Origin of the sequence: Hamadaea sp. NPDC050747 (assembly GCF_040654195.1) — a bacterium.
Taxonomy (GTDB): domain Bacteria; phylum Actinomycetota; class Actinomycetes; order Mycobacteriales; family Micromonosporaceae; genus Hamadaea.
Map to the genome: position 1 here is coordinate 56,307 of NZ_JBFAHM010000014.1, position 56,533 is coordinate 112,839.

The following is a 56,533-nucleotide window of genomic DNA, read 5'->3' on the forward strand; positions in this document are numbered from 1 at the left end:
CGGGTTCGGGGGGACGAAGCAGTCGGTCGCGCAGGACGCCAAGGATCTCGCCGATCGGGGATACGCCGTCCTCACCTATTCCGCGCGCGGGTTCGGGCGCAGCACCGGGCACATTCACCTGGACGCCCCGCAGTACGAGGTCAAGGACGCGCAGTTGCTGCTGGACTGGCTGGCCGCGCGTACGGACATCGAACTGGACGCCGCCGGTGACCCGAAGGTCGGCGTGGTCGGCGGCTCCTACGGCGGCGGGCTGGCGTTGCTGCTGGCGGCGTACGACCAGCGGGTGGACGCGATCGTGCCGATGATCACCTGGAACGACCTGAACACGGCGCTCGTGCCGAACGGCGTGTTCAAGCAGGCCTGGGCGGGCGTCTTCTTCGCCGGCGGCGCTGCCGCGACGGGCACTTCCGCGATGGGCGCGCCGACTCTGGGCGCCGGGGCGGGCGATCCCGCGTGTGGGCGGTGGGCCGCCGACGTGTGCGCGGCGTACCTCAAGATCGCGACGACCGGCGTCCTCGACGACCAGACGAAAGCGCTGCTCGGCGACCGCAGCCCGGCCGGTGTGCTGAACCGGATCAAGGCGCCGACGTTGCTCGTCCAAGGCGAGGCGGACACGCTCTTCCCGTTGTCGGAGGCCGACGCCAACGCCCGGGGCATCACCGGCGCTCCCGTCCGCGTCGCCTGGTACACCGGCGGGCACGACGGCGGCGAAGGACCGCAGTCCGATCAGGACCGAGTCAAGTTCCTCATGCTGCAATGGCTCGATCACTACGTCCGCGGCGAGGGCGACGCCCCGTCGACGAGCTTCACCTACTCCCGGGTCACCGGCCTCGACGCCGTCGAGCGGGGACGCCTCGCGACCGGGTACTCCGTGGACGCGTACCCGGGGATGGGGGGCGACGCGACGACCACCGTCGAGCTGAGCGGCCGGGCGCAGGAGATCGCCAGCCCGCCCAACGGGTCGCCCGCCGCAATCTCCTCGCTGCCCGGTGCCGGGGCGGCGGCGTCGCTGTTGAGCAGCCTCTCCACCGATGTGCCCGGCCAGCACGCCCGGTTCGAGACCCAGCCGATCACTGGCGGGCTGACGATCGTCGGCTCGCCGAAGGTCGGGATCAAGGTGGCCTCGCCGACCGGCGAGGCGACGGTCTTCGTCAAGCTCTACGACGTCGCCCCCGACGGCACGGCGACCCTGGACAACGGGCTGCTCACGCCATTACGGCTCACCGGCCTGCCGAAGACCCTCGCGGAGGCGCAACCGGTCGAGGTCACCCTCCCCGGCGTCGTGCACCGGGTCGAGGACGGCAACCGGCTGCGTCTCGTCGTCGCCACCGCCGACCAGGCATACCTGGGCCCGGTCGACCCGGTCACCTACTCGGTGGACCTTGCCGCGGCCCAGCTCGCGCTGCCCACCGTCGACGGCACGCCGATCCAGACCTCCGAGGCGCTGTGGGTGTGGGTGCTCGTCGGCCTGGTCGCCGCCCTGGTCATCGGGGTGGTCGCGGCCGTCGTCATCGCCCGCGTCCGCGGTCGGCGCAAGGAACAGACGATCACCAGCGAGTACGCCGACACGCCGCTGTCGGTCAAGGGACTGCGCAAGACGTACGGGAAGTTCGTGGCGGTCGACGAGATCAGCTTCACCGTCGAACGGGGTCAGGTCGTCGGCCTCCTCGGCCCGAACGGGGCCGGCAAGACGACCAGCCTCCGGGTGCTCATGGGGCTGACCCAGGCGACCGCCGGCGACGTGCTGATCTTCGGGCACCGGCTGGCCCCGGGCGCGCCGGTGCTCTCCCGCATCGGGGCGCTCGTCGAAGGGCCCGGTTTCCTGCCGCACCTCACCGGTGAGCAGAACCTGCGGGCGTACTGGCGGGCCACCGGCCGGCCGTGGGAGGACGCCCGGTTCACCGAGGCGCTGGCGATCGCCGGGCTCGGCGACGCGATCCACCGCCGGGTCAAGACCTACTCACACGGCATGCGGCAGCGGCTGGCCGTCGCCCAGGCCATGCTCGGCCTGCCCGAACTCCTGGTGCTCGACGAGCCGACGGACGGGCTCGACCCGCCACAGATCGCCGAGATGCGCCGGGTCCTCCAGCGGTACGCGGTGGACGGTCGGGCGGTCCTCGTCTCCAGCCACCTGCTGGCCGAGGTCGAGCAAACCTGCACCCACGCCGTCGTCGTCCACAAGGGCCGGGTGGTGGCCTCGGGCCGGGTCGACGAGATCGTCGGCGACACTCCGACGACGCAGTTCGAGGTGACCGACCTCGACCTGGCCCAGAAGGTGCTGGACCGGGTGGACGGCATTGCCGGGTACGCCGTCGACGGCGAGCGCACGCTGGTCGCCGACCTGGGCGGGGTGCCCCGCACGGAGGCGGTCGCCGCCCTGGTCCGAGCCGGGGTCGGCGTCGACCGGGTGACTCCGCGACGGCGGCTCGAAGACGCGTTCCTCGCCCTCGTCGGCGACTCGACGGCAGGAAGTGGAGACCGATGAGCACGCTCACCCTGCAAGGCGCGGCCGAAGGCTACAACGCGCACCGGACGCTGACCGTCGGCTCCGAGTGGGGCCGGCAATGGCGCCGCCGGCGTACGCAGTTGGCGCTCGGCTTCATGGTCCTGCTCCCGCTGATCCTGCTGATCGCGTTCGAGTTCGGCTCCGACTCCTCCGACGAGGGCGGCGGCGGCCGTGGCCAGTTCTCGGCGCTCGTCGACGTCGCCACCGCCGGTGGACTGAACTTCGCGCTCTTCACCCTGTTCGTCAGCTCGGGCTTCCTGCTGGTGGTGGTGGTCGCCCTGTTCTGCGGCGACACCGTCGCGAGCGAGGCGAGCTGGGGAAGTCTGCGCTACCTGCTGGCGATCCCCGTGCCCCGGGCCCGGCTGCTCGGCGTCAAACTGACCGTCGCCCTCGGCTACTGCGCGCTCGCCATGCTGACCCTGCTGGCCACGGCGCTCGCCGTCGGCACCCTCCGCTACGGCTGGCATCCGCTGCGCTCCGGACTCGCCGCCGACATCCCGGCCGGCGAAGGTCTCGTCCGGCTGCTCGCCGTCACCGGCTATCTCGGGCTCTCGCTGCTGGTCGTGGCCGGGCTGGCGTTCCTGCTGTCGACGCTGACCGATGCCCCGCTCGGCGCGGTGGGCGGGGCGGTGCTGCTCTACATCGTGTCCAGCATCCTCAACCAGATCACCGCGCTCGGCGGCCTCCGGAACCTGCTGCCGACCCACTACAGCCAGGCGTACCTGGGCCTGCTGACGACGCCGGTGCAGGTGGACGACGCGGTCAAGGGCGCGATCTCGGCCTTGGCGTACGCCGCGATCTTCTGGATCGCCGCGTGGGTCCGCTTCCTCCGCAAGGACGTCACCTCATGATCGTCTAGTGACACGGATGGTGAGAGTCACATCTCAGGGCGTGGAACCTGGTCGCCGCACGGATCATGGTTCTGCTTAACTGGCAGCACAACCGAATACCTCATCCAGAGGAGCAGAGGGACACGGCCCGATGAAGCTCCGGCAACCCCTGACCCAGCCTTGAGCTGCGGCGGTAGGTGCCAACTCCGTCCGGAATCAACCCGGGAAGATGAGAGGAAAGATCCTCATGACTGTGCTTGGCACGGCTTCACCCGCCCGCAACCTCGTCTGTCGCGCTTGCGGTGCGACTTTCCCCCTCGCGGCTCAGCACGCGTGTTTCGAATGCTTCGGACCCCTCGAAGTCGCGTACGACATCGAAGCCTTGAAGCAGGTGACCCGCGAGCAGATCGAGGCGGGCCCGAACAACATCTGGCGCTACGCCGGCCTGCTGCCCGCGGGCCAGGACGAGGCCGCGCGGGTGACCTTGAACCCCGGGCTCACGCCGCTCGTGCGCGCGGACCTGCTGGCCGCGGAGCTGGGGATCACCGGCGGCCTGTGGATCAAGGACGACTCGGCCAACCCCACCCATTCGTTCAAGGACCGCGTCGTCTCGGTCGCGCTCAGCGCGGCGAAAGCCCTGGGCTTCCAGCGGTACGCCTGCGCGTCGACCGGCAACCTCGCGAACTCGGTCGCCGCGCACGCCGCTCGCGCCGGTGTCCCGTCGGTGGTGTTCGTGCCGTACGACCTGGAGCCCGGCAAGATCGTGACAACCGCCGTCTACGGCGGTGACCTGGTCGCCATCGAGGGTTCCTACGACGACGTCAACCGGCTGTGCTCGGAGCTGGTCGAGACCGACGAGTTTGAGGACACCGCGTTCGTCAACGTCAACGTCCGCCCGTTCTACGCGGAGGGTTCGAAGACCCTGGGCTATGAGGTCGCCGAGCAGCTCGGCTGGCGGATCCCGGCGCAGGTCGTCATCCCCATGGCCTCAGGCGAGCTGCTGACCAAGATCGACAAGGCGTTCGAGGAGCTGGTCGAGATCGGCCTCGTCGAAGCGCCCGCCGAGGGCTGGACGGTCTTCGGCGCGCAGTCGGCCGGCTGCAACCCGATCGCGCTGGCTCTTCACAACGACACCGACGAGATCCAGCCCCAGAAGCCGACCGGCATCGCCAAGTCACTCAACATCGGCGACCCGGCCGCCGGCCCGTACGCCTTGGAGTCCGTGCGCCGCACGGGCGGCTGGATGGAGTACGCCGACGACGACGAGATCCGCGACGGCATCCGGCTGCTGGCCCGGACGACCGGCGTGTTCGCCGAGACGGCCGGCGGCGTGACCACGGCCTGCCTCGTCAAGCTCGTCAAGAGCGGTCGCCTCGACCCCACCAAGGAGACGGTGGTCTTCAACACCGGCGAGGGCCTGAAGACCATCGACGCCGTCGCCGAGCAGGTCGGGCCGACCTACCGGGTGAAGCCGTCGCTCAAGGCCGCCAAAGAGGCCGGCCTCCTCTAACGCTGCCCCCTTTGAGCGCTGCCCCCTTGGGCGCTGCCCCCTTTGAGCGCTGCCCCCTTTGGGCGCTGCCTCCTTTGGGCGCCGCCCCTTTGGGCGCTGGATCAGGGTTCTCGGTCGAATCTTGAGCCAAGATTCGACCCGGAACCCTGATCCAGCGCGTACGGGAGCCGAGCGGCGGGAGCCGCGGGGGGAGCCGAGCGGGGGACCCGCGCGGGGCGGGCCGCGCGGGGAGCCCGGGAAAACCGGGTGCGGGTACGCCCGCAGTGGGCCACGCTGAGGGCATGAGTCTGCAGATCACCCCCGTGAACCCCAGCGATCCCAGTTCGCTTGATCAATACCTTGTGGCCGCGACGGTCCTCCATAAACACGAAACGCCCGCGTTTCCGCCACCGACGCGCCGGAATCTCGAGCGAATGTTCGACCATCCCTGGCCGGGCACCGTCCAGGAGACTTACGTCGCGCTGGCCGCCGGCGAGGTCGTCGGCTTCCTCAACGTCGAGCACTACACCGAGGACAACCTCGACAAGGCGAACGTCGAGATCGGCGTCTCCCCGGCGCACCGGCGGCGCGGCTTCGGCCGTGAGCTGCTCGCCTTCGGCGAGGAGCGGGCGCGCGATCTCGGAAAGAAGACGGTCAACAGCCACTCCGCGTGGACGCTGCCCGAGCTGAACCTCGTCGCCCCCGATGAAGACGGCCCGGCGTTCGCTCGAGCCATGGGCTATCGCGACGCGTTGCCCGAGGTCAACCGGGTCCTCGACCTCTCGACCGTCGACGAGTCCGCCCTCGACGAGATGCTCGCCCATGCCCGGGCGAAGGCCGACGGCTATCGCCTGATCCGGTGGAACGACCCCACTCCCGACGACATCGTCCACGACATCGCGTACCTGGATGGGCGCCTGCTCGCCGACGCCCCGATGGGCGACACCGGCTGGGAGCCGATGAACGTCGACGCCGAGCGCATTCGCCGGACCGAGGAGGCCATCATCGCCCGTGGCCGGACCAGCTTCCACACCGCGATGGTGCACGAGGAGACCGGCCGAGTCGTCGCCTGGACGACGATCAACGCCGACGACCAGTGTGAGTGGCACGGCTGGCAGCAGATCACCATCGTCGATCCCGATCACCGGGGTCACCGTCTCGGCGCCCTCGTCAAGGTCGAGAACCTGCGGTGGTACCGCGAGGAGAACCCGAAGGTCACCCGGATCGACACCTTCAACGCGGCCGAGAACAGCTACATGATCTCGATCAACGAGCAGATGGGCTTCCGCCCGCAGTACGCCTTCCAGAACTGGCGTAAGGACTTCTGAGTCGCGACGCGTGTCGGGTACGCCCTGAGCTGGGCGTACCCGGCATCATGAGGCCATGATCAAGCGGGGGGTCATGCTGGTCGTGGCGTTCGTCGTGGCGCTGCCGGGGGTGGCGCGGGCGGACGATCCGTTCGAGACTCGGGTCTACGCGACCCGCGAGGGCCTGATCGGCGAGGTGACCGCGAACGGCCACCGCATCGCGAGCGAGGACCTGTTCGCGGCGCTGCCGTCCCGGCTCGGCCTGGCCGGCCGTGACCAGGGCAACCGCACCGTCCGCGTCTGCACTACGGCTCGCTGCGTCTTCGTCCCGGTCTGGGACGTCGGCCCGTGGAACACCAAGGACGACTACTGGAACGCGAACCGCCAGATGTGGCGGGACCTCCCGCGGGGCAAGCCTGCGGCGGAGGCGGCGTACGTGGACGGCTACAACCGTGGGCGCGACGAGTTCGGGCGTACCGTCAGCAATCCCGCGGGCATCGACCTCGCGGACCGCGCCTTCCGCGACGGCCTTCTGCTGCGGGACAACGCCTGGGTCCGCGTGGCCTTCCTGTGGACGGCCCCCGGTCCGCGCGGCTCGGTCGCCACCGACGGCTCACCCCTGCTGGTCCGCGACAAGCCTTCGCGCGCGGGCGCGGTGGTGGGGTTCGCCGCCGGTGCCGCGCAGCTCCCCATCTCCTGTCAGATACGCGGAGAGCACATCACCGGGGACGCCGGTGCCACGGATCTGTGGGATCGGGTGGCGCCCGGGAAGTACGTGTCCCACGCCTTCGTGACCACGGCGGCGGGGTTCACCGCGCCGTCCTGCACACCGGCTCCCTGACCGCCCCCGCGCCCTGGCTCAGCTCAGCCGAACGCGTTTCGAACGCTGGAGCGAGTCGCGGTCGCCTGCGGCCGAGCAGCCGGTCGATTCCCTGCCCGAGCCCGATGAGCGGGAAGGCCGCTGGCAGGTAGAGCGTCGCCGTCTCCCCGCGGGTGGGTAACCCGTCGTCGACCACCCAACAGCTGAGCACAAGGAACGGGCCGATGCTGAGCAGACCTACGGCGAGCGTCATGCTGCTCCGGCCCCAGCGTGTCCAGGGGAAGGCCGAGTACGCGGTCGCGGTGATGCCCGCGAGCAGCGCGGCGAGAAGGATCGGACCGAGCACCTCGGCGGGAGGCTAGGTTCGCCGGGTCGGCGGCTCAGTCCGCGGGTGATGCGTTGTGGGGGTGGATGGAGATCCACTAGCCCTCAAACGCATCACCCGCGTTGTCCTCAGCGGAGCATGCGGAGCAGGGCGAGGCCTTGGACGGTCACCGGGCGGAAGACCTTCAGCCGGGACAGGCCCACGAGGTGTTCCAGATAGGGGACGCCGCGCTGGATGATCTTGTGAGTTTTCGTCTGGCCCGGCGACTCGTCGTGGACCCAGTAGACGACCACGCCGAGTTGCAGCAGCCAGAGCAGGTCGGGCAGCTCGGCCCGGAGGGCCGGATCCATCTTGGTGGTGGTGCCGTCGACGAGCCGCTGAAAGATGTCCAGGGAGATCTTCCGGGACTCCTCGGACTCCGCGCTGAACGGGCTGACCGGGGAGCCCGGCACGGCGGCGAGCCCGATGAACTTCCCGGCGAACCGGTGGTGCGGACCCCAGACGCGCATCCCCGACTCCAGTACGCCCAGCAGCTGGTCGCCGAAGGCGCCGCCGGTCGACAGCAGCGGCTCGACGGCGGCGGAGTGCTCACGCTGGAGTTCGAGGTAGAACTCCTGGACGAGGGCTTCCTTGCTGCTGAAGTAGTAGTACGCGTTGCCGACCGACAGCCCTGCGGCCGAGGCGATCGCCCGCATGGTCGTCTTCTCGTACCCGTTCTCGGCGAACAGCCGGATCGCGGTCTCGACGATCAGCCGGCGGGTCTGTTCACCCTTGCCGGGCGCGGCTCCGGAACTGGGCTTGGTCACGTCTTTCACGGTATAACCAGTCGGAGCGTGGCTCGCGCCACGCTCCGACTGCCCCCGTTGCGAGTAAGTCACGCGTGAGTCACAGCGGCGGTTGCAGCTGGATCTGAGGCTGAACCGGCGGCCGGGGCCCTTGCTGCGGCGGCTGGTACGCCGCGGTGGCGGCGGGGTGCTGCGGCCGTCCCGGCGGGAGGTGCGGCGGCACGAGCTGGGCCAGGTTCTGCTTCTGGATCCGCTTGCGGAACCGGGTCAGGACGAAGATGTTGAAGAAGTGGATCGCGCCGAGCGCGAGCATCACGATGCCGAGCTTGGTGACCAGGTTCTCGACGGCTCCGGTGGCGTCGGTGACGGTCTCGGTCGTCTTCATCGCCAGCGCGACGTATCCGAGATTGAGCAGGTAGAAGCCGACGACCAGCAGTTTGTTGACGCTGGCGGCGAGTTCTTCGTCGGCGAGCGCGTCCTTGAGGAACACCTGCCCGTTGCGGAACAGCGTCCGGGCGACCCAGACGGTCAGCGCGACGGTGACTACCAGGTAGGCCAGGTAGAGGCCGAGCTTGGGATCCATTGCCCCAACTCCAGTCGGTAGCGACGTGGGTTGAACGCATTTTTTGAACGCGTTCAACTTGATGCCGTGACGTTAGCACCGCGACTTGAACACGTTCAAGTGTGACCGTGACCACGCGTCGGGCATGATGAAGGCATGTCTTTCTTCGCCACCCATGAAGAGCTGCTCGACCGGGCACAGCGGGCGATCGCCGAGCGCGTGTACTGGTCGGCGTACCCGGAGTCGCCGAGCCCGAAGGTCTGGGGCGAGGCCGCCGCGCCCGACGGGAAGGCCGCGTTCGAGGCCCTGCTCGGTCAGGACTTCCCGCTGCCCGGCTCCGGCGAGCGCATCGCGCCGGAGAAATCCCCGTTCGGCATCGAGCTCGGCGTCCGATACGCGACCACGCCCGCCGCGGAACTGATCGCGAACGCGTCCGCCGCCCTGCCGGCCTGGCGCGAGGCGGGCGTGCCGACGCGTACGGGGGTCGGGCTGGAGATCCTCGACCGGCTCAAGGGCCGGGTGTTCGAGCTGGCCAACGCGGTGCACGCGACGACCGGGCAGCCCTTCGTGATGGCGTTCCAGGCCGGTGGGCCGCACGCCCTCGACCGCGCGCTGGAGGCGATCGCGTACGCGTATGTCGAGATGACGCGGCAGGCCCCGACGGCCACGTGGGAAAAGAAGGGGGAGGCCTTCACGAAGACCTTCCACGTCGTCCCACGCGGGATCGCTCTGGTCATCGGCTGCAACACCTTCCCCACCTGGAACTCCTGGCCGGGCTTCTTCGCCTCGCTGGTCACCGGCAACCCGGTGATCGTCAAGCCGCACCCGCGCGCGGTGCTGCCGCTCGCGATCACCGTGCAGATCGCCCGGGAGGTGCTGGCCGAGGCGGGCCTGCCCGAGGACGTCGTGCAGCTCGCGGTGGACACCCGGGAAGCTCCGATCACCTCGGAACTGGCGCTCGACCCGGCCGTCAAGATCATCGACTTCACCGGCTCGACGGCGTACGGGGAGTGGCTGGAGGCCAACGCGCGGCAGGCCCAGGTCTACACGGAGAAGGCCGGGGTCAACGCGGTCATCGTCGACTCGACGGACGACTTCGCGGGGATGTGCCGGAACCTGGCCTTCTCGCTCACGCTCTACAGCGGCCAGATGTGCACCACCCCGCAGAACCTGCTCATCCCGGCGGGCGGCATCGCGACCGAGGCCGGCTCGAAGTCGTTCGACGAGGTGGTCAACGGGATCAAGGGCGCCGTCGAGGCGATCACCGCCGACCCGGCCAAGGCCGTCGAGCTGACCGGCGCGGTCGTCAACGAAGCCGTCCTCGAGCGGATCGACGCCGCCCGCGCGCTGGGCGACGTCGTGCTCGACAGCCGCCCGCTCGACCATCCCGCGTACGCCGGGGCGACGGTGCGCACACCGATGATCGTGGCGGTCAAGGAGGGATACGAGACCGAGTGCTTCGGGCCGGTCGCCTTCGCCATCGCGACCGAATCGACGGAGGAGTCGCTGGCGATCTTCCGGAAGACGGTGGGAGCGAAGGGCGCCATCACGGCCGCCGTCTACTCCACCTCCGAAGCGGTGCTCGACGAAGTCGAGCGGGCCGCGCAGGAGGTCGGCGTACACCTCTCGGAGAACCTGACCGGCGGGGTGTTCGTCAACCAGTCCGCCGCCTTCTCCGACTTCCACGCCAGCGGCGCCAACGCGGCGGCCAACGCCACGCTCACCGACGGGGCGTACGTGGCCGGCCGGTTCCGCATCGTGCAGTCCCGTCGCCCGGTGCCGGCGGCCTAACCCAGTGCCTGCGCTGCCAGGAGGTCCGACCCGACCTCCTGGCAGACCTTCTTCCCGTGCCCCAGCCCCAGCCGCTCCGGGTACCGCAGCAGGACGCTGACCACCCACGTCGGGCCGATCGCCAGGCAGGCGACGTGCCACAGATCGTCCTCGGGCCGCATGAACCAGCCGTTCTTGATCGCCACGGCGGCTCGGTCCGCCTTCGGCAGCGCCAGGCGTACGCCGAAGTCGCCCTCTCCGCGTACCTCTCTCATCTGGGCCAGCAGCCACTCCGTCCATCGAGGACCGGCCGCCGTCCCCTCGGCGATGCACTCGCCGAGGCGTACGGTGTCGCGAGCGGAGACGATCGTGGGACTCCACCGGTTCTCCCGGTAGTTGGGCGCGCTGTCGACGAGCCCGCAGACCGAGACCATCCGCTCGATCGTCACGATGCCGCCGTTGAGCCCGAAGACCTTGGTCGCCGCCGCGTTGTCGCTGTCGACGATCATCCGGCGCAGCAACGCCCGAGTCTTCGCGTCCGGATCGGGATCGGTGTGCGTCAGGTAGTCCGCGGCCAGCCACACCTTCACCATCGACATCGTGTCGCTGGGCTCGGCCAGGTTCGGTGAGCCGACCACTTCCCGCGTACGCCGATCGAGGAGCGCCCAGCTGAAGAAGCCCGGCGACGTCACGCGTACAAGTGGGGCGAGCGTGGGAGACGCGGAGGGCGACGGCGGCGCGGAGGTGGCGGCGACAGTGGAATGCGCGGGTCTCGGGGGCTCGCTCAGCGAGACGATCGCGACCGCCACGAGGAGGCCGATCGCGCACAGAAGAACCGAGACCTGAACGTGATCCGGGTGCCAGCGGGTCGTCACGACCGGGTCAACCCGCGGCACCGCGAGATGGTGACGCAGGGCCGCTGAGCAGGGCAGTCACCTGTCCGAATTCGGGTAGTGCGCAAGCGCACACTCTCAAGTATCGTGCGGTTCTGGCTGATGACATCGCTCGAACCGCATGGATCTTCGATGTCACCGCTCCGGCGGGCGAACGTCCGGCGGGGGTCTACGACAGACCCAGCACCATCGAAGTGAGGAAGTGTCACAGTGGCACAGGGCACCGTCAAGTGGTTCAACAGCGAGAAGGGCTACGGCTTCATCGCCGTCGACGGGGGTCAGGACGTCTTCGTCCACTTCTCGGCGATCGAGATGGACGGCTACAAGGCGCTCGACGACGGCCAGCGCGTCGAGTTCGAGATCGCGCAGGGCCAGAAGGGTCCGCAGGCCGAGAAGGTCCGGATCATCGCCTGACAACAAGGCTTCACACCCCGGCGGCGCCGGCTGGCGAGGCAATCCCCCCTCGCGAGTCCGGCGCCTTCCTCATGCCACTGCCCTCATGCCACTGCCCCTGATCCCGGTGCCCCTCACGGAGTGACAGATGACCGAGCAGCCGCCGCCCTCCGGTTACCTCCCGCCGCCTGCTGCCTTCGCCGCACCCGGCGGACAGTACCCGAATCCCTACGACCCCCTCGTGAACCCGCCGTACGCGGGCATCGGGGGCTGGTTCAACCGGATGTCGTCGGTGTTCCAACGGTCCTGGAAGTCGATCGCGGCGATCTTCGCCGTCACGCATCTGCTGCCCGCAGTCGGCATCGCGGTCACGACCGCGATCGGCACGGCACTGGTGCTGGTGCCGTGGCAGCAGCAGATGATCGAGGCCGCCGAGTCCGGTGAGGACCCCCGATTCGACACGTTGGTCGGCCCGTTCCTCGGACTCATGGGCGTCATCGTGGTCGCCGCCGTGCTCTTCACCGTCCTGCAGGCGGCCGGCTACGCGGCGGGCACCTATGTGGTGACCCGGGACGCGGCCGGCGCCCCGACCGCCGTCGCCGACGCGCTGCGGTACGGGTTCCGCCGCTGCCTCGGCCTGTTCGGCTGGACCCTCGTCACCGCGCTGCTGGTCCTCGCCGGGGCGATCGCCTGCATCCTGCCGGCGTTCTACGTGTACGCCGCCACCGCCCTGGTCGGCCCGATCTACCTCTTCGAACGGCGTACGCCGATCGGCCGGTCCTTCACGATCTTCAACAACAACCTAGGCCGGGTGCTCGGGCGGCTGGCCATGATCCTCGTGATCGTCATCGGTGGCTCGCTCGTGACGAGCACAGTGGAGAGCGTGCTGAACCTCGTCTTCGGCGGGGCCGGCTCGTTCAGCACCGACCCGGACGGGACGGTGCAGCTCGCCGGGCAGACGGGGATGTCGATAGCCGGCTCGGCGGTCGTGGCGGGCGTCGGAGCCGTCATCAGCCTGCCGTTCACCATGATCCAGTTCGTTGGGATCCTCCTCACGTACGCCGAACAGCGCGGGCACGAAGGGCCGGTGTCGGCGGGGTCGCTCGCCGCCGAACTCGACTGACCCCCGCTCGCTTCCCGCTCGCTTTCCCGCTCGCTTCCCGCTCGCGTTTCCGCTCGCGTTTCCGCTGGATCAGGGTTCTCGGTCGAATCAAGGGGCAAGATTCGACCGAGAACCCTGATCTTGTGCTGGCCGAGAGTGCCGCCGATGCGGCCGAGGTGCTGCTGGGACGCCGGTCCGGCCGCCGTTCTCAGCGGACTCGCTTGCACTCGGCTAGGGAGAGTGCTAAACAAGGTGTTGGCACTCAGCTTGAACGAGTGCCAACACCATGGAAACCAAGAGTCGGAGCGGTGGGGTCGCCTGACCGTCCTCCTGGCGAGGGCGTTCGGTGACCGGTCGTCGCGGGCTATCCGCCCGGCGAAGGTGTATCAGACAGGCGGCGTTTCGTGCCGAAAAAGGCGCGGAGTGCCGGGATTGTCCAGGAGGACATCGCCGTTATGGCCAAGATGATCGCGTTCGACGAGGAGGCGCGCCGCGGCCTTGAGCGGGGCATGAACACCCTCGCCGACGCCGTGAAGGTGACGCTCGGCCCGAAGGGCCGCAACGTCGTGCTGGAGAAGAAGTGGGGTGCTCCGACCATCACGAACGATGGTGTGAGCATCGCCAAGGAGATCGAGCTCGACGACCCGTACGAGAAGATCGGCGCTGAGCTGGTCAAGGAGGTCGCGAAGAAGACCGACGACGTCGCCGGTGACGGCACGACGACGGCGACCGTCCTGGCCCAGGCGCTGGTCCGCGAGGGCCTGCGCAACGTCGCGGCCGGCGCGAACCCGATGGCCCTCAAGCGGGGCATCGAGACCGCCGTCGCGTCCGTCGCCGAGGAGCTGGCCAAGCTCGCCAAGGACGTCGAGACCAAGGAGCAGATCGCGTCGACCGCGTCGATCTCCGCCGCGGACACGACCGTCGGCGAGATCATCGCCGAGGCGATGGACAAGGTCGGCAAGGAAGGCGTCATCACCGTCGAGGAGAGCAACACCTTCGGGCTGGAGCTGGAGCTCACCGAGGGTATGCGCTTCGACAAGGGCTTCAACTCGGCGTACTTCGCGACCGACGCGGAGCGCATGGAGGCCGTCCTCGAGGACGCCTACATCCTGATCGCGAACAGCAAGATCAGCAACGTCAAGGACATGCTGCCCATCCTCGAGAAGGTCATGCAGTCCGGCAAGCCGCTGGCGATCATCGCCGAGGACGTCGAGGGCGAGGCCCTGGCCACGCTGATCGTGAACAAGATCCGCGGCACCTTCAAGTCCGTCGCCGTCAAGGCCCCGGGCTTCGGCGACCGCCGCAAGGCCATGCTGCAGGACATCGCGATCCTGACCGGCGGCCAGGTCATCTCCGAGGAGGTCGGCCTCAAGCTGGACTCCGTCGGTCTCGACATGCTGGGCCGTGCCCGCAAGGTCGTCGTGACCAAGGACGAGACCACGATCGTCGAGGGCGCCGGTGACACCGAGCAGATCAACGGCCGGGTGAACCAGATCCGCGCCGAGATCGAGAAGTCGGACTCCGACTACGACCGCGAGAAGCTGCAGGAGCGCCTGGCGAAGCTGGCCGGCGGCGTGGCCGTCATCAAGGTCGGCGCGGCCACCGAGGTCGAGCTCAAGGAGCGCAAGCACCGCATCGAGGACGCCGTTCGCAACGCGAAGGCGGCCGTCGAGGAGGGCATCGTCGCCGGCGGTGGCGTCGCCCTCGTGCAGGCCGGCAAGAGCGCCTTCGACAAGCTCGACCTGTCGGGTGACGAGGCGACCGGCGCCAACATCGTCAAGGTGGCGCTGGACGCTCCGCTGCGGCAGATCGCCGTCAACGCCGGCCTCGAGGGCGGCGTGGTGTCGGAGAAGGTCCGCAACCTGGAGACGGGTCACGGCCTCAACGCCGCCACCGGCGAGTACGTCGACATGCTGAAGGCCGGCATCATCGACCCGGCGAAGGTGACCCGGTCCGCGCTGCAGAACGCGGCGTCGATCGCGGCCCTCTTCCTCACCACCGAGGCCGTCGTGGCCGACAAGCCGGAGAAGGCCGCTGCGCCGGCTGCTCCGGGCGGCGGTGACATGGACTTCTGATAGTCCTCTACGAACGGCCGGGACCTTCGGGTCTCGGCCGTTCGGCCTATTCGGAGGTCGTTCTCCGTGTCGCGTGACGATCTTGTCGCGCGCCGAACGACTAACTGCGGCGTTCTCCTTAGCCAAGCTAACGTGCGGGGATTCGTGCCACATCGGCACTGCTCAGCTCATGACTCGATCCGCGCCTGACGGTCCTCCGCCGGTGACGGATCGACGTCCAGCCGCCAAGGAGAACCCATGGTTCGGCCAACCAAGATCGCTTTCAGCGCGGTGACCGCGTTGGCGACGATCGCCTTCCTCACTGCCGGCTCGGCAGAGGCGGGTGTGACGCCTGCCCGCGTCGTCACCAACGTGACCGACGGTGGGACGGCGTACGCCGACGTCGTGACCGGCGAAGCGCTCGTCCAGCTCGTCGGTGACCCCCTCACCACCGCCGCCAAGACCAAACCGGTCAAGGGCAAGAAGATCGACTTCAGCAACGCCACCGTCAAGTCCGAGCGCGCCCGCCTTTCGGCGCTGCGCAACGACTTCAAGTCCTGGCTGCGGGCCAACGCGCCCAAGGCCAAGGTGACCAGCGAGTACGACATCTCGCTGAACGCCGTGGCGGTGCAGCTCAACGGCGAGTCGCTGGCGAAGATCGCGACCGCGCCGCTCGTGCAGTCGGCGCAACCGCAGTACATGTACCACCAGACCGCGGCCGACCCCGACCTCGCCGTGATCAACGCGGTGCAGGCCTGGCAGCAGGTCGGCGGATCGGCCCACGCCGGTGAAGGTGTGAAGGTCGCCGTCGTGGACAGCGGCATCGACGTGAAGCACCCGTGCTTCAGCGACGCCGGCTACCCGGCCCAGACCCAGCTCGGCGACAAGCGGTACACCAACAACAAGGTGATCGTGGCGAAGGTCTTCGCGAACAAGGCCGCCGTCAACGGCTTCACCGCGTACCCGGGTCCGGACCAGGAGCACGGCACACACGTTTCCGGCACCATCGCCTGCAACTTCGAGACGCCGGCGAACATCGCCGGAGTGGCGCTGCCCTACAAGATGTCGGGCGTCGCCCCGCGGGCGCTGCTCGGCAACTACAACGTCTTCCCCGGCGACATCGACAACGCGCGCAGCGAGGACATCCTCAACGCGCTCGACGCGGCGTACGCCGACGGGTTCGACGTGGCCAACATGAGCCTGGGCGGCAATGCCCACGGCGTACAGGATCTGCTCACCATCGCGGTGGACAACCTGGACGAGGCCAACATGGTGGTGGCCGTCTCGGCCGGCAACGACGGCCCGGGGCACTACACCGTCGGCTCGCCCGGTAGCGCGGAGCGTGCGCTCACCGCGGGCGCCAGCACCGTTCCGCACTTCATGGGCGCTCCGGTGACCGTCGGCGGTTCCTCGTACGGCGCGGCGCTGGGCGACTTCGGCGCGCTCACCGAGAGCGTCACGGGTGACCTGGCCGCCGTCAGCGGCTCCGGCGCAGCTGGTCTCAGCACCGCCTGCACCGCGATCCCCGCCGATCTGACCGGCAAGGTGGCGCTGGTCGCCCGCGGCACGTGCAGCTTCTCGGAGAAGATCCTCGCCGCGCAGAACGCCGGCGCGAAGGCCGTCCTGGTCGTCAACAACGTCGGCGGTGACCCGATCGCCATGGGCAAGGGCGGCATCCCCACCGAGCCCACCGTTCCGGCGCTGCAGCTGAGCCTGGCCGACGGCACCGCCGCCGCCGCGCACAGTGGACAGTCGGTCACGATCGGCTCCACGCTGCAGTACTTCACCACGCAGAACGTCGACATCATGGCCGGGTTCTCCAGCCAGGGCCCGACCGACGTCGACTTCCGGGTCAAGCCGGACGTCGTGGCACCGGGCGTCAACGTGCTCAGCTCGATCCCCAACTTCCTGTGCTCTACGCCGCCGTGCTTCGCCTTCCTGCAGGGCACCTCGATGGCCTCGCCGCACCTCGCGGGGACCGCGGCCGTCGTACGCCAGCTTCACCCGGACTGGACCGCCGAGCAGGTCCGGTCGGCCATCGTGAACACGGCCGACCAGGGCGTGCTGCGCAACGCCACCGCGACCGGGCTGGAGCAGGACCTGCTCATCACCGGAACCGGCCGGGAGAACGTGGTCTCGGCGCTCAACGCCGTCGCCGCGATCGGCCCGGTCAGCACCTCGTTCGGCGCGGTGCCGGCGGGCTCGGGCCAGGGCGGTTCGAAGACCGTTACGATCACCAACCTGAGCGGGTCGGCCCAGACCTTCACCCTCGCGGTGACGCCGGTGGGCGGCACCGGGGTGGTGTTCTCGGTCAGCGCCTCGTCGGTGACCCTGGCCGCCGGGGCGAGCACCACGGTGCGGGTCGCCTTCGACGCCGACAAGGGCGCCGCCGCCGGTGACCACACCGCACTGCTGAACATCAGCAGCGGCGGCAGCGTCGTGGCGCACTCGGTGCTCTACACCTTCATCAAGTAAGCCCACTCCGCACCACAGGGGGCGGCCGGAACCTCGGTTCCGGCCGCCCCTTCTTGCCTGCAGATCACGGGTATGCACCCTAAAAGTGCGGGCGGAAGCATGCGTAACGATGATCTGCAGCCGACGCGGGCGGGGGACGGCCGCTCGGCGGGGGACAATGGGCGCGTGATCTACGTCGACCGGGCTCGGTGGCCCGCCCACGGGCGGCTGTGGGCGCATCTGGTCAGCGACGTCTCGTACGCCGAACTCCACGTCTTCGCCGAGATGATCGGCGCACCGCCGCGCGGCTTCGACCGGGATCACTACGACATCCCGGCGACCCGGGTGCCCTGGGCGATCTGGCTCGGCGCGACCCTCGTGGAGTCCCGCGAGATCGCGGCCCGGCTACGCGCTTCCGGACTCCGCCGCCCGAAGCACCTCAGCCACCGGTGACTCTGCGCTCAAGTGGTCAGGGAAGCGAGTTCGCGGGTGAGGTTGGCCCGCGCCTTGGCCTCCCATAGATCGGCCAACGCCGGGATGCCGAAGAGCGCCGGAAGGTCCAGCAGGCTCTGCAGGACGGCTGCTCGTCCACTGCGGAACGCCTCGTCGGGAACGTGGGCGTACTCGGCTCGCACGGCGTCGGCGTACTCCTGATAGGACGGCCAGTCCCGGGCGAGGACGGCCAGATCCGCGTCCGCCAGCAGAGCGCCGTTGCGGTCGCCGGGTTCCACCGCGTGCCCGGCCGTCAGGCGTACCAGTCGGATCACCTCGGCGACGGCCGGAGCCGGCAGCTCGCAGCGCTCCAGGAGGCGCGCGGACAACTCCGCACTGGCCTCCTCGTTGCCCGCGGACCGCGGGTCGTAGACCGCGTCGTGCCCCCAGGCCGCGAGCCGGACGAGGTCGGGATCGGCCGCGAAGGCCGCGTGCTCGTCGATGATCGCGAGCATGAACCGCAGGTGGTCGACGGTGTGGTAGTGGCGGTGCGGTTCCGACCAACGGGCCAGCAACTCGGTCGCGACGTCGTCGTCCGCACGGCCCCCGGCCGCGATCACGCTTGCGCGGAAGTGTCCGGTCAGTTCCACATCGCGAGCATAGTTCCAACCCCGTTCACCATCCGGTGCGCACGGTTTGCCATGATCCTGGCGTGACACCCCTGCTCGAGGTCATCGCGCTCGGCCCGGCCGACGCCGAGGCCGCGCAGGCGGGCGGAGCCGACCGGCTCGAGCTCGTCGCGCAGATGTCGGCCGACGGCCTCAGCCCCGCACCCTCGGTCGCGGCCGCGGTGGTCGCCGCCACCGACCTGCCGGTACGCGCGATGCTGCGCACGACAGCGGATTTCGCGGCCGGACCGGACCTGCTCGGGCTCGCCGACGAATTGCTGGCGACGGGGGTGGCTGGACTGGTCTTCGGGTTCCTCGACGACTCCGGCGAGATCGACGTCGCCACCTGCGAACGTGTCGCCGAGCGGATGCAGGGGCGGCCGTGGACCTTCCATCGGGCCATCGACCACGCCCGGGACACCGACCGCGCCTGGGCTGACGTGCTCGACCTGCCCGGCGTCGACGCCGTGCTGACGGCGGGATCACCCGTGGGCGTACGCGAAGGCTGGGTGAACCTGGTCAAGCGCGATCCCAGCCGGGTGCTCGCGGGCGGCGGACTCACCGCGGACGTGGTGCCGACGCTGCTGGACGCGGGGATCCGGGCTTTCCACGTCGGCAGTACGGCGCGCGAGGGCGGCTCGTGGACCTCGCCGGTGTGCGCTTCCGCCGTCGGGCGCTGGCGCGCCCTCCTCCGGTAGCGCCCGCATCGCGCGCTCAGCGCTGGCTCGGTCGCGCTCAGCGCTGGCTCGGTCGCGCTCAGCGCTGGTTCGGTCGCGCGCTCAGCGCTGGATCAGGGTTCCCGGTCGAATCTTGGCCCAAGATTCGACCTAGATCGCTGATCCAGCGCCGACACGCAGCGCTCGAAAACTACATGGACTCCAGCTCCCGCCCCTTCGTCTCCCGGACGTTTCGGAGGACGAACAGGAAGGCGAGTGTCGCGAAGATCGTGTAGACCAGGTACGCGAACCCGAGCCCGAGGTCGGACAGCGCCGGGAAGGTCGAGGAGACCAGCCAGTTGGCGATCCACTGGGCGGCGGCGGCCACGGCGAGCGCGGTGACTCGGATCTTGTTGCTGAACATCTCGCCCAGCAGCACCCAGACCACGGGTCCCCAGCTCATGCCGAAGGACACGACGTAGAGGTTGGCCGCGACCAGGGCTATCTTGCCCACTGTCGGGCTCAGCGTGAGGTTGTCCCCGCTGCCGGTGGCCGTGCTGAAGGCCCAGGCCATGGTGCCGAGGGTGATCATCATTCCGGCCGCGCCGATGAGCAGCAGCGGTTTCCGGCCGATTTTGTCGACCAGGGCGATCGCGATCAGCGTCGTGACGACGTTGGTGACGCTGGTGATCACGGAGATGACGAACGAGTCGCTTTCGTTGAACCCGACGGCCTGCCAGAGTGTCGTCGAGTAGTAGAAGATCACGTTGATGCCGACGAACTGCTGGAACACCGACAGCAGGATGCCGACCCAGACGATCGGGAGCAGCCCGAACCGGGGTCCCTTCAGGTCGCGCAGCTGCACCTTGTCCTGGATGCCCCGCAGGCTGGCCTGGATCTCCCGGATGTGCTGGGCGGTGTTGCCGCCGACGACGCGGTCCAGGACGTTCTTGGCCTCGTCGAGCCGCCCGCGGCGGACGAGGTATCGCGGCGACTCCGGGATCTGGAGCGCGAAGATCAGGTAGACCACGGCCGGAATGGCCTCGGCGGCGAACATCCACCGCCAGGCGTCACCGCCCCAGGCGATCGGGTTGCCGGCGCCGCCCGCGCTCTTGGCGATGGCGAAGTTGACGAGCTGGGAGGCGAAGATGCCCGTCACGATGGCCAACTGCTGCAGGGAACCCAGCCGTCCCCGGATGTCGGCCGGGCTGATCTCGGCGATGTACGCCGGTGCGATGACGCTCGCCGCGCCCACTGCGAGACCGCCCAGGATGCGCCACGCCGTCAGGTCGATCGGGCCGACGGCCAGTGCCGAGCCGATCGAGCCGACGAAGAAGACGATCGCGGCGATCACCATGACCTTGAGCCGGCCGTACCGGTCGGCGAGAGGACCGGCGTACCAGGCGCCGACCGCCGAGCCGAGCAGGGCCGAGGAGACCACGAAGCCCAGGACCGCCGAGTTCAGCTGGAAGTCTTCCCTGATGGCGTCAACGGCTCCGTTGATGACAGCCGTGTCGTAGCCGAACAGGAATCCGCCGAGCGCCGCCGCGGAGGCGACGAGCAGGACCGCACCGGTGTGGTGCGCGTGCGTACTGGTGGCAGAGGGCTGCATGAGGCCATCTTGCCCAACCCAAAAGCGACAGATGTCCGTTTCGGGAAAATTGGGGCTTACAGGTCCTTGCTGTATAGGAAGAAGACTCGTTCAATGTGGGCGTCCGCTGCCTGGGAGTAGAACGGCACGGGGCCGACCCAGCCGATCTGCGCCCGAGTGATGCCCGCCTTCGCCTGGTCGGCCAGGCAGCGCCGGAGCAGCACCGAACCGATCCCCAGCCCCTTGGCCGCCGGCCGGGTGCCCATCGGCCCGAACCAGCTCGGCCGCGTACACCCCCAGGCGGCGAAGGCGATCGGCTCCCCGTCCTGCACCGCGATGTGGACGGCCTGCGCGGAAGTGATCTCGGCCGCCCAGTGCCCGCCCCACTCGGCCGCGATGATCGGCCGCAGCCGGGCGACGTCGTTCGCCTCCGCCACGCGTACCTCGACGCCCTGGTCGGCCAGCCGGGCCTCGGCGGCAGAGGTGTCGGCCAGCGCCTTCGACCCCGGACGCAGCTCGGCCGTCATGTTCCAGGCGGTGCGCTCGTGGGCGTATCCGGCCTTGGTGAGCGTGCAGATCGCCGGGGTGTAGCGCACGTCCACGCCCGGGAACGCGTAGTCCGGCGGGTTGCCGGCCACCCGGACGACCTCGCAGCCCAGCTCCCGCAGGCCCTGCTCGGCCTGCGCGATCAACTCGGTCCCCAGGCCGCGCCGCCGGTGCCCGGGATCGACCGCGAGCAGGTCCAGGTGCCCGACCGTGGGGTCCGCGTGGCTCACCGCGGCGAAGGCCACGCCGATCACCCGCGCGCCGTCGGTCGCCACAAATCCAGTGGTACGCCGTTCGTCGCGCGGCCGGAGCAGTTCCACGATCTCGCGCGCTTCGGCGGCGTCCTCCGGGAGGAAGCTGCGAGTCAGCAGGTCGACGGTGCCGGGCAGGTGGTCGATGTGGAAGCGCTCCATGATCGCCGAGCGTACTCGGTCAACCTGACTGCACTCCTGGTGGCTCCGCAAGCGCTCCCCGGCGGGAGTGGTGTTTTCACCAGGTGTGTGAATGAGGCTCGGCGGTCTACATTCCGGGTGTGGGTGTTGTGGATCAGCTGCGGGCGCTCTTGCCCGCCGACCGGGTGATCACCGATCGGGACCTGGTGGAGATGTACCGGCGGGACGAGGCGGACCTCGTGGCGGACGGGCTGCCGGCGGTGGTGGTCCGCCCGCGCAGCACCGACGAGGTGGTCGCCGTCGTCAAGGTCGCGGCCGAGCACGGGGTGCCGGTGGTGCCCCAGGGCGCCCGGACCGGTCTCGCCGGTGGTGCGAACGCGGTCGACGGCTGCGTCGTCGTGAGCCTGACGCTGATGGACCAGATCCTGGAGATCGACCCGGTGAACCGGATCGCCGTCGTCCAGCCCGGCGTGGTCAACGCCGTCCTCGGCCGGGCCGTCCGCGAGAAGGGCCTGCATTACCCGCCGGACCCGGGTTCCTTCGAATCCTCGACCATCGGCGGCAACGTCGCCACCAACGCGGGCGGCATGTGCTGCGTGAAGTACGGCGTCACGACGGGATACGTCATCGGGCTGGAAGTCGTCCTCGCCGACGGGGAGGTGCTGCGCACCGGCCGGCGTACGCCGAAAGGCGTGGCCGGATATGACCTGACCAGCCTGTTCGTCGGCTCGGAGGGCACGCTCGGCATCGTGACCGAGGTGACGGTGGCTCTGCGCCCCGCGCCGGAGCAGTCGCTGAGCCTGGTCGCCGTCTTCCCGACCACCGCCACTGCCGGGAAGGCGGTCAACGAGATCATGGCCAGTGGCGCGGCGCCGAGTCTGCTGGAGCTGCTGGACAACGTGCACCTGCGGGCCATCGAGGCGTACCGGCCGATGGGGCTCGACCAGGAGGCGGCCGCGATCCTGCTGGCGGCGGCCGACACGGGTGGCCGGGCCGGCGCCGACCTCGACCGGATCGCCGAACTGGCGCTGGCCGCGGGCGCGACCGAGGTCTACCGGGCGACCGACGACGAGGAGGCCGCGGCCCTGTTGCAGGCGCGCCGGGCGGCCCACCCCGCGATGGAGCACCTCGCGGCGAGCATGCACGACCGCGGCGGGCTGATCCTGGACGACATCGCGGTCCCGCGCTCGCGGCTCGCCGAGCTGCTCGACGGCATCGCCGAGATCGCCGCCCGCCACGAGATCACCGTCGGCGTGGTCGGCCACGCCGGCGACGGCAACCTCCACCCGAACATCGTGGTGGACCGGGCCGATCCGGCCAGCGTCGAGAAGGGGCACGTCGTCTTCGACGAGATCATGGAGCTGGGTCTCGCCTTGGGCGGCACGTGCACCGGTGAGCACGGGGTCGGCCTGCTCAAGCGGGGCTGGCTGGCGACCGAGGCCGGTCCGGTCAGCATGCGCGTCCAGCGGGCGATCAAGGACGCGCTGGATCCGCGCGGCATCCTCAACCCCGGCAAGATCTTCTGATTCGACCCTTTGGCGCTGGATCAGGGTTCTCGGTCGAATCTTGACCCAAGATTCGACCTGGAACCCTGATCCAGCGCTGGGCGTGGGACGGCGCTGGGCGTGGGACGGCGCGGGACGGCGCTGGGCGTGGGACGGCGCTGGGGCGTTAGGCGCGGAGGGTGCGGGCGGCGTCCGCCGAGGCGTCGTCGGGCATCGTCTGCGAGCGCCGCTCGGCGTCCACCCGCCGCTCGTACGCCTCGATCTCGGCGCGCGTGGTGGCCTCGTCCCAGCCCAGGACGTCGGCCATGACCTGGGCCGCGTGCGGTGCCGTCTCGACCCCGCGATGGTCGGTCTCGATGCTGATCCGCGTACGCCGAGTCAGCACGTCGTCGAGGTGCAGCGCCCCTTCGGCGGCGGCCGCGTACGCGACTTCGGCGGCGAGGTATTCCGGAGCGCCTTCCAGCGCGGCGGCCAGGTCCGGTGACGAGTCGATCAAGTGCAGCACGTCGACGGTCAGCGTGCCGTACCGCTCCAGCAGGTGTTCGACCGCGCCGACGGTGAGCCGCGACTTCGGTCGCCGGGCCAGTTCGGCGCGCCGCCGCCACATGGCGTGATAGCCGTCGGCCCCCAGCAGAGGCAGGTCGTCCGTGGCCGAGCGCACGGCCGAACCGAGCCGCCGAACGACGCGGTCGACCACGTCCGAGGCCATCACCCGGTAGGTCGTGAGCTTGCCACCGGCCACCAGGAACAGCCCGAGGATGGGTTCGACCACGGCGTGCTCCCGGCTGAGCGCCGACGTCGCGTCCTCCTCCCCGGAAAGCAGCGGGCGGAGGCCGGCGTACACGCCTTCGATGTCGGACCGGTTCACCGGGCGGTCGAGGACCTTGTTGACCTCGCTGAGCAGGTAGTCGATGTCGCGCGCGCTCGCGGCGGGGTGCTCCCGGTCGAGCATCCAATCGGTGTCGGTCGTGCCGATCAGCCAATGCCCGCCCCACGGGATCACGAAGAGCACGCTCGACGCCGTACGCAGAATCAACCCGACGTCGCCGGTGATGGCCGACCGCGGCACGACGAGGTGGATGCCCTTCGAGGCGCGTACGCGCAGACCGGGCCGCGCGTCGGGCAGCAGCGCGGTGATGTCGTCGCTCCAGACGCCGGTCGCGGCGATGACGGTCCGCGCCCGGATGCTGAACTCCCGGCCGGTCTCGTCCGTTGCGCGTACCCCTGTGACTTCACGGGCCTGGCGCGTGAGCCCGGTGGCCCGCACCCGCGTGACCACGGTCGCGCCGAGACTCGCGGCGGTACGCGCGAGCGAGATCACGAGCCGGGCGTCGTCCACCTGGCCGTCGTAGTAGCGGATGGCGCCGACCGCGGCCTCCGGCCGTAGCGACGGGAAAAGCTGGTGCGCGCCGCGTTGGGTGAGGTGGCGGTGCAACGGCATGCCACGGCCCGACGTGCCCTGGAGCCCGGCGGCGAACGCGTCGTAGAGGGCGACCCCGGCGCCGTAGTAGACGCGGTTCCAGGCGCGCTTCCACGCCGCGTCGCCGGGGAGCGGGACCAGGAAAGGCACCGGTCGCACGAGGTGCGGGGCGAGCCGGGTCGCGAGCAGGCCGCGTTCGCGGAGCGCCTCGTGGACGAGATGGAACTCCAGCTGCTCCAGATAGCGGAGACCACCGTGGACGAGCTTGCTCGACCGGGACGACGTGCCGCTCGCGAGATCGTTCGCCTCGATCAGGGCGACGGACAGCCCGCGGGAGGCGGCATCGAGCGCCGCACCGGCGCCGGTCACGCCACCGCCGATGACCAGCACGTCGAACTCGTCCTCGGCGAGCCGGCGCAGGTCGGCGGCGCGGCGTGCGGGCGACAGGGTGCCGGCGGTGTTCCGGGAGACCTGACGGTCGCGCACACCTGCACGATACTGTGCGATCATGGCCGATCAGCCGCCTTCCGCGCAGTGGCATACGCCACCCCGCCCGTCCAGCGCCGGCGCGATCGTGGCGGCGTCCTTCGTCGGAGTCGGTCTCGTCGCGCTCGCCCTGTTCTGGCAGGCCGCCGGCTGGCTCGCCGATCAGGTCTTCCTGCAGCTCGACGTGGCGCAGCCGTGGTGGATCTGGGTCGTCGTGGCGCTCGTGCTCGGCGTGCTCGCCGGTGTGCCGTCCCTGCTGCTCGCGACGATTCCCCGCTCGCCCGCGGTCCGCGAGACCGGCCGAGCCTGGCTGTGCGCGTCCGGCGTCGCCGTGCTCGGTGGCCTGCTCCGGGTCGTGCCCGATCCGCAGCAGGAGGCGTACCTGTTCGCGCTGGCCGTCGTGCTGGCGGTCGCGGCGTTCCTCCTGCGGCGGGCGCCGCGGACCACCGGCAGCGTCGGCCTGGCGATCGTCGCCGGACTCGTCGCGCTGATCCCCTGGCTGTTGCTGGGATCGCTCGGCGGCGCTCTGGAGACCGTGCTGGCCGCGTTGGCGGCGGCGTCCGCCGGCTGGCTCGCCTCGTCCATCCTGGACGGGCGCTTCTGGACCGCGTTCGGCGCTGCCGGCCCGGTGGGCGCTGCCGGTCCTGCCGGCCCGGTGGGCGCTGCCGGTCCTGCCGGCCCGGTGGGCGCTGGCGGTCCTGCCGGCCCGGTGGGCGCTGGATCAGGGTTCCCGGTCGAATCTTTCCCCAAGATTCGACCGGAAACCGTGATCCAGCAGGGGAGCGAGGGCAGTCGGGCCCGACGCGTAGTCGTCGGCGGATTGGTCGCCGGAGTCGCGTTCGCGCTGCTCGGGGCAGGTCTGGGCGCTTCCGGAACGCAGCTGGCGGCCATGTTCGTCCTGCCGCCGCTCGGCTTCGCGGCGGCCGCGCTCGGCTCGTCGCGTACGACGGGGTGGCTGGTCGGCGTGGCGGCGCTCGGCCCGCTCGCCTTCGTCGACCCCGACGAGATCAGCCTCTTCCTGCTCGGGCGCGATATTCCTTTCTGGACTCTGATCGCGACCGCCGCGTCGCTCGCGGCCGGACTGGTGCTCGCGCTCGTCTTCGGCCTCGCGCTGCGCAAGACCCCACCCCGGGCCGTGGGCTGGTCACTCGCCGCGCTGGCCGTTCTCGCGTCGATCAGCTTGTACGCCGTGAGCGGTCAACCAGGTCTCCACGGTGAACGGCTGTTCGTGGTGATGAAGGAGCAGGCGTCGCTGGCCGGGCTCCCTACGACGACCGGGCCTGGCAGCGGGCGGGACGCCCGGGTGGCCGCCGTCTACCAGCGGCTCGTGCAGCACGCCGAGCGTACGCAGGCCGACCTGCGCCGGCAGCTCGACCGGTGGCACCTGTCCTACCGGCCGTACTACCTGGTCAACGGCGTCCAAGTGGACGGCGGCCCGCTCGTACGCCAGTGGCTGTCCGCCCGGGACGACGTGGATCGCGTACTGCTGGATCCGGTGCTGCGGCCGTTGCCGTCCGACATCGAGACCCACCACGGGCCGTTGACCTCACCGGGTACGGATCACTGGAACATCGACATGGTCGGCGCGCCCAGCGCCTGGGCGGCCGGAGTCACCGGCTCCGGCATCGTCGTCGGCTCCTCGGACTCCGGAGTGGACGGTACGCATCCCGCCCTGGCCCAGAACTTCCGCGGCGGCCCGGACTCGTGGTACGACCCGTGGAACGGGACGACTCGGCCGACCGACCACAACGGCCACGGTACGCATACCCTCGCGACCGCCGTCGGGCACGAGGGCGTCGGCGTCGCGCCGGGTGCGCAGTGGGTCGGCTGCGTCAACCTCGCCCGGAACATGGGCAGCCCGTCCTACTACCTCGACTGCCTGCAGTTCATGCTCGCTCCCTTCCCTTCCGGCGGGAACCCGTTCACCGACGGCCGCCCCGAACGCGCGCCGAACATCCTCACCAACTCGTGGGGCTGCCCCGAGGCGGAAGGCTGCGACCCGACGTCGTTGCGGCCCGCGATCGACGCCCTGGCCGCGGCCGGGATCGCGGTCGTCGTCGCGGCCGGCAACAGCGGACCGCGCTGCGGCAGCATCAGCGACCCGCCCGCCCCGTACGCCGCCGCGATCACCGTCGCCGCCGTGAACGAGTCGCGGCAGGTCACCGACTTCTCGAGCCGGGGAGACACCGGCACTCCCGGCAAGCCGGACATCGCGGCACCGGGCGAGCGGGTGCTCTCGGCGATGCCGGGCGGCACCTACGAGAAGGCGGACGGGACCTCGATGGCCACCCCGCACGTCGCGGGCGTGATCGCCTTGTTGTGGTCGCAGGAACCGGCGCTCATCGGCGACCTCGCCGCCACCCGGCAACGCCTCGCGGCCGCCGCCCGTCCCGCCGCCCCCGCCTCCGCAACTTCCTCCCCAGACGCCTCCTCCGCGGGCGGCTCCGCCGGCTGTTCCGGCGCCGCATACACCGTCGGCGCGGGCATCGCCCACTTCCCCCTCGGCTAACCCCTTCCCCTCCGCGCGGGCGTGATCATTGCGCCAGCCAAGGCGTTTCGCGCGGCGAAATGTCCGTTGAAACAGCTTGGCTGACGCAATGATCATGTCAGCTGGGTGAAGTGCTTCGGGGCTGGTGGCGGCGGCTTCGAGCTCGCCTTGCCGACCGCTCGGCGGACGACGCGTTCGGCGTCCCGCGATTCCATCCCGCCCGCCCGCAGCAGGTCGGTCGCCATCGACCGGATCTGGGCCACGATCACACTCCCGGAGAACCCCAACCCGCTCAGGTACGCGTCAGACGCGTTGCGTACGGCGCGGACGGCGGCTTCGCGGCTGGCGTCGGGCGGCAGCTCTTCGGCGTACTCGCGGTGCACCCACCGGATGGTGTCGGCGAGGGAGCGGAGCGAGGACACCAGGGCGGGCGGCACGGGTTCCTCGTCGCGGATGACCGAGACGGTCCGGCGGATCAGCACGCGGGAGTTGCGCAGGCAGCGGGCGATGTGGTCCTGCCCGTCGACGTACTGGGCCAGTGCCCCGCGTTTGCCCCAGCGGATGGGCGAGAGGGTGGCGATCTCGCTGGCCGCCGTCAGCGCCTCCTCGAACGCCGTGAGGTGCGTCTCCGCCTCGCTCAGGTCGGTCAGCGCCTCCTCCGCCTTGGTCCGGTCGCGGTGATCCAACGCCTCCGCCGTGAGGCGTACGCCGTCGGCCAGGTCGTCGAGCAGCGGCCCGGCGGCGCGGGAGACGACGGTCAGCGGGTTCTGGGGCAGGACCAGCGCCATGACGGCCAGGCCGACGCCACCGCCGACGATGGCGTCGACGAACCGGCTGAACAGGTACTCGTCGTTGGTCGGGATGACCGCCACGACCAGGACGGCACCGGCCGCGGACTGCATCACCAGGGAAGGTCCGCCCCCGGCGAAGATCGCGACAAGGATCGCCAGCACGACGACGAGGGATATCTGCCAGGCGCCCCGGCCGATCACCAGGATCAGTGCCTCGCCGAGGAGGATGCCGAAGGCGTTGCCGAGGACGATCTCGACCGCCCGGCGCATCCGCTGCCCGACGGAGACCGCGAGCGTCGCGACCGCGGAGATGGGCGCGAAGTACGGCTGCGGGTGGTGCATCAGGTTGTGGGCGATGAACCAGGCGATGCCGGCCGCGACGGCGGCTTGCATCGCGATGCCGAGGCTGCCCCGCGTGCGGTGATAACGGCGTTGCAGGGTGGCCTTGAACGCGACCTCCACGTCCGAACGCTACCTGCGACCGGCCCTCCGGCAGGCCGGAACTCGCGTTGATCATGGAGTTTCCGGCCCCGACACCCCGTCGAGACCAGGGTAAACTCCATGATCAACGCGAAAGGGAGGGAGGGGTGGGTTAGGCGGAGCAGGCGGAGAGGGGGGTGGGGGTGACGGCCGGGGCGGTGGCGACGATCGCCGCGAGCGCGGTCAGGAACGCGTCCACGTCCGCCTCGGTGGTGCCCAGGCCGATCGACGCCCGCAGCGCGGTCGCCGGGGCGTACGCCCAACCGGCGCGCTGAGCGGCCTCGCCGAGCAGGCGACGGGCCAGCGGATGCGCGCAGAACAGCCCATCGCGTACGCCGATGTCCCGGCGGGCCAGCGCGGCGGCGATCTCGGCGGACTCCCGACCGGCGACGGCGAACGAGACGATCCCGACGCGTGGCGCGTCCGGCCCGAAGATTCGCAGTTCGGCGACCCCGTCGAGGGCGGCCAGCCCAGTACGCAGTCGCCGCAGCAGCGCCTGCTCGCGATCGGCCAGCGCTGCGCGGTCGGCCGCCTCCAGGGCGTCGCACACGGCCGCGAGCGCGACCGCGCCCAGGAGGTTCGGCGTACCGGCCTCGTGACGGGCGGGACCGGTCGCCCAGTGCACGTCGTGAGTCGCGTCGCCGACCTTGGCGCTCGCGCCCCCGCCCGCGAGGTAGGGCGTCGCCGCGTCCAGCCAGTCCGACCGGCCCACGAGCACGCCCGCTCCGAACGGCGCGTACAGCTTGTGGCCGGACAGGGCCAGGTAGTCCGCGCCCAGGTCGGCGAGGTCGACGGGGTGGTGCGGGGCGAGCTGGGCGGCGTCGACCGCCACCCGAGCGCCGTACCGCCTGGCCACCAGCGCCAACTCCCGGATCGGCCACAGTTCGCCGGTCACGTTGGTCGCCGCGGTCACGCTCACGAGCAACGGCGTCGCCGGTTCGCCGGAAACCGTGCCCCGGCGCAGCTCACGCAGGGCCGAGTCCAGCGACCGGACCGCCTCGCCCGGCGACGCCGGCACCGGCAGGCGTACGCACTCCTTCCAGGGCAACAGGTTCGCGTGGTGCTCCCCGGCGAAGGTCACGACGAGGGTGCCGGCCGGAACGACGTGCGCCAGCAGGTTCAGCGCGTCCGTCGTGTTGCGCGTGAAGATGACGTAGTCGTCCTCGCGCGCCCCGACGAAGTCGCCCACCGTCTGGCGGGCCCGCTCGTAGGCCAGCGTGCACCGCTGGGACAAGGCGCCCGCGCCCCGGTGCACGCTCGCGTACCAGGGCAGGATCTCGTTCACCGCGTCGCTCGCCGCCCGTGCGCACGGCGCGGTGGCGGCATAGTCCAGATTGATCTGCCCTGGTACGCCGAGAACGGCGGGCTCGGCAACGGAAACGAGGCCGGTGACCTGATCGGTGAGCTGACAGGGAGCCTCGAGTACAGCGGTCATGGCAATGCCCTCCCGGGTCCAGGGACCCCGGGTGCTGCACCAGGGAACGGGGTCCGCGCTTGCCTCGCGCGCTCGTCGAGCGAGGCCCGGTCATCACCCGGGGCACCCCACCGCAGATAGGAGGGTTGCCGGACGGCTAGCCGGGGCTTGATGCCGTCACTCGTGACCTGATCCACACCCTAGCGTGGGTAAGCTGCGTTGCATGTCCGAGTTCCCGCCGAGTGGGATACCCCACAGCGAACCGACACCCGCTCCGGCCCAGCCCGTGGGATGGCCCGCATCGGGTGGTCCGCCGCCCGCGTCGCTGCACCCGTCCGGGTGGCAACGCTGGAAGCGGCCGGTGATCCTCGGCGGCGTCATCCTCTTCTTCGCGGCCGCCGCGATCGCGATGCTCGTCTTCCTCGGCTTCAACATGGGCGTGGAGGCCCTGCTGGTCGGGCTGGCGGCGGCCATCGTCCCGGTGCCGATCCTGGTCGCCTGCTTCCTCTGGCTCGACCGGTACGAACCCGAGCCGACCTGGGCGCTGGTGCTCTGCTTCGCTTGGGGCGCGATCATCGCGACCGGCATCGCGTTGATCGTGAACACCTGGAGCTCGCGGATCTTCGAGCAGAACGGGATCTCCGACGGCATCGTCGCGGTCGTCGTCGCGCCGTTCATCGAGGAACTGAGCAAGGCGGCCGCCCCGCTGCTGCTGCTCTGGTGGCGCCGTAAGGAGATCTCGGGGATCACCGACGGCATCGTCTACTGCGGACTCGCCGCGACCGGCTTCGCGATGACGGAGAACATCCTCTACCTCGGCGGTCACGCGTACGCCGCGGGCAGCGAGGAGTACGGCGTCAGCACCGGACTGCAGATGCTCTTCGCGACCTTCCTGGTCCGGGTGCTCTTCTCGGCGTTCGCCCATCCGCTGTTCACCTCGATGACCGGCGTCGGCATCGGCATCGCCGCGCGTACGGCGAGCCCTGTGGTGCGCTGGCTCGCCCCGATCGCCGGTCTCCTCGTCGCGATGATGCTGCACGGCACGTGGAACCTCATCCCCACGATCGCCGCCGCCACCGGGCAGACCATCCTCGTCCTCTACGGCTACTTCGCCCTGGAGATGCCGATCTTCCTGGCGATGGTGGGCTTCGCCCTCTGGCTGCGCTCCCACGAGGGTCGGATCACCGTGCGGGCGTTGCCGGCGTACGTGCGGGCCGGGTGGTTCAGCCCGCCCGAGGTCGCGGCCCTGGCCTCGCTCGGCCGTCGGCACGCCGCCCGGACCTGGGCCAAGCGGGTCGCCGGCGACCCCGGACGCAAGGCGATGAGCGCCTTCCAGTTCGCCGCCACCCGGCTCGCCCTGGTCCGCGACGGCATTGAACGCGGCTTGAACCGTACGCCCGAACAGCAGGCCAAGGCCCAGGAAGAAGAGCGGTCGCTTCTCGAGCAGATCACGGCGGCCCGCGAGGTGTACGTCGGGCGCGACCCGCAGACGCCACCGGCCCGGTGGACTGGTACGGCGTACGAGCTGAGCTTCCCGGACGGACAGACGCGGACCGTGTCGCCGCCCCCGGAGCCGGTGGTGCCGATCCCCGTGCTGATGCCCCCGCCACCCGCGCCGACCTGGGGTTATCCCGGCTGGCGCCGCTGACTTACGCGGGCGCCGCGCCCTCCGCCTCCTGTTGCGCCGACTCCTCGCGGAGCTTGGCCTCGATCTGCTTGCGCCGGCCGATCATCGCCCGGATGCCGGTGTTGAACATGGCCACCAGCGGCACCGCGATCAGCGCGCCGATGATCCCAGCCAGGGCCAGGCCGCCGGCGATCGCAGCGATGACGGCGAGCGGGTGGATGGCGACGGCCTTGCCCATGATCAGCGGCTGCAGGACGTGCCCCTCGAGCTGCTGTACGCCGATGACGATGGCGAGCACGAAGAGCGCGGTGATCCAGCCGTTGTTGACCCCGGCGATGAGGACCGCCACCGCACCGGACACCGTGGCGCCGATGATCGGGATGAAGGCGAACAGGAAGACCAGGGCGGCCAGCGGGAGAGCGAGCGGCACCTTGAGGAACCAGAGGCCGATGCCGATGCCGATCGCGTCGATGAAGGCGACGAGGACGGTGGCGCGCACATAGGAGACCAGCGTGTGCCAGGCGGCCCGGCCGGAGTAGTCGATCGCCTCGCGGGTCGCCGGCGGCATGATGCCGACGAAGAACCGCCAGATGATGTCGCCGTCGCGGAGGAAGAAGAACAGCGAGAACAGCACCAGGAACAGGCCGGTCAGCGCCTCGACCGTGGTGGACGCGGTGGCGACCGCACTGCTGGTGAGCTTGTCCTTGTTGTCGTTGAGGAAGGTCTGCAGCTGCTTCGCGAACGAGGTGAGCTGCTCGTTGGTCAGCCCGAGCGGGCCTTCCTTGAGCCAGTCGCGAATGTCGTTCACGCCCTTGGTCGTGTTGTCGGCGACCTGCGGGATGTTGTCGACGAACTGCGTGATCACGATGGTGAGTACGCCGGCCACCGCCCCGATGCCGAGCAGGACGACGATCGCGGTGGCGAGCGACCGCGGCAGGAAGCGGGAGAGCACCCCGACGAACGAGCCCAGCAGTGCGCTGAGCAGCAGCGCGATCACCAGCGGGATGATCAGGTGCGACAGCGTGTTGATCAGCCTCAGCGCGAAGAACACGATGATGCCCAGGATCAGAATGCGCCAGCCCCAGGCGGCCGAGACCCGCAGGCCCACCGGCACTTCCTGATCGTCCCGGCTGACCGTGCTGCCGTGCGTGACCTCGGGCGTGGACGGTACGGGGTCGGCCACGGCTTCCTCCTCGACCTGCTCCTGGCGCTGGGCGCGGCGGGCGCGCACACCGGCGCGACCGGCCTCGTAGGCCCTCTTGATGTTGGCCCGGGCCTGCTCGAACCGCCCCAAAGCGCACCTCCTGCCGCCATCTGAGCACCTTGGCCGGTCTTACCGTAACCGGCGGACGCACGCTCAGCATCCGGGAAGACACCCATCTCGCGCGCCTACCCCAAGGGGGCGCCCTGATCACGCAAGGGTTGGCGGCGGCCGACAGCCGCCCTCGGCGGTCGGGTAGCGTGCCTGACCGTGAGCGCAGCAAGTCAGCCCGACTCCGGCCTTCCCATCCGCCTTCTGCTGGACCGGGTACTCGTCCGCATGGAATCCGGCGACGGTGAGCGGCTCTCGGCCGCCGGCATCGTGATCCCCGCCACCGCGTCGGTCGCGCACCGGCTCGCCTGGGCCACCGCCGTGGCGGTCGGCCCCAACGTGCGCTCGATCGTGACCGGCGACCGGGTCCTGTTCGACCCGGACGACCGCTCCGAGGTGGAGCTTCACGGCCGGGACTACATCCTGCTCCGGGAGCGTGACGTCCACGCGGTCGCGGCGAACCGGATCGAGGAGAACGGCACCGGCCTCTACCTCTGAGGGCTGGTTTCGCGCTGCGCTCAAGGGGCTAGTCGGCGCTGAGGCGTTTCAGGGCGCCGAGGGCGACCTCGCGCTTGGTCGTGTACCAGAACGGCGGCAGGCTCTTGCGAAGGAAGCTGCCGTAGCCTCGGGCCGTCTCCAGCCGGGAGTCCAGGACTGCCACGACGCCCTTGTCCGAGGTGGACCGGATCAGGCGGCCCACACCCTGGGCGAGGCGTACGGCGGCGATCGGAACGCTCACGGAGGCGAAGCCGGAGCCGCCCGCGTCGTCCACCGCCGCGCTCCGGGCGGCCGCGAGAGGCTCGTCCGGACGCGGGAACGGCAGGCGGTCGATCACGACGAGCTGACAGGCGTCGCCGGGCACGTCCACGCCCTGCCAGAGCGACATCACGCCGAACAGGCAGCTGGCCTTGTCGGCCCGGAACTTGCGGACCAGCAACGGCAGCGCTTCGTCGCCCTGCAGCAGCACGGTGTAGTCGGTCTTCATCCGGACCAGTTCGGCGGCCTGCTGAGCGGCTCGCCGGGAACTGAAGAGCCCGAGCGTACGCCCGCCGAGCGCCTCGATCAGGGTCAGCAGCTCCTCGGCGGCGGCGTCGGGCAGGCCGGACGCGGCAGGCCTCGGAAGATGCGCCGCGACGTAGAGGATGCCCTGCTTGGCGTAGTCGAAGGGGGAGCCGACGTCGAGCGAGGTCCAGGGCAGCTCGTTGTGCTCGGCCGGGGGCTTGACCGCCTTCGCCGGCAGCGTGCCGGCAGCGGCTTTGGCGGCGGCGTCGGGCGCGGGCGGCGTCTTCGCGATCAGCCCCAGCGACCGGGCCACGGGCTCGAACGTGCCGCCCAGGGTCAGCGTGGCCGACGTCGCCACGACCGTGCGCTCCTCGTAGAGCTTCTCGGCGAGCAGGCCCGCCACCGACAGGGGAGCGACCACGAGCGCCCGCCGTGGCTCGTGCTCGACCCAGGCCACGTCATAGTCGGCGGCCGCGAGGAGGCGCTGCGCCGTGGTGTTCAGCTCGGTCAGCGTCGCCTTCGCCTGCTGCTTGCGGACCGGATCGGGATCGTCGGCCTTGATCTCGCCGATCTGCCGCAACGCTCGGCTCGTCGCGCCGTCGATCAGCGTGCAGGCCTCGTGGAGCACCGTCGGCAGGCCGGTCTGCAACCGCCCGGCGGGCGTCTCGACCAGCCCCAGGGTCAGCGCGTCAGCCGCCTCCTGAAGCGAGGCGTGGTCCTCGGGCTCGATGTAGGAACGCGAGGCCCGGGCGGTGCGGTCGACGGCTTCGGCGGTCAACTCGGCCTGCGTCGCGCTCGAGACGCGGTCGGCCAGTTCGTGCGCCTCGTCGATGATGAGCAGCTTGTGCGGCGGCACGATCTGCCGGCCGGCCATCATGTCGACGGCGAGCAGCGAGTGGTTGGTGACGACCAGGTCGGCCTCGCGAGCCCGGGCGCGGGACGCCTCGGCGAAGCACTCCTGCCCGTAGGGGCAGCGGCTGGCTCCGACACACTCCCGGGCCGGCATGCTGACCTGCCGCCAGATGACGTCGTCGACGCCCGGGTCCAGCTCGTCCCGGTCGCCGGTGTCGGTCTTCGCCGCCCAGTCGCGCAGGCGATCGAACTGCTTGCCGAGCCGGCCCGCCTCACCGATCCAGACGGTCTTGGTCTTCGCCGGCCCGGTCTCGGCGACTGTGGCGTCGAACAGCCCGGCCGGCTCCTCCTCGGCGTCCCCGGCGTGCTCCAGCTTGGCGACGCACAGATAGTGATGGCGGCCCTTGAGGACGGCGTAGGTGGGCTCCCGCCCGAGCAGCGGCTTGACCGCCTCGGCGAGCCGGGGCAGATCATGGTCGACCAGCTGGGACTGCAACGCGAGGGTGGCCGTCGAGATGACGACCGGGCCGTCCACAGTCAACGCGGGCGACAGGTAGCCCAGCGACTTTCCGGTGCCGGTGCCGGCCTGGACGAGCAGGTGCTCCCCGGTCCGCAGGGACTCGGCGATCGCCGCCGTCATCGCCTCCTGGCCGGGACGGGCCGATCCGCCGGGGACCGCGCCGACCGCGGCGGCCAGGATGTCTTCTGCGGTGGCTGCCTTCCGTCGGGTCACCACACGACCCTAGCGGTCCGGGCCGACAACTCCGTCCCCGCACACGGGGCGGCGGGCGTACGGGCCGGTCGGGTCGCCATGCGGCGTGGCGCGCTCCGGATGACGCCGTGACAGGCGCGCTCGGGGTGACGCCGTGTGACAGGATGGGGAGGCGATGGACGAGCAGCACGATCCGACGCTGCCGGGCGATCGCCACCCTCCCGTGGCGGTCGCGCATAGCGGCGACCAGGTCCGGGTGGAGATCACCAAGTTCGACGGCTCACCCCATCGGGGCTATCCCGCCGTGCTGCTCGGCGCCGACGACTACGGTCGGTGGCTCGGCGTACTGCCGGGGACCGTGTCCGACTCCGGCATCCGGCACGAGCGGCCCTGGGTCCTGCTCGTCCCGGAGGACGCCTGGTGGACGGCGATGTTCAACCCGCCGCCGCAAGGCAGCGAGATCTACTGCGACATCACCACGCCCGCGGAGTGGATCGCCGACCGCGTGGTCCTCGCCGACCTCGACCTCGACGTCAAGCGCCGCCGGGAGTCCGGTGCGGTCCTGCTCGTCGACACCGACGAGTTCGACGAGCATCGGCAGCGGTTCGCGTACCCGCCGATCCTCGTGGAGCAGGCCTGGGCGGCGGCCCGCTATCTCCAGCGGGCGCTCGCCGACGGGTCGGAGCCGTTCGCGTCGGCGTACCGGCAGTGGCTCGGCAAGGTCGCCTCGGACCTGCACGACTAGGCATTACTTCGCAAAACCCGGCACGTCGGTGATGAATGCGTGATGATCTGGACATGACACGCCGGTTGAGCGAGCTGCTGAGGGTCCCGCCCGGCGGGGTGGACCTCCGCACGATCGACCCGCGTGGTACGCCGGGCCTGCCCGAGGCGGCGGTCCGGGACCCGAAGGCGTGGGCGCGGGCGCAGCTGCCGGTCCTCGGCGCGGAGTTGTTCGCCTGGCAGGAGAAGTTGTACGCGGCCGCGAAGAGCGGGAGTTCCCGGCAACGGTTGCTGCTCCTGCTGCAGGCGATGGACTGCGGCGGCAAGGACGGGACGATCAAGAAGGTCGTCGGCCAGTTCAATCCGCAGGGCGTGCACATCGTCGCGTTCGGCAAGCCGACGGAGGAGGAACTCGCGCACGACTTCCTCTGGCGGATCGAGCGTGGCCTGCCCGGGGCCGGCGTGATCGGCGTCTTCAACCGGTCGCACTACGAGGACGTTCTGGTGGTCCGGGTGCACAACCTGGTGCCCGCGCGAACCTGGCGATCCCGGTACGCCAAGATCAACCGGTTTGAGCAGCGGGTCGTCGAGGACGGCTGTGCTGTGGTCAAGATCATGCTCCACATCTCCCCGGAGGAGCAGCAGCGGCGGTTGCTGGACCGGCTGGCCGACCCCACGAAGTACTGGAAGTACAACCCGGGCGACGTCGACGAGCGGGCGCTGTGGCCCGCGTACCAGGAGGCGTACGCCGATGCGCTGGGCAAATGCGACAGCGACGAGGCACCTTGGTACGTCGTCCCCGCCGATCGCAAGTGGTACCGCGACTGGGCTGTGGCGAATCTCCTGCTCGAGAAACTGCGTGAGCTGAATCCCGCGTATCCGCCGGCCGATTTCGACCCTGATGTCGAACGTGGCCGATTGGTCACGGCCCCGGAGGTGAACAGTGGGTGAACACCACATGAATCCAAGGTGGCATCGGGTGACCTGCGGTTGACGAGGACGTGAAGCACCCTAGTATTCGGCCCGAAACCCGATCGTCGCGGTGCCCGTTCCGCCGCCGGATAGTCCATCTACGACAGATGAGGTTGTGCCGTGAAGTTCTCCCTTCGCCCGCAGGACGCGGCCTTCTACGACTTCTTCAGCCGAGCTGCGCAGAACCTGATGCACGGGACCGAGCTGCTCATGGAGCTGGCCCTGCCGGGCGCCGACGTGCAGTCGGTCAGTGAGCGCCTCGGCGACCTGGAGCACGACAGCGACCAGATCACCCACGAGCTGTACAACAAGATCAACTCGACCTTCATCACCCCGTTCGACCGGTCGGACATCTACAACCTGGGCTCGGGCCTCGACGACGTGATGGACCACCTCGAGGCGGCCGGCAACCTGGTCTACCTCTACGGCCTGACCAAGCTCCCGGCGCTGCCCCGCGAGATGCACGAGCTGGTCGACGTCCTCGATCAGCAGGCCAAGATCACGGCCAACGCCATGCCGCAGCTCAAGGGCATGAAGAACCTCCAGGAGTACTGGGTCGAGATCAACCGGCTCGAGAACGAGGGCGACCGGGCCTACCGGATGCTGCTGGTCCGGCTGTTCTCCGGGGAGTACGACGCCCTGACCGTGCTCAAGATGAAGGAGGTCGCCGACGAGCTGGAGAAGGCGTGCGACGCCTTCGAGCACGTCGCGAACACCATCGAGACCATCGCGGTCAAGGAGTCGTAGGGCCTTGGACAACCCCATGTTCTGGGCAGTCGCCGCGGTCATCGCCGCCGCGATGCTGTTCGACTACACCAACGGCTTCCACGACGCGGCGAACGCGATCGCGACGAGCGTGTCGACCCGGGCGCTGACCCCGCGCGTCGCGCTGCTCGTGGCCGCCCTCGGCAACTTCATCGGTACGCATTTCGGCGCGAAGGTGGCCTCGACGGTCGGCAGCGGCTTGGTGACCCTGCCGTCCGGTGAGGCCAGCCTGGGCATCGTGCTCGCCGGGGTCATCGGTGCCATCGGCTGGAACCTGCTGACGTGGTACTTCGGCATCCCGTCGTCGTCCACGCACGCGTTGTTCGGCGGCCTCGTCGGCGCCACCCTGGCCGGTATCTGGTTCGGCATCGAGGCCAAGGTGCAGTGGAACGGGCTGCTGGAGAAGGTCGTTTACCCGATGGTGCTGTCGCCGGTCGTCGGCTTCATCCTCGGCGCGATCGTGATGGTCGCCGTCATGTGGATCTTCCGCCGGGGGCACCCGGGCAAGCTCAACCGGGGCTTCCGCTGGGCGCAGACCGCCTCGGCCGCCGCCATGTCGGTCGGGCACGGCATGCAGGACGCGGCCAAGACGATGGGCATCATCGTGCTGGCCCTCTACGTCGGCGGCTACCAGACCGACCCGAAGCACATCCCGGGCTGGGTCTACTACACCTCGGCCACGGTGCTGGCGCTCGGCACGTACGCCGGTGGCTGGCGGGTCATCCGCACGCTCGGTCGCAAGATCATCGACCTCGGTCCCGCCGAGGGTTTCGCGGCCGAATCCGTCGCCAGCAGCGTGCTCTACTACAACGCGCTGGTGCTGGGTGCGCCGATCTCGACCACCCACACGATCACCTCGGCGATCATGGGTGTCGGTGCGACGAAGAAACTCTCCGCCGTGCGCTGGGGCGTCGCCGGGAACATCGTCACCGCGTGGGTGCTGACCTTCCCGGGCGCCGCCCTCATCTCGGTCCTCGCGTACCTGGTGATCCGGCCGCTGTTCTGACGAGGCAGGCGGCGGTGTCAGCCGCCGACGCGGACCAGCCGTGCGCTGAGGTGGTCCTGCATCGGCTGGCCCACCGCCGCCATCTCGTATGCGTACAGCAGCTCGCCGTTGACGATGCCGAACAGGCGGTGCCCCGCCCGCACCTCCTTGGCGGTCGGCGTACGCACGACGGCGTCGGTCTGCACGTCCAGCCGGGGCGGGTTGGCCTCGGCCTGGCCGAAGTAGAGCTCCATGATCCCGGTCGGATTGGTGAGGAGCATCTCGACCTCGTCACCGCCGGCCGCCGGCCGCCACCAGCCGACTTCCCGGAAGGCGGGCCGGATCGGGGTGCCGTCCTCCTCGATGAGCCAGGCGCGCGACTCGTAGTGCAGGAACGGCCGGCCGTCGTGGCTGATCCGGATCTCCTGGGCGTAGTCGAAGTCCTCGATGGTCGAGTAGCCGCCCTTGCCCCGGCCGCGCCACTCGCCGACGAACGGCAGCAGGCCGAGCAGCGCGTCGTTCAGGTCGGGACCGACGCGCAGGTCGTGGGTGTCCTCGTAGGGGTACGGCTCCACCGGCGGCGCGTTGAGCCACGGCGGCTGCATCGGATTCTCACTCACCAGCGTCCCCTTGCGATTCGGACTGCGACGTAGACGAGGCCGCCGGCGAGGGCTCCGAAGCCCGCCACCAGCAGGCTCACGAACCCGATCTCGGTGACCACGCCGTTCATCTTAGGCTGCGGGGTATGAGCCGAAAGCTTGTAGTCAAGGTCACCGCGGGTCGCGACGCCCCGGAACGGTGCGCGCAGGCGTTCACCGTCGCCGCGACCGCTCTCGCCGCCGGGGCCGAGGTCTCGCTCTGGCTGACGGGGGAGTCCAGCTGGTACGCGTTGCCGGGCCGGGCCGAGGAGTTCGAGTTGCCGCACTCCGCCCCGCTGGAGGATCTGCTCGCCGCCATCGTCGCCGGTGGTCAGGTCACCCTGTGCACGCAGTGCGCGCAGCGGCGCAACATCACTGAAGCCGACGTGATCGACGGCGTTCGCATCGCCGGTGCGGCGTCGTTCGTGGAGGAGATCCTGGCCGACGGCGTCCAGGCGCTCGTCTACTAGGCCTCCCGGCAGCCGGACAGCAACGACACCACGACAGATCCGGGGTCGGCGCCCTTGCGCCCGCGGACGGCCACGAAATCGCCGGCGTCCGCGTACAGGGTGACCGTGGCGTCGCCCTGGGTCGTGCTCGCGTGGTACGCCTTCGGCAGCTCCGCCGCGATCGAGCGAAGCAGGGTCGCCTCGTCGCCCGGCGTGGTCGTGAAGGTCAGCTCCCGTTTGACGGAGCGGCCGCTACGGGCGTTCGTGATCTCGCACGGGCTCTCGGCGTACTCGCTGATCTTGACGCTGCTGGAGACGGCCGAGAGTTCCCCGGTGACCCGGTCCATCGTGGCCCGGGCCTGGGCCACGGTGGTCTGGCCGGGCACGGTCGCCGGGTCGCGGTGGTAGGAGTAGACGGCCAGGCCGACCAGGACCAGAGCCCAGGCGGCGACCCCCGCGATCACCAGTCGCTTGCGCATGGCCCCAATAGTGACAGGGCGCGTCACCATCCGGTGACGCGCCCTGTCGGGGTAAGAGCGTGGGCTTTAGGAGACGGACACCTGGAACTCGTTGACGCCCCGGTCGACGGAGACCTCGCCGCCGCCGTTGCCGAAACGGGACAGCGCGCGGACGGTCCACTGGCCGGGAGCGGCGAAGAACCGGAACCGACCGGCCGGCGAGGTCACGACCTCGGCGGTGAACTCACCGGTGCGGTCGAGCAGCCGGACGTACGCGCCCGCGACCGGGTCGCCCGAGGCGGCGAGGACGACGCCGGAGATCACGGTCTCCTTCTCGATGTCGACGCTCGCGGGAATGGGAGCCGCCTGGTCGGGGGCGGCGCAAGACGTAACGGTCATATCGATCAGCCCTCCAGCGAACCGGGCTCGTCGCCCAGCGACACCGGCACGCCAACCAGCGAGCCGTACTCGGTCCAGCTTCCGTCGTAGTTCTTCACGCTCGGCTCGCCGAGCAGCTCGTGCAGGACGAACCAGGTGTGCGAGGAACGCTCGCCGATGCGGCAGTACGCGATGGTCTCCTTGGAGGTGTCCAAGCCGGCCGCCGTGTAAAGCTCCTTCAGCTCGTCGTCGGTCTTGAACGTGCCGTCCTCGTTGGCCGCCTTGCTCCACGGGACGCTGATCGCGGTCGGCACGTGGCCGGCGCGCTGCGCCTGCTCCTGCGGGAGGTGCGCCGGGGCCAGCAGGCGGCCGGCGTACTCGTCGGGGCTGCGGACGTCGACGAGGTTCTGCACGCCGATCGCCTTCACGACGTCGTCGCGGAAGGCGCGGATGGACAGGTCCTGGTCCTGAGCCACGTAGGCGGTCGCGGGACGGTTAGGGACGTCCTTGGTGTAGGGCCGGGCCTCCAGCTCCCACTTCTTGCGACCACCGTCGAGCAGCCGGACGTCGCCGTGCCCGTACAGCTTGAAGTACCAGTACGCGTACGCGGCGAACCAGTTGTTGTTGCCGCCGTAGAGGATCACGGTGTCGTCGTTGGCGATGCCGCGAGCCGACAGCAGCGCCTCGAACTGCTGCTTGTTCACGAAGTCCCGGCGCACCGGGTCCTGCAGATCGGTCTTCCAGTCGATCTTCACAGCGCCGGGGATGTGCCCGCCGTCGTAGGCGGTGGTGTCCTCGTCGACCTCGACGAAGACGAGGCCGGGGGTCTCGAGGTTCTTCTCGGCCCAGTCGGCCGTGACGAGTGCGGTGTCGCGACTCATGGAAAGCTCTCCCTTGATGGATGGCTAGGGTGAGTCGGCGCTCGCGCTGGAGCTGATCATGTGATGCATACGCGCCGCGCCCGACCCTGACGGAACGGGTACCTACGACAGCGGCGTCGCTACAGCCTCGGGCGTGAAGCCCTTACAGGCGTGAGGGAAAGGCAGGCATGGCTGCCGGCGCCGCCGTCAGAAGACGGGGCGACACAGGCAGGCGGCCACGCGGCACAGGTCGACCGCGCGCCTCTTAGTGAGCAGGATGCCCATAGCCAGCGACCCTACCAGCCGAGTCTCGGTTCGCCGAACAACGAGCCCACAATCCGGGACTGCCCGATCACGCGTCAGCTTCGAGTCTGATCCAGCGCGGATCGGCGGGTGCACTGAGTTGCGGTCCGCTGTGGCGCAGGGCACGATCGTCAGGTGTTCCCCGCCCCCGAAGATCAGCGACAAGATCGCAGGTCACGCCCCGACCGGCAGCGTGAGCGCGAGCTGCCGCCGGAAGACCTGGACGAACTCGACGACGACATGGAGCCGCCGTTCGTCCCCGTGCGCCGGCTTCTCTCCCTCTTCATCGCCGGCTTCTCGGCGATGCTCGGGGTCGGCTTGATCTTCGGCGCGCAGACCTCCGGCCCGAACGCGCGCATGTCGTACGCCGTCGTCATCTTCGGCGTACAGGTGTTGTTCCTGCTGGCCTGGACGATGGCGATGCGCCCGCCGGGGATGAAGATCGTCGCCGGGGCGGGCGTGCTGACCGCCCTCGCGGCCGACATCGCCGCGGTCTACCCCGACGTGGCCGGGCTCGGCCCGCTGGCGCTGGCCGCGGTGATCGGGTTCGTCGCCGCGTTCGTCGGCCAGATGATCACCGGCGAGGTCCGGATGCGGGTGACCGAGTCGCTCGGCGCCACGCTGCTGGTCGTGATCGGGGTGGTGAGCTTCGCGACGCTCATCGTGCTCACCCGGATTCCCAAGGGGACCCAGGCGATCGTGGTCTGCCTCACGGCGACCGGCGTCGCCCTGCTGGTGGCCCGGCTGCTCGACACCGTCGCCCCGGTGCCGCGGATCGCCGCCCAGGTGCCGCGCGGATCGCTGGGCGTCGTCGTCGGGGCCTGCGCGGGTACCATCGCCGCCACCATCTGGGGCAGCTACCTCGTCGGGTTCGACCCGAAGGAGGCCGCGTTCATCGGGCTGGCCGCGGCCGGCGCCGCCGTTCTCGCCGACCTGGCCGTCGGGTTCGCCGAGGCGGGCCGGGAACTGGCCGGGGACGCTCCGACGATGTGGCTGGCCCGGCACATGCAGGGACCGCTCGGCGGCTTCGCGCTCGCCGCGCCGGTCGCGTACGCCATCTCCGCGATCTTCCTGACCTGACGCGCAAAGCACTCGCCGAGCACCTGACCCGCTCCGAATACGCTCCGACTTCGAGACGACCCGCACGGGACGAGGAGAAACCTTGCGCCGGTTCCTGATCACCGCGGTAGTGCTCATCCTCATCATCGGGGTGGGCGTCTTCGCGATGGATCGCGCGGTCGCCGCGTACGCCGAGGATCAGATCAAGCAGCAGACCGTCGCCGAGGTCGCCCGCCGGGGGATGAGTTCCGGGGAGCCGAGCGTCGACGTCGGCGGCTTCCCATTCTTCACCGAGGTGGTGAGCGGCGAGTACGACCAGATCGTCATCGTGCTGCCCGACCTCAAGGGGCAGGGGATCACGCTGCCGAAGTTCACGCTGACCGCGTCCGGCGTGAACGCGCCGCTGGACGCCTTGCGGTCGGGCGAGGGCACGATCACGGCGGACAAGATCACCGGGACCGCGGTGGTGCCGTGGGACGTCGTGGTGAAGCAGACGAAGTTCAAGGATCTGACCCTGTCGGCCGACCCCGACGGCACGTTGAAGGTGGCGGGCGAGGCGACGCTGGGCGGGTTCAGCATCCCGCTGACCGGCAAGGCCAAGGTCACCCTGGCCGGTCCGACGAAGCTGCGTGTTCAGGTCACGGATCTGTCCGGGACGGACCCCAACCTCAACGCGCTGGTCAAGTCACTGATCGCGGCGTACCAGGACAAATTGGTCTTCGACGTGGCGCTGCCGAAGCTGCCTTACGACCTGAAGCTGCAGAAGATCACCGCTACGCCGGACGGGCTCGACCTCACGGCGTACGCCGAAAACGTGCCGCTGACTCAATGAGAGATGTCACGGTTGTGAATTCGTGTTTCGGCTTGATGAACCAAGTCTCAACTTGACCACGACCCCGCGCACCAGGTGGAACAACCCTGGTGTTCGGGGTCAGTTCGGCTAGAGTCAAGACTTAACCCGCCCGTCAGTGCCGCCGGGGAGTGCCACCCCCGTGTGCGACGGAGGTAGATGTGGAGATACTGCTTCTCGTGACGCCGCGCGCCGGCGAGCCCTCGATGGTGCTCCCCGCGCTGGATCTGCTCCCCCACGCTGTCCGCACCGCACCCCGCGATGTGCGTACGCTCGTCTCTGCTCCCAGCCCCGACGCGGTGCTGGTCGACGCCCGGTCGGAGCTGTCCGACGCCCGTGCCACCTGCCGCATGCTGCACGCGACCGGCATCGGCGTACCGCTGATCGCCGTCGTGAGCGAGGCGGGCCTGATCGCGCTCAACTCCGACTGGGGCGTGGACGACGTCATCCTCGCGACCGCGGGACCGGCGGAGGTCGAGGCGCGGCTGCGCCTGGCCGTGGGCCGGCTGACCACCGCGACCGCGAGCGCCAGCGGCCTCATCCGGGCCGGTGAGCTGACGATCGACCCCGACACCTACGCGGCGAAGCTCAAGGGGCGTCCGCTCGACCTCACCTACAAGGAGTTCGAGCTGCTGAAGTTCCTCGCCCAGCACCCCGGCCGGGTGTTCACCCGCGATCAGCTGCTGCGCGAGGTCTGGGGCTACGACTACTTCGGCGGTACCCGGACGGTCGACGTGCACGTGCGGCGGCTGCGTGCCAAGCTCGGCTCGGAGTACGAGTCGATGATCGGCACTGTTCGCCAGGTCGGCTACAAGTTCGTCCTGCCGTCGTCCCGCCACGCCGAGGACGGCCTCCCCGCCGCCAAGGAGCGGATCACCCTCTGACGATCATGAAGGCAGGGCCGCGCCGCGAGCGCGGAGGACCTAGTCTGTCCGCATGATCGCCAAGCCGAACGTCAGAGTGGAACGCGCCGGTCGGCTGACGCTCGATCAGGTGACTCAGGCGGTCGAGCTGGCCGATCTCGCCGGGGACGTCGACGGGGCCTACCCGCTGTCCGAGCACGTCATGCTGCACCTGCGGCAGGGCGGCGAGGTCCCGGCGATCCACCTGCTGGTCTCCGACGACGACGGCCGCCTCGTCGGTTACGCGCACGTCGACCCGACCGACAAGGTCGCCGGGCCGAGTGCCGAGGTGGTCGTGCACCCGTTGCGTCGGCGGCGCGGCCTCGGCCGGGCGCTCGTGACCGCCGCGCTCGCGGTCGCGGCCGAGAACGATCCGGCCGGGCGGCTGCGGCTCTGGGCGCACGGCGATCATCCGTCGGCGGGCGCGCTCGCCGTCTCGCTCGGCTTCACCCGGGCCCGCGTGCTGTGGCAGATGCGCCGTTCCCTGTTCACTCCGGTGCCGGCGGCGTCGCTGCCCGCCGGGATCGCCGTCCGCGCCTTCGTCCCGGGCCGCGACGATGAGGCGTGGCTGCGGGTCAACGCCCGCGCCTTCGCCGACCATCCGGAACAGGGCCGCTGGACGCTCGAAGATCTGCGCGTACGCATGGCGGAGCGGTGGTTCGACCCCGAGGGGTTCTTCGTCGCGTACCGGGAGGGTGAGCCCGACGGGGAGTTGCTGGGCTTCCACTGGACGAAGGTCCACGGGGGTCACACGGCGGGCGGGGACGACGGCGATCACCAGCACGAACCGATCGGCGAGGTCTACGTGCTCGGCGTCGATCCGGCGGCGCACGGGCTGGGCCTGGGTGCCGCGCTGACGGCGGTGGGGCTGACCTATCTGCGCCGCCGGGGGCTGGACCAGGTCATGCTCTACGTCGACGAGGCGAACGCGGCGGCCGTGCGGCTCTACGAGCGCCTCGGATTCGTCCGCTGGGCCACCGACACCTGCTTCGAGCGGCTGTAAGACCTGTCTTTTCGGACCTCGCCACCGACTTGCGAGATCCCAGAGACAGGGCCTGGATCGGCCTATTCCCAACCGTGATATCAGCGGGCGAGGATGGTCGGCATGGTCCGCGACGCGCTCGCCCCGCCCGCCGCCTTCGTCGCCTACGTCGAGAGCCGGCTGCCGCTGCTCATCCGGGAGGTCCGCCGGTACGTGCCGGACGAGCGCTTCGCCGATCAGGCCGCGCGGGATCTGCTGGCCTCCGTCGCGATCCGCTGGCCCTGGTACGCCCGGCTGCCCGGACAGTCGCGGAAGGATCCCGAGCAGGCCGCCGACAAGGTGCTCCGGCGGGGCTTCGCCGACGTCGTCAAGGAGTACGCCGACCCGCAGCGCGAGGTCCGGTTGTCGTTGACCGAAGCCGACTCCGACGAGGAGGTCCGGCCGGTTCCGCTGCCCGACGAACCGCCTCGCAGGTCCCGGCTGCACGGGTCGTTGAGCCCGGCCGACGAGGCTCAGTTCATCTGGGAGCGGTCGGCGCGGACGGTGCGGCGGCGTACCTTGATCACCGGTGGTCTGGCCTTGATCGGGCTGGTCCTGACGGTCAGCCGGCCCCGGCCCGAGGGGACGTCGGAGGAGGTTCCCGCCTCGCCCAGCCCGGACTCGACCGCGCTGCCGGCCGGTGTCGACGTGCTGCCGCCGTTGGCCGACTTGAGCCGGCTGCCCGTCCGCCGTTCCCCACTGCCGCCCGAGATCGAGTTCGAGAAGGCGTCGGTGAGTCTGCCGCGGGGGCGTCGGGCTCGGGCGGTGTTCAGCGCCACGGAGGAGTCGGCGGTCCTCCTGCTGGACGACGGCCGCCTGTACGCCGTCCCCGACATCCGTGTCCGCCCGGACAATCCCGGCGTGATGTCGCCGGACGGGCGCTACATCGCCTTTCGTGACGCCCATCAGATGCTGTTCGACGTCGCGACCGGCATGGTCCGGGTGCTCGACAAGGTCACCACGGTCAGCCCGCCGATCTGGCTGGACCCCCAGCACCTCCTGTACGCCGCGGTCGGCGGCAGTCAGGTCGTGCTCGCCGACGGTCAGCTCACCGATCTGCTGGAGGCCGTCGACCTCAACGACGTCGTGGCACCACAAGGGCACAAGGAGCCGTTGACCGGCGATCCGATCCTGCGGTCGACCGAGCTGCTGGCCCTCGGGCGGCCGCTGACGGCTCCCGCCCGGGTTCGCCGATACACCACGAATCAGGGCGAGCCGATCGACGTCAGTCTCGAAGGCGAACTCGTGGCCTGGGTGGGGCTGTGGCGGGGGCTCGGATTCTCGCTGGCCACCGGCCCGAACCCGGCCGACCGGGGTCGCCTCGTCCGCCGTTGCCAGACCCCGGGCCGGGTGCCCGCCCAGTACGGCGAAGTCGTCAGCGGCATGGCGGCGCTCCGGGCGGCGACGGGCGCGGTGTTGCGCGTACTCGTGGAGACGATGAAGACCACGGCGGACCGAGTCGAGCCGGTGGGCTGGCTGGACCCGTCGACGGTGCTGGTCGCGGCGAACACCGACGACGCGACGGTGATCGTGGCGTGGGGGATCGAGGACGGCAAGCTGGAGCTGGTCACAGTGGTCAACCGGAACGTCCGGATGGCACTGGCCGACCTCTCGGTGCTCTCCTGATCATTGCGTCACCCATGCGGTTTCACCGGGCAAATAGCCCGCTCAAACAGCATGGCCGGCGCAATGATCACGCAAAAGCGGAGCAGCCGGTGAGGGTCTGCCCGATCACCAGCTGGTGAATCTCGGCGGTCCCCTCGTAGGTCAGCACGCTCTCCAGGTTGTTGGCGTGCCGCATGAGCGGGTATTCGCCGGAGACGCCGTTCGCGCCGAGGATCGTCCGGCACGTCCGGGCAATGGCCAGGGCCTCCCGGGTGCTGTTGAGCTTGGCGAGGCTGACCATCGGCGGCGTCATGCGCCCGGCGTCGGCGGTGCGGCCGAGGTGGAGCGCCAGCAGCAGCCCCTTCTGCAGCTCCAACGCCATGTCGGCCAGCTTCGCCTGGGTCAACTGGAAGCCGGCGAGCGGCTTACCGAACTGCTCCCGCGTCGTCGCGTACGCCAACGCCGTCTCCAGGCAGTCGCGGGCCGCCCCGAGCGCGCCCCAGGCGATGCCGTAGCGGGCCTCCGTCAGGCAGGACAACGGCGCCCGCAGCCCGGTCGCACCGGGCAGGATCGCGTCGGCCGGGAGGCGTACCTCGTCGAGGACGATCTCGCCGGTGAGGCTCGCCCGCAGGGAGAGCTTCTGAGTGATCTCCCGGACCGTGACGCCGGGGGTGTCCAGCGGCACGAGGAACCCGCGCACCCCCACCTCCGGTACGCGAGCCCAGATGACGGCGATGTCGGCGACCGGCGCGTTGGTGATCCACATCTTGACTCCGTGCAGGAGCCAGCCGTCGCCGTCGGAGACCGCCCGGGTCGCCATGGACGCCGGGTCGGAGCCGTGGTCGGGCTCGGTCAGCCCGAAGCAGCCGATGAGCTCACCGCGCGCCATGCCGGGCAGCCAGCGGTCCTTCTGCTCCTCGGAGCCGTACGCGTGAATGGCCTCCATCGCCAGCGAGCCCTGGACGCTGACCAGCGACCGGATGCCGGAGTCCGCCGCCTCCAGTTCGAGACAGGCCAGCCCATATGCCACCGCGGACATCCCGGCGCAGCCGTGCCCGTGCAGCCGCATCCCGAGGAGACCGAGTTCGCCGAAGTCGCGAGCCAGATCGCGGGCGGGCAGGGCGGCCTGCTCGAACCAACCGGCGATGTTCGGCCGGACCTTGGCGTCGAGGAGGGCGCGGACCGCGTCGCGGATGTCGCGTTCCTCGTCGGTCAGCAGCGCGTCGAACTGAAGGATGTCCCAGGCGGCAGTCGTCACAGGACCAGCACCCTAGCGTGGATCTGATGGCGTTGCTGCAGCGCCGCCCGGAGCGCCCGGTGCAGGCCGTCCTCCAGGTACATGGCGCCCTCCCACTGCACGACGTGCGGGAAGAGGTCGCCGTAGAAGGTGGAGTCCTCGGCGAGCAGCTTGTCCAGCGCCAGTTCGCGCTTGGTGGTGACGAGCTGGTCGAGCCGGACCGGCCGGGGCGGGATCTCGGACCACTGCTTCAGGGAGTAGCCGTGCTCCGGATAAGGGCGCCCGTCCCGGACGCCTTTGAAGATCACTGTGCCGCCCCCTCCCTAGGACCTGCCGCCGCAACGTCCCGGGCGACCGTCGTCGTCCGGGACGCTACCCACCCTAACCGCACTTGGCGAGCAAGATGTGGGCCTATGGGCGTACGCCCAGCATCTGGCGGGCCGTCGCCGAGGTCATCGGCGGACGCTGGGCGAGCCGGGCGAACCCGGCCGCTCGGGCGACGAGCTGGGCGTTCGACTCGACGGGCTGGCCCTTGGCGTATGTGATCGTGTCCTCCATGCCGACTCGGAGGTGCCCACCGGCCGACAGCGAGGCGAGCAGAACGGGAAGCGTCGTCCGCCCGATGCCGGTCGCCGAGAAGGTCGTCCCGGCCGGCAGATCGGCCAGTGCGGTCGTGCAGGCGACGAGCGCGGCGGTCGTGCCCGGCATCCCGCCCGGTACGCCCATCACGAGGTCGACGTGCACGTGGCCGCCGGCGGGCAGGCCGTACTTGTCCAGCAGCCGCTGGAGGGCCCACAGGTGGCCGAGGTCGAAGATCTCGTACTCGGGGACGATGCCGCGTTCCTGCATCCGGGTGTGCAGCTCGACGATGAACTCCCACCGGTTGAGGAAGACGTCCTCGCCGAAGTTCACCGTGCCCATCGTGCAGCTCGCCATGTCCGGGGCGGCGTCGAGGACGGCCAGCCGGGCCTCCTCCGGGTCGTGCACCGAACCGCCCGAGGACAGCTGCACGATCAGATCGGTGCCGTCGCGGAGGGCGGCGACCGTGTCTCGCAAGCGCCCCTGATCCAGGGTCGGCTGCGCCTTCTCGTCCCGGATGTGAACGTGGATCACGCTCGCCCCGACCGACTCGCACTCCTGCGCGGTCGCGACCAGCTCATCGAGCGTGACGGGGAGGGCGGGCACGTCGGCCTTCGCCGACTCGGCTCCGGTGGGGGCAACCGTGATCAACGTCGTCGTCGTCATGGCCGCATCCTGCCACGTCAGCGGAGTTTTTTCACTCCGGGTCGATCGCTGCGACAGATTCTCCGACCATGAGGGGGGTCTCGTCGGAGATATTCCGCTTCAGGAGGGCCAAGGCGATCATGCCCAGTTCATGGTGCTGCACGGCGGTGCCGACGAAACCGATCGCCCGGCCGTCGGCGGTGACCGGCGTGCCCTGCGCCGGCGGCTGATCGGTCGCGATGCCGTCGAGGTGCAGCAGGGCGAGGCGGCGCGGCGGACGACCGAGGTTGTGCACGCGCGCGATCGTCTCCTGACCGCGGTAGCAGCCCTTCTCCAGATGCACGGCGTCCGCGGTCCAGTCCACCTCCGCCGGCAGCGTGCGGTGATCGGTCTCCAGCCCCAGCCGGGCCCGCCGGGCCTCCACTCGCATCGACTCGTACGCCCAAAGCCCCGCCCGGGGCACGTCGAGTTCGTCGGCGACCGTCTCGACGGCTTCCCGGGGAACGAGCAGATCCACGCCGAACTCGCCCCGGCGCGCCCACCCGCCGAAGGCCGGCTGCACGGCGTACAAGCTGGTCGGAAGGGGCGGGACGGAGCCGGCGGCGAACTTCGGACCGGGCACCGGCGCGATGGCCGGGGCCGGCAGTTCGACGATCTTGGCCGCCGCCGGGCCGACCAGGCTGAGCACCGCCCAGCTCGCCGTGACGTCGGCCGGCTCGACCCGCATGAGGAAGCGCATCCGCTCGAGGAAGGCGAGCAGCTCGCCTTGAGTGCCCGGCTCCACGTCGAGCCAGGTGGTCTCGCCGTCGTCGGTGACGAGCGCGTGATGCTCGATGTGGCCGTGCGGCGACAGGAACAACGTCTCGGTGCCCTGACCGGGCTGCAACGCGGTGAGGTGCTGGGTGGAGATGCTGTGCAGCCAGCTCAACCGGTCGGCGCCAGGGATCGCGAGCACCCCGCGATTGCCCCGGTCGACCAAGCCGACCTCGGTCGCCAGCAGCCGCTGCTCGCGGAGCGGATCCCCGAAGTGCGCGGGTACGCCGGCGTCGCGCGACTCCGGTGCGAGGTCCTCGATCATCACGACGGTCACTGACAGCTCCCGCAGGTCCCGAAAAGGGCGACGTGCCCTACGTCCAGGTTGAATCCTCGCTCGGCCCGGAGCTGTTGCGCCAACGGTGTGACGCTCTCCACGGACAACTCCTGCACATGCCCGCAGGCCCGGCAGACCAGATGGACGTGCCGGTCCTCGGCGGCGTGGAAGGTCGGCGCGCCGTGCGACAGGTGCGCGTGCGTCACCAGACCGAGATCTTCCAGCAGCTCCAGCGTGCGGTAGATGGTCGTGATGTTCACGCCGGAGGCGATGCACTGCACCTTCGCGTGGATCTCGTCGGGCGTGGCGTGACCCAGTTCCCGCACGGCCTCCAGGACCAGTTGCCGCTGGGCGGTCAGGCGCAGGCCTCGCTCCTTCAACGCACGGGCGAGGGAGTCGGACACCCGTCGATCATAGTTCGCCTTTCTCCGCTCCCACCCATGGCGCTTTCGCCATCCGCACCCCACCGCCCCACCCCACCGCGCCCCTACCGCGCCTCGCCGTGTTGATCATGGAGTTAACTGTGGTCTTGACGGTGTGGCGAGACTGGAAACTCCATGATCAACGACGCCGGTGGAGTGCGACGGGATCTTGCGAGTGGCTAGGCTGCCTGCCGTGACCGTCACCGTTCTCGCCGTGCTCGGACGCGGCCTCGTCGATCCCACCACCCCGGTGCTGCGCGCCGACGATCTCGGGCTGCTGCGCGGCGACGGGATCTTCGAGTCCGTCCACGTGCGGGGCGGCAAGCCGTGGATGCTCGACGAGCACCTGGCCCGGCTCGCCCGGTCGGCCGCCCGGATGGAGCTGCCACTACCCGCGCGGGAAGTCATGCAGGACCTGATCGATCAGGTCTGCGCGAAGGTAGGGCCGCAGGAGCACTCCCTGCGCCTCATCTGCACGCGCGGCTCGGAGGAGGGCGGCGACCCGACCTTCCTCGTCCTCGGCTCGCCGGTCGGCGCGGCCTCGATCAACGCCCGGGACACCGGCGTACGCGTCCGCACCGCGACGCTCGGGTACGCCGTCGGAGCGCGTACGCCGGCTCCGTGGCTGCTCGGCGGCGTCAAGTCCTTGTCGTACGCGATCAACATGGCGTCGCAGCGCTGGGCCTGGTCGCAAGGAGCCGACGACGTCGTCTGGGTGTCGGCCGACGGCTACATCCTGGAGGCTCCGACCGCGACAGTCGTGTGGCGGGACGGATCACGACTGCTCACGGTGCCCTCGGCGGAGACCGGCATCCTCGCCGGGACCACCGCCCGCCACCTGCTCGATCGAGCAGCCGAGCTGGGTCTGGCCGCCGGGGAGGAGCTGACCACGTCAGCCGGGCTCGTCGCCGCCGACGGCGCCTGGCTGATCTCCAGCATCCGAGGCGTCGCCGAGCTGCGATCGATCGACGGCCAGCCGCTCGGGCCGTCGCCGCTCACCGCCGACATCCGCCGCCTCCTGGGCTTCTAACCCCGCCCTTACCTCGCCCCGCCCTCCCCGCATCTTTTGCGCGATCACGCACATAGGTTCATGATCGCGCGGAAAGTCGGGGGGAGCGGGGAGCGAGCGCAGGGAGCGCGGAAAGACGCGCGGCTAGCGCGGAGGCGGCGCCGCGTACGCTCCGGGGATGACCAATCCGTTCGACGGCATCCCCGGCACCGACCTCGCGTACTTCCGGGAGCAGGCGGAGCGCTTCGCCGCCTCCGGTGCGACTCCGGCCGCCCCGAGGTTGGCCGCGACGGCGGTGTTGCTGCGTCCGGATGGCGCGGTGTTGCTCATGCGGCGGCCGGTGAAGATGGTCTTCGGCGGGCGCTGGGTCTTTCCCGGTGGCAGCGCCGACCCGGCTGACGGCGTACTGGGCGGGACGGAGCTGGAGGTCGCCGCGCGGGCTGCCGCCCGGGAGGTACGCGAGGAGACCGGGCTGGTCGTGCCGACTGCCGATCTGCTGCCGTGGTCTCGTTGGATCACTCCGGAGTTCGAGCCTCGGCGGTTCGACACCTACTTCTTCGTCGGTCTGGTCGGTGCGGGCACCGACGCGGTCGAGGTCAACGGGGAGACCGAGGAGCACCGGTGGCTGACCGCCACCGCCGCGTTGGCCGGGTACGCCGCGGGCGAGCTGTCCATGCTGCCGCCGACCGTCATCACCCTGCGCGAGCTGGCCGGTTTGAGCACTGTGGACGCCGTACGCGAGGCCGCGGCGGCCAAGGATCTCAGCTCACCGATTCTGCCGCGGCTGCCGTAGCGGCCTCGGCCGGCGCGGGCTGCCCGGGAACCGTCGCGGCGAGCGTCCGGGCGCGCTGGTCGGCGACCTGCGTCGCACGGTAGATCATGTAGATCACGGCCAGCTCGAAGAGGACCATGAGCACGGCGGCGGCGAGGATCACCCAGATGATCGCGCCGGGCGCGAACGCGCCGACGACGGGCGCGACGATGAACGCCGCCATCTGGAATTCGATGCCGCCGAACAGGTGCGGCCGGATCCGGCTGCGCTGGAGCAGGCGGCGGGCCCGGGAGAACAGGCTGGCCTTGTCGTTGCCGGCGAGGGCCGTCATCCGGACGGCGCCGGCCGCGTTCACCGGAGCGCCGGTGCCTTCGACCTTGCTGCTGACCTCGCGGTGGACCTTGGCGACTTCCAGCGCGTTGAGGTAGCGGAACATGTCCAGGAAGATCACGACGGTCGCCACGACCAGGTACGCCGCGTTGTGCGTGGCGGCCCACTGGCCGCCCATGAGCGCGGCTGTGCAGGCGACGATCCGGATCCGGTCGAGGATGTAGTCGAGCCAGGCTCCGAAGATCGAGCCCTTGCCGGTGAGCCGGGCGACCTTGCCGTCGACGCAGTCGAAGGTGAAGCTCACGTGGTAGAGGAACGCGCCCAGGACCAGCCACATCGGATCGGCGAGCGCGAAGCAGGCGGCGGCCAGGAGGCCGATCCCGAAGGCGATCATCGTGATCCGGTTGGGCGTGAGGAAACGGATCGCCGCCACGCGGCGGGTGATCCGGGCCGCGATCGGGTCGACCAGCAGGACGGTCCACCACGAGTCCCGGTCCTTGTAGGTGCGCTCCTTGACCTCGGCCAACGGGAACAGCGTCATGTTCGGGTCCTGCCTGCTTCGTCTTCGCTCGCGCGGGGCTGAACTGGGGGATGGTTCGAGGGCTGGTTCGCGGGGTGAACAGTGGAGAAACCGCCGGTAAACGCTAGCGCATCGGTTTGCTGCACGGGTACGCGAATCGCGGCGATCTGGCCGGTCACCGTCCGGGCGGCGCGGTAGACCATGAAGATCACGGCCAGCTCGAAGAGGATCATGAGTACGCCGGCGGTGACGCTGATCCCGATGATCGCGCCGTCGCCGATGATCGCGCCGCCGAGCGGGGCGACGATCAGCAACGCCATCTGGAACTCGATGCCCCCGACGAGGTGCGGCCGGATCCGGCTGCGGCGGAGCCAGGCGCGTACGCGGCCGAAGAGGCCCTGGTCGTTGCCGGTCAGCTGCATGATCGACCGGTTGCCTGGCCGCTTGGCCGCCTCGGCCTCGTCCACCGCCGACACGAGCCCGGCTTCGGCCCGGCGCGCCTCCAGCCGCGTACGCATCTCGGTGTTGATCTGGAAGATCTCCTGCGAGTTGACGTAGTGGAACAGTTCCAGGACGAGCGCGCCCGCGCCGACGATCAGGAACGCGACGTTCTTCGTGGCCGCGTACTGGCCGCCGAAGAGGGCGGCGACACAGGTGATGATCCGGACGTGGTCGAAGATGTAGTCGAGCCACATCCCGAAGATCGAACCGGTGCCGTTGAGTCGCGCGATCTTGCCGTCGACGCAGTCGAGCAGGAAGCTCACGTAATACAGCGCCGCGCCGGCCGCCAGCCAACCGGCCGTGGCCCGGGTGAAGCAGAACGCCGCGACGAGGCCGATCGTGAAGGCCGTCAGCGTTATCCGGTTCGGGGTTATCCACCGGACGCCGGCGACCGCCCTGGTCAGCCGGACCGCGATCGGGTCGACCAGGAGGACGGTCCACCACGAGTCCCGTTCCTTGCAGGTCCGGGCCTTGACTTCGGCGACGGTGAGCATGGTGGTAGAGGCTAGCGCACCCATCGTTGTTCTCCTGTTAACGCCCGGTTGGCCGGAGCCCCCGACTACGCCTGGTGACCAGCCGTTTAGCGCCGCGTCATTTCGGGCACCTCGTGCCCGTCCGACCCGGTCCGGCCGTCCCCCGCCCGGTCCGCGCGGATCAAGGGCTTTCGGCTGTCGTACGCGGGCCTTACCGTTTAGGACAACACCGTCAGCCCGGCAGTAGAACCGGTCTGGGAGGAGACGCGAGATGAGCGACGACCCGACCCGAGCCGCCAGGAGCGCGGTCAGCCAGGCCGAGCCGGACACCGAGGTGCTGCCCGGGTCGCCCGGCCCGGCGTACATCCTCGAACCGCGTTCGTCCGGATTCGGCCGCAGGGTCTTCTGGTTCCTCATGATCGTCGGGCTGGGCGCCGTCGCCGTGCTCGGCCTCAACCTGACCGGCATCCTGCCCGAGTTCCACAATCCGTTCGCCAAGCAGACGGTCGTCAAGCAGCAGCCGCCGCTGCTCATCTCGATCAAGGACCTGAGCCGGTTCGTCGCCGCCGAAGGCGAGTTCCAGGTCGTCATCGACCTGAAGAAGGACCGCAAATACGTCCCGGACTTCTTGGTCAACGACCGGGTCCTCTATGTCGCCTACGGGACCGTGCAGGCATATGTCGAGTTCGGGACGCTGTCCGACAAGGCGATCCAGCAGGACGACGAGAAGAAGACGGTGAAGATCACCCTGCCCTCGCCCCAGCTGGAGCAGCCGCATCTCGACCTCGGCCGCAGCTACGCCTTCGCCGAGGAACGCGGCCTGTTCAACCGGGTCGGCGACTTCTTCGACGGCGACACCAACCGGCAGCAGGAGGTCATGGTGCTCGCCGAGCAGAAGCTCGGCGAGGCGGCCACGGCCAGCGAGCTGAAGCAGCGGGCGGAGAACAACACGCGGGCGATGCTCACCGGCATGATGCGGTCGCTGGGCTACACCGCCACCGTGGAGTTCTCCAACGCGTGACCTCTGCTCGGATCTGACCTCTCCGGCGTGACAGCCCGCACTTCGGGCCGGCTGTCACGCGCTGGCACGGGCGGCCGCCCCCGGCCTGGCACAGTAGGCTGGGGGCCGCCGGGAACGAGCACGACGAGGTGCGGTCTCGGCCCCGGAGGAGTGTTGTGATCAGCGTTTTCGACCTGTTCAAGGTCGGTATCGGGCCATCGAGCTCGCATACGGTGGGACCGATGCGGGCCGCCCGGACTTTCGTCGCCGGGCTCAAGGCCGACGGCGTGCTTGCCGAGGTGGCCTCGATCCAGGCGGAGCTG

55 protein-coding genes and 2 riboswitches (2 of these 57 only partly in view) are annotated in these 56,533 nt (G+C 70.1%); of the genes, 30 read left to right on the forward strand and 25 right to left on the reverse strand.

What is annotated here, in order from left to right:
• From AB0H43_RS30355 to AB0H43_RS30375, 5 genes are all read left to right on the forward strand, one after another.
• A protein-coding gene (locus tag AB0H43_RS30355; RefSeq protein ID WP_360004920.1) for an alpha/beta fold hydrolase crosses the window boundary here: on the forward strand, positions 1-2,485 show its 3' portion. 215 nt of this gene lie to the left of the window's left edge; the window shows 2,485 of its 2,700 coding nt (coding positions 216-2,700); the start codon falls outside the window, past its left edge; its stop codon occupies positions 2,483-2,485.
• Complete coding sequence (locus AB0H43_RS30360) at positions 2,482-3,357, forward strand: ABC transporter permease subunit (protein WP_360004922.1); 876 nt, start codon at positions 2,482-2,484, stop codon at positions 3,355-3,357. The genes AB0H43_RS30355 and AB0H43_RS30360 overlap by 4 nt, the downstream gene beginning before the upstream one ends.
• 97 nt (positions 3,358-3,454) lie before the next feature.
• A riboswitch (SAM riboswitch) is annotated at positions 3,455-3,572 on the forward strand.
• Entirely contained in the window at positions 3,566-4,846 is a 1,281-nt protein-coding gene (thrC, locus tag AB0H43_RS30365) for a threonine synthase (protein ID WP_360004924.1), read from the forward strand. (Overlaps the previous riboswitch by 7 nt.)
• 281 nt (positions 4,847-5,127) lie before the next feature.
• On the forward strand, positions 5,128-6,153 hold the full coding sequence (locus AB0H43_RS30370; protein WP_360004926.1) for a GNAT family N-acetyltransferase: 1,026 nt from the start codon (positions 5,128-5,130) through the stop codon (positions 6,151-6,153).
• A gap of 55 nt (positions 6,154-6,208) precedes the next feature.
• Positions 6,209-6,973: a hypothetical protein gene (locus tag AB0H43_RS30375; protein WP_360004928.1), complete on the forward strand. Its 765-nt coding sequence runs from the start codon at positions 6,209-6,211 to the stop codon at positions 6,971-6,973.
• Here the strand turns inward: AB0H43_RS30375 and AB0H43_RS30380 are convergent.
• The 3 genes from AB0H43_RS30380 to AB0H43_RS30390 all read right to left on the reverse strand — a co-directional run bounded on the left by AB0H43_RS30380 (position 6,942) and on the right by AB0H43_RS30390 (position 8,645).
• A complete protein-coding gene (locus AB0H43_RS30380) occupies positions 6,942-7,298 on the reverse strand; it encodes a hypothetical protein (RefSeq protein WP_360004930.1) in 357 nt (118 codons plus the stop codon). The two genes, AB0H43_RS30375 and AB0H43_RS30380, sit on opposite strands and share 32 nt — an antisense overlap.
• A 107-nt stretch (positions 7,299-7,405) precedes the next feature.
• Positions 7,406-8,083 (reverse strand): TetR/AcrR family transcriptional regulator, encoded by a 678-nt coding sequence (locus tag AB0H43_RS30385; RefSeq protein WP_360004932.1) that lies wholly within the window; start codon positions 8,081-8,083, stop codon positions 7,406-7,408.
• A 79-nt stretch (positions 8,084-8,162) separates the two neighbouring features.
• Positions 8,163-8,645 (reverse strand): hypothetical protein, encoded by a 483-nt coding sequence (locus tag AB0H43_RS30390; RefSeq protein ID WP_360004934.1) that lies wholly within the window; start codon positions 8,643-8,645, stop codon positions 8,163-8,165.
• 135 nt (positions 8,646-8,780) lie between these two features.
• On the opposite strand from AB0H43_RS30390, the gene paaN reads away from it, so the two are divergent.
• Positions 8,781-10,415 (forward strand): phenylacetic acid degradation protein PaaN, encoded by a 1,635-nt coding sequence (gene paaN, locus AB0H43_RS30395; RefSeq protein ID WP_360004936.1) that lies wholly within the window; start codon positions 8,781-8,783, stop codon positions 10,413-10,415.
• On the opposite strand, the gene AB0H43_RS30400 is transcribed toward paaN, so the two are convergent.
• Positions 10,412-11,290 (reverse strand): serine hydrolase, encoded by an 879-nt coding sequence (locus AB0H43_RS30400; protein WP_360004938.1) that lies wholly within the window; start codon positions 11,288-11,290, stop codon positions 10,412-10,414. The two genes, paaN and AB0H43_RS30400, sit on opposite strands and share 4 nt — an antisense overlap.
• A gap of 207 nt (positions 11,291-11,497) precedes the next feature.
• Between AB0H43_RS30400 and AB0H43_RS30405 the strand changes: the two genes are divergently transcribed.
• From AB0H43_RS30405 to AB0H43_RS30425, 5 genes are all read left to right on the forward strand, one after another.
• Entirely contained in the window at positions 11,498-11,701 is a 204-nt protein-coding gene (locus AB0H43_RS30405; RefSeq protein ID WP_027342428.1) for a cold-shock protein, read from the forward strand.
• Between the two features lie 127 nt (positions 11,702-11,828).
• The gene (locus AB0H43_RS30410) at positions 11,829-12,803 is read left to right on the forward strand and encodes a hypothetical protein (protein WP_360004940.1); all 975 of its coding nucleotides are present in this window, start codon (positions 11,829-11,831) and stop codon (positions 12,801-12,803) included.
• Positions 12,804-13,237: 434 nt separating this feature from the next.
• Entirely contained in the window at positions 13,238-14,857 is a 1,620-nt protein-coding gene (gene groL, locus AB0H43_RS30415; protein WP_360004942.1) for a chaperonin GroEL, read from the forward strand.
• Positions 14,858-15,094: 237 nt separating this feature from the next.
• Complete coding sequence (locus AB0H43_RS30420; protein WP_360004944.1) at positions 15,095-17,311, forward strand: S8 family serine peptidase; 2,217 nt, start codon at positions 15,095-15,097, stop codon at positions 17,309-17,311.
• Between the two features lie 165 nt (positions 17,312-17,476).
• Entirely contained in the window at positions 17,477-17,743 is a 267-nt protein-coding gene (locus AB0H43_RS30425) for a DUF4031 domain-containing protein (RefSeq protein WP_360005307.1), read from the forward strand.
• Between the two features lie 8 nt (positions 17,744-17,751).
• Here the strand turns inward: AB0H43_RS30425 and AB0H43_RS30430 are convergent, their stop codons facing one another.
• A complete protein-coding gene (locus AB0H43_RS30430) occupies positions 17,752-18,372 on the reverse strand; it encodes a metal-dependent phosphohydrolase (RefSeq protein ID WP_360004946.1) in 621 nt (206 codons plus the stop codon).
• Between the two features lie 62 nt (positions 18,373-18,434).
• Here AB0H43_RS30430 and AB0H43_RS30435 point away from each other — a divergent pair, with 62 nt between their 5' ends.
• Complete coding sequence (locus tag AB0H43_RS30435; protein ID WP_360004948.1) at positions 18,435-19,088, forward strand: copper homeostasis protein CutC; 654 nt, start codon at positions 18,435-18,437, stop codon at positions 19,086-19,088.
• Positions 19,089-19,257: 169 nt separating this feature from the next.
• Here AB0H43_RS30435 and AB0H43_RS30440 read toward each other — a convergent pair whose 3' ends face one another.
• Positions 19,258-20,658 (reverse strand): sugar porter family MFS transporter, encoded by a 1,401-nt coding sequence (locus AB0H43_RS30440; RefSeq protein ID WP_360004950.1) that lies wholly within the window; start codon positions 20,656-20,658, stop codon positions 19,258-19,260.
• 56 nt (positions 20,659-20,714) lie between these two features.
• Positions 20,715-21,596, reverse strand: a complete 882-nt coding sequence (locus AB0H43_RS30445; protein WP_360004952.1) for a GNAT family N-acetyltransferase — start codon at positions 21,594-21,596, stop codon at positions 20,715-20,717.
• Between the two features lie 119 nt (positions 21,597-21,715).
• Here AB0H43_RS30445 and AB0H43_RS30450 point away from each other — a divergent pair, with 119 nt between their 5' ends.
• Positions 21,716-23,101 carry an FAD-linked oxidase C-terminal domain-containing protein gene (locus AB0H43_RS30450; RefSeq protein ID WP_360004954.1) on the forward strand — a complete coding sequence of 462 codons (1,386 nt, stop codon included), beginning with the start codon at positions 21,716-21,718 and terminating at the stop codon, positions 23,099-23,101.
• A 145-nt stretch (positions 23,102-23,246) separates the two neighbouring features.
• On the opposite strand, the gene AB0H43_RS30455 is transcribed toward AB0H43_RS30450, so the two are convergent.
• Positions 23,247-25,010 (reverse strand): glycerol-3-phosphate dehydrogenase/oxidase, encoded by a 1,764-nt coding sequence (locus tag AB0H43_RS30455; RefSeq protein ID WP_360004956.1) that lies wholly within the window; start codon positions 25,008-25,010, stop codon positions 23,247-23,249.
• On the opposite strand from AB0H43_RS30455, the gene AB0H43_RS30460 reads away from it, so the two are divergent.
• Positions 25,009-27,495 (forward strand): S8 family serine peptidase, encoded by a 2,487-nt coding sequence (locus tag AB0H43_RS30460; protein WP_360004958.1) that lies wholly within the window; start codon positions 25,009-25,011, stop codon positions 27,493-27,495. The two genes, AB0H43_RS30455 and AB0H43_RS30460, sit on opposite strands and share 2 nt — an antisense overlap.
• A 92-nt stretch (positions 27,496-27,587) precedes the next feature.
• Here the strand turns inward: AB0H43_RS30460 and AB0H43_RS30465 are convergent, their stop codons facing one another.
• Together AB0H43_RS30465 and AB0H43_RS30470 are read right to left on the reverse strand one after the other, a co-directional pair.
• On the reverse strand, positions 27,588-28,727 hold the full coding sequence (locus AB0H43_RS30465) for an FUSC family protein (protein ID WP_360004960.1): 1,140 nt from the start codon (positions 28,725-28,727) through the stop codon (positions 27,588-27,590).
• A gap of 130 nt (positions 28,728-28,857) precedes the next feature.
• On the reverse strand, positions 28,858-30,180 hold the full coding sequence (locus tag AB0H43_RS30470) for an aminotransferase class V-fold PLP-dependent enzyme (RefSeq protein WP_360004962.1): 1,323 nt from the start codon (positions 30,178-30,180) through the stop codon (positions 28,858-28,860).
• A gap of 50 nt (positions 30,181-30,230) precedes the next feature.
• Positions 30,231-30,348, reverse strand: a riboswitch (SAM riboswitch).
• Positions 30,349-30,382: 34 nt separating this feature from the next.
• Between AB0H43_RS30470 and AB0H43_RS30475 the strand changes: the two genes are divergently transcribed.
• Positions 30,383-31,807, forward strand: a complete 1,425-nt coding sequence (locus AB0H43_RS30475; protein ID WP_360004964.1) for a PrsW family intramembrane metalloprotease — start codon at positions 30,383-30,385, stop codon at positions 31,805-31,807.
• Position 31,808: 1 nt separating this feature from the next.
• Here AB0H43_RS30475 and AB0H43_RS30480 read toward each other — a convergent pair whose 3' ends face one another.
• Positions 31,809-33,080, reverse strand: coding sequence for an AI-2E family transporter (locus AB0H43_RS30480; RefSeq protein WP_360004966.1), 1,272 nt, complete (start codon positions 33,078-33,080; stop codon positions 31,809-31,811).
• 177 nt (positions 33,081-33,257) lie between these two features.
• On the opposite strand from AB0H43_RS30480, the gene AB0H43_RS30485 reads away from it, so the two are divergent.
• Positions 33,258-33,596, forward strand: coding sequence for a co-chaperone GroES (locus AB0H43_RS30485; protein ID WP_360004968.1), 339 nt, complete (start codon positions 33,258-33,260; stop codon positions 33,594-33,596).
• A gap of 28 nt (positions 33,597-33,624) precedes the next feature.
• Here the strand turns inward: AB0H43_RS30485 and AB0H43_RS30490 are convergent, their stop codons facing one another.
• Entirely contained in the window at positions 33,625-35,592 is a 1,968-nt protein-coding gene (locus AB0H43_RS30490) for an ATP-dependent DNA helicase (RefSeq protein ID WP_360005309.1), read from the reverse strand.
• A gap of 247 nt (positions 35,593-35,839) precedes the next feature.
• On the opposite strand from AB0H43_RS30490, the gene AB0H43_RS30495 reads away from it, so the two are divergent.
• The 4 genes from AB0H43_RS30495 to AB0H43_RS30510 all read left to right on the forward strand — a co-directional run bounded on the left by AB0H43_RS30495 (position 35,840) and on the right by AB0H43_RS30510 (position 39,130).
• Entirely contained in the window at positions 35,840-36,409 is a 570-nt protein-coding gene (locus AB0H43_RS30495) for a DUF402 domain-containing protein (protein ID WP_360004970.1), read from the forward strand.
• Between the two features lie 53 nt (positions 36,410-36,462).
• Entirely contained in the window at positions 36,463-37,338 is an 876-nt protein-coding gene (locus tag AB0H43_RS30500) for a PPK2 family polyphosphate kinase (protein ID WP_360004972.1), read from the forward strand.
• A 141-nt stretch (positions 37,339-37,479) separates the two neighbouring features.
• Positions 37,480-38,106 carry a DUF47 family protein gene (locus AB0H43_RS30505; RefSeq protein ID WP_290862313.1) on the forward strand — a complete coding sequence of 209 codons (627 nt, stop codon included), beginning with the start codon at positions 37,480-37,482 and terminating at the stop codon, positions 38,104-38,106.
• A 16-nt stretch (positions 38,107-38,122) separates the two neighbouring features.
• On the forward strand, positions 38,123-39,130 hold the full coding sequence (locus AB0H43_RS30510) for an inorganic phosphate transporter (protein ID WP_360005311.1): 1,008 nt from the start codon (positions 38,123-38,125) through the stop codon (positions 39,128-39,130).
• A gap of 17 nt (positions 39,131-39,147) precedes the next feature.
• On the opposite strand, the gene AB0H43_RS30515 is transcribed toward AB0H43_RS30510, so the two are convergent.
• Together AB0H43_RS30515 and mtfM are read right to left on the reverse strand one after the other, a co-directional pair.
• Positions 39,148-39,732, reverse strand: coding sequence for an FABP family protein (locus AB0H43_RS30515; RefSeq protein WP_360005313.1), 585 nt, complete (start codon positions 39,730-39,732; stop codon positions 39,148-39,150).
• Positions 39,726-39,830: a small membrane protein MtfM gene (mtfM, locus tag AB0H43_RS30520; protein WP_290862309.1), complete on the reverse strand. Its 105-nt coding sequence runs from the start codon at positions 39,828-39,830 to the stop codon at positions 39,726-39,728. The genes AB0H43_RS30515 and mtfM overlap by 7 nt, the downstream gene beginning before the upstream one ends.
• 24 nt (positions 39,831-39,854) lie before the next feature.
• Here mtfM and AB0H43_RS30525 point away from each other — a divergent pair, with 24 nt between their 5' ends.
• Entirely contained in the window at positions 39,855-40,217 is a 363-nt protein-coding gene (locus tag AB0H43_RS30525) for a DsrE family protein (RefSeq protein ID WP_360004975.1), read from the forward strand.
• Here the strand turns inward: AB0H43_RS30525 and AB0H43_RS30530 are convergent.
• The 4 genes from AB0H43_RS30530 to AB0H43_RS30545 all read right to left on the reverse strand — a co-directional run bounded on the left by AB0H43_RS30530 (position 40,214) and on the right by AB0H43_RS30545 (position 42,177).
• Positions 40,214-40,675, reverse strand: a complete 462-nt coding sequence (locus AB0H43_RS30530) for a hypothetical protein (RefSeq protein WP_360004977.1) — start codon at positions 40,673-40,675, stop codon at positions 40,214-40,216. The genes AB0H43_RS30525 and AB0H43_RS30530 overlap by 4 nt on opposite strands.
• 66 nt (positions 40,676-40,741) lie before the next feature.
• Positions 40,742-41,053, reverse strand: coding sequence for a DUF1416 domain-containing protein (locus AB0H43_RS30535; protein ID WP_360004979.1), 312 nt, complete (start codon positions 41,051-41,053; stop codon positions 40,742-40,744).
• A 5-nt stretch (positions 41,054-41,058) separates the two neighbouring features.
• A complete protein-coding gene (locus tag AB0H43_RS30540; protein WP_360004981.1) occupies positions 41,059-41,913 on the reverse strand; it encodes a sulfurtransferase in 855 nt (284 codons plus the stop codon).
• Between the two features lie 186 nt (positions 41,914-42,099).
• A complete protein-coding gene (locus AB0H43_RS30545; protein ID WP_360005315.1) occupies positions 42,100-42,177 on the reverse strand; it encodes an Ms5788A family Cys-rich leader peptide in 78 nt (25 codons plus the stop codon).
• A gap of 153 nt (positions 42,178-42,330) precedes the next feature.
• On the opposite strand from AB0H43_RS30545, the gene AB0H43_RS30550 reads away from it, so the two are divergent.
• The 5 genes from AB0H43_RS30550 to AB0H43_RS30570 all read left to right on the forward strand — a co-directional run bounded on the left by AB0H43_RS30550 (position 42,331) and on the right by AB0H43_RS30570 (position 47,653).
• Positions 42,331-43,275 carry a hypothetical protein gene (locus AB0H43_RS30550; protein WP_360004982.1) on the forward strand — a complete coding sequence of 315 codons (945 nt, stop codon included), beginning with the start codon at positions 42,331-42,333 and terminating at the stop codon, positions 43,273-43,275.
• Between the two features lie 82 nt (positions 43,276-43,357).
• Positions 43,358-44,086, forward strand: coding sequence for a DUF2993 domain-containing protein (locus AB0H43_RS30555; RefSeq protein WP_360004984.1), 729 nt, complete (start codon positions 43,358-43,360; stop codon positions 44,084-44,086).
• A 179-nt stretch (positions 44,087-44,265) separates the two neighbouring features.
• Positions 44,266-44,988, forward strand: a complete 723-nt coding sequence (locus tag AB0H43_RS30560; RefSeq protein ID WP_360004986.1) for a response regulator transcription factor — start codon at positions 44,266-44,268, stop codon at positions 44,986-44,988.
• Between the two features lie 52 nt (positions 44,989-45,040).
• A complete protein-coding gene (mshD, locus tag AB0H43_RS30565) occupies positions 45,041-46,009 on the forward strand; it encodes a mycothiol synthase (RefSeq protein ID WP_360004988.1) in 969 nt (322 codons plus the stop codon).
• Between the two features lie 102 nt (positions 46,010-46,111).
• A complete protein-coding gene (locus AB0H43_RS30570) occupies positions 46,112-47,653 on the forward strand; it encodes a hypothetical protein (RefSeq protein WP_360004990.1) in 1,542 nt (513 codons plus the stop codon).
• A gap of 67 nt (positions 47,654-47,720) precedes the next feature.
• Here the strand turns inward: AB0H43_RS30570 and AB0H43_RS30575 are convergent, their stop codons facing one another.
• From AB0H43_RS30575 to AB0H43_RS30595, 5 genes are all read right to left on the reverse strand, one after another.
• Entirely contained in the window at positions 47,721-48,890 is a 1,170-nt protein-coding gene (locus AB0H43_RS30575; RefSeq protein WP_360004992.1) for an acyl-CoA dehydrogenase family protein, read from the reverse strand.
• Entirely contained in the window at positions 48,887-49,177 is a 291-nt protein-coding gene (locus AB0H43_RS30580; RefSeq protein ID WP_253758485.1) for a type II toxin-antitoxin system VapB family antitoxin, read from the reverse strand. Before AB0H43_RS30580 ends, AB0H43_RS30575 begins: the two co-directional genes overlap by 4 nt.
• A 103-nt stretch (positions 49,178-49,280) precedes the next feature.
• Positions 49,281-50,114: a 3-keto-5-aminohexanoate cleavage protein gene (locus tag AB0H43_RS30585; protein WP_360004994.1), complete on the reverse strand. Its 834-nt coding sequence runs from the start codon at positions 50,112-50,114 to the stop codon at positions 49,281-49,283.
• A gap of 31 nt (positions 50,115-50,145) precedes the next feature.
• Entirely contained in the window at positions 50,146-51,171 is a 1,026-nt protein-coding gene (locus AB0H43_RS30590; protein ID WP_360005317.1) for a folate-binding protein, read from the reverse strand.
• Between the two features lie 8 nt (positions 51,172-51,179).
• Entirely contained in the window at positions 51,180-51,587 is a 408-nt protein-coding gene (locus AB0H43_RS30595; protein ID WP_360004996.1) for a Fur family transcriptional regulator, read from the reverse strand.
• A 211-nt stretch (positions 51,588-51,798) separates the two neighbouring features.
• Here AB0H43_RS30595 and AB0H43_RS30600 point away from each other — a divergent pair, with 211 nt between their 5' ends.
• Positions 51,799-52,635: an aminotransferase class IV gene (locus AB0H43_RS30600; protein ID WP_360004998.1), complete on the forward strand. Its 837-nt coding sequence runs from the start codon at positions 51,799-51,801 to the stop codon at positions 52,633-52,635.
• 157 nt (positions 52,636-52,792) lie between these two features.
• Positions 52,793-53,407 carry an NUDIX domain-containing protein gene (locus tag AB0H43_RS30605; RefSeq protein WP_360005000.1) on the forward strand — a complete coding sequence of 205 codons (615 nt, stop codon included), beginning with the start codon at positions 52,793-52,795 and terminating at the stop codon, positions 53,405-53,407.
• On the opposite strand, the gene AB0H43_RS30610 is transcribed toward AB0H43_RS30605, so the two are convergent.
• Complete coding sequence (locus tag AB0H43_RS30610) at positions 53,376-54,257, reverse strand: CDP-alcohol phosphatidyltransferase family protein (RefSeq protein ID WP_360005001.1); 882 nt, start codon at positions 54,255-54,257, stop codon at positions 53,376-53,378. The two genes, AB0H43_RS30605 and AB0H43_RS30610, sit on opposite strands and share 32 nt — an antisense overlap.
• On the reverse strand, positions 54,254-55,231 hold the full coding sequence (locus tag AB0H43_RS30615) for a CDP-alcohol phosphatidyltransferase family protein (protein ID WP_360005003.1): 978 nt from the start codon (positions 55,229-55,231) through the stop codon (positions 54,254-54,256). Before AB0H43_RS30615 ends, AB0H43_RS30610 begins: the two co-directional genes overlap by 4 nt.
• Before the next feature lie 250 nt (positions 55,232-55,481).
• On the opposite strand from AB0H43_RS30615, the gene AB0H43_RS30620 reads away from it, so the two are divergent.
• Positions 55,482-56,231 (forward strand): DUF4230 domain-containing protein, encoded by a 750-nt coding sequence (locus tag AB0H43_RS30620; RefSeq protein WP_360005005.1) that lies wholly within the window; start codon positions 55,482-55,484, stop codon positions 56,229-56,231.
• A gap of 155 nt (positions 56,232-56,386) precedes the next feature.
• Positions 56,387-56,533: the 5' end (the start) of an L-serine ammonia-lyase gene (locus tag AB0H43_RS30625; protein WP_360005007.1), read on the forward strand. 1,221 nt of this gene lie beyond the right edge of the window; only the first 147 of its 1,368 coding nucleotides appear in the window; its start codon is at positions 56,387-56,389; its stop codon lies beyond the right edge, outside the window.

Coding starts and splice junctions, on each gene's coding strand:
- AB0H43_RS30615 (WP_360005003.1), bottom strand. CDS start 55,231: ATGCTCACCGTCGCCGAAGTCAAGGCCCGGACCTGCAAGGAACGGGAC.
- paaN (WP_360004936.1), top strand. CDS start 8,781: ATGTCTTTCTTCGCCACCCATGAAGAGCTGCTCGACCGGGCACAGCGG.
- AB0H43_RS30390 (WP_360004934.1), bottom strand. CDS start 8,645: ATGGATCCCAAGCTCGGCCTCTACCTGGCCTACCTGGTAGTCACCGTC.
- AB0H43_RS30500 (WP_360004972.1), top strand. CDS start 36,463: ATGACACGCCGGTTGAGCGAGCTGCTGAGGGTCCCGCCCGGCGGGGTG.
- AB0H43_RS30370 (WP_360004926.1), top strand. CDS start 5,128: ATGAGTCTGCAGATCACCCCCGTGAACCCCAGCGATCCCAGTTCGCTT.
- AB0H43_RS30410 (WP_360004940.1), top strand. CDS start 11,829: ATGACCGAGCAGCCGCCGCCCTCCGGTTACCTCCCGCCGCCTGCTGCC.
- AB0H43_RS30470 (WP_360004962.1), bottom strand. CDS start 30,180: ATGACCGCTGTACTCGAGGCTCCCTGTCAGCTCACCGATCAGGTCACC.
- thrC (WP_360004924.1), top strand. CDS start 3,566: ATGAGAGGAAAGATCCTCATGACTGTGCTTGGCACGGCTTCACCCGCC.
- AB0H43_RS30530 (WP_360004977.1), bottom strand. CDS start 40,675: ATGCGCAAGCGACTGGTGATCGCGGGGGTCGCCGCCTGGGCTCTGGTC.
- AB0H43_RS30360 (WP_360004922.1), top strand. CDS start 2,482: ATGAGCACGCTCACCCTGCAAGGCGCGGCCGAAGGCTACAACGCGCAC.
- AB0H43_RS30605 (WP_360005000.1), top strand. CDS start 52,793: ATGACCAATCCGTTCGACGGCATCCCCGGCACCGACCTCGCGTACTTC.
- AB0H43_RS30545 (WP_360005315.1), bottom strand. CDS start 42,177: ATGGGCATCCTGCTCACTAAGAGGCGCGCGGTCGACCTGTGCCGCGTG.
- AB0H43_RS30445 (WP_360004952.1), bottom strand. CDS start 21,596: ATGGAGCGCTTCCACATCGACCACCTGCCCGGCACCGTCGACCTGCTG.
- AB0H43_RS30535 (WP_360004979.1), bottom strand. CDS start 41,053: ATGACCGTTACGTCTTGCGCCGCCCCCGACCAGGCGGCTCCCATTCCC.
- AB0H43_RS30585 (WP_360004994.1), bottom strand. CDS start 50,114: ATGACGACGACGACGTTGATCACGGTTGCCCCCACCGGAGCCGAGTCG.
- AB0H43_RS30375 (WP_360004928.1), top strand. CDS start 6,209: ATGATCAAGCGGGGGGTCATGCTGGTCGTGGCGTTCGTCGTGGCGCTG.
- AB0H43_RS30620 (WP_360005005.1), top strand. CDS start 55,482: ATGAGCGACGACCCGACCCGAGCCGCCAGGAGCGCGGTCAGCCAGGCC.
- AB0H43_RS30460 (WP_360004958.1), top strand. CDS start 25,009: ATGGCCGATCAGCCGCCTTCCGCGCAGTGGCATACGCCACCCCGCCCG.
- AB0H43_RS30610 (WP_360005001.1), bottom strand. CDS start 54,257: ATGACGCTGTTCCCGTTGGCCGAGGTCAAGGAGCGCACCTACAAGGAC.
- AB0H43_RS30495 (WP_360004970.1), top strand. CDS start 35,840: ATGGACGAGCAGCACGATCCGACGCTGCCGGGCGATCGCCACCCTCCC.
- AB0H43_RS30570 (WP_360004990.1), top strand. CDS start 46,112: ATGGTCCGCGACGCGCTCGCCCCGCCCGCCGCCTTCGTCGCCTACGTC.
- AB0H43_RS30420 (WP_360004944.1), top strand. CDS start 15,095: ATGGTTCGGCCAACCAAGATCGCTTTCAGCGCGGTGACCGCGTTGGCG.
- AB0H43_RS30540 (WP_360004981.1), bottom strand. CDS start 41,913: ATGAGTCGCGACACCGCACTCGTCACGGCCGACTGGGCCGAGAAGAAC.
- groL (WP_360004942.1), top strand. CDS start 13,238: ATGGCCAAGATGATCGCGTTCGACGAGGAGGCGCGCCGCGGCCTTGAG.
- AB0H43_RS30590 (WP_360005317.1), bottom strand. CDS start 51,171: ATGATCGAGGACCTCGCACCGGAGTCGCGCGACGCCGGCGTACCCGCG.
- AB0H43_RS30475 (WP_360004964.1), top strand. CDS start 30,383: ATGTCCGAGTTCCCGCCGAGTGGGATACCCCACAGCGAACCGACACCC.
- mshD (WP_360004988.1), top strand. CDS start 45,041: ATGATCGCCAAGCCGAACGTCAGAGTGGAACGCGCCGGTCGGCTGACG.
- AB0H43_RS30440 (WP_360004950.1), bottom strand. CDS start 20,658: ATGCAGCCCTCTGCCACCAGTACGCACGCGCACCACACCGGTGCGGTC.
- AB0H43_RS30455 (WP_360004956.1), bottom strand. CDS start 25,010: ATGATCGCACAGTATCGTGCAGGTGTGCGCGACCGTCAGGTCTCCCGG.
- AB0H43_RS30510 (WP_360005311.1), top strand. CDS start 38,123: ATGTTCTGGGCAGTCGCCGCGGTCATCGCCGCCGCGATGCTGTTCGAC.
- AB0H43_RS30525 (WP_360004975.1), top strand. CDS start 39,855: ATGAGCCGAAAGCTTGTAGTCAAGGTCACCGCGGGTCGCGACGCCCCG.
- AB0H43_RS30490 (WP_360005309.1), bottom strand. CDS start 35,592: ATGACGGCGGCGATCGCCGAGTCCCTGCGGACCGGGGAGCACCTGCTC.